The 56,552-nt window shown below is 69.9% G+C and carries 54 protein-coding genes, 5 tRNA genes and 1 pseudogene (2 of these 60 running past the window's edge); 27 read left to right on the top strand and 33 right to left on the bottom strand.

Annotated features, from left to right (window positions below; genetic code table 11):
- Both ACGF2Y_RS00800 and ACGF2Y_RS00795 read left to right on the top strand, forming a co-directional pair.
- Positions 1-1,393, top strand: partial view of a hypothetical protein gene (locus ACGF2Y_RS00800; protein WP_392941826.1) — the 3' portion only. 782 nt of this gene lie to the left of the window's left edge; only the last 1,393 of its 2,175 coding nucleotides appear in the window; the start codon falls outside the window, past its left edge; the stop codon is at positions 1,391-1,393.
- 41 nt (positions 1,394-1,434) lie between these two features.
- Positions 1,435-4,806 carry a hypothetical protein gene (locus ACGF2Y_RS00795; protein WP_392941823.1) on the top strand — a complete coding sequence of 1,124 codons (3,372 nt, stop codon included), beginning with the start codon at positions 1,435-1,437 and terminating at the stop codon, positions 4,804-4,806.
- 132 nt (positions 4,807-4,938) lie between these two features.
- Here ACGF2Y_RS00795 and ACGF2Y_RS00790 read toward each other — a convergent pair whose 3' ends face one another.
- Positions 4,939-5,352 carry a hypothetical protein gene (locus ACGF2Y_RS00790; protein ID WP_392941820.1) on the bottom strand — a complete coding sequence of 138 codons (414 nt, stop codon included), beginning with the start codon at positions 5,350-5,352 and terminating at the stop codon, positions 4,939-4,941.
- Between the two features lie 391 nt (positions 5,353-5,743).
- On the opposite strand from ACGF2Y_RS00790, the gene ACGF2Y_RS00785 reads away from it, so the two are divergent.
- From ACGF2Y_RS00785 to ACGF2Y_RS00770, 4 genes and pseudogenes are all read left to right on the top strand, one after another.
- Positions 5,744-7,066: an IS110 family transposase gene (locus ACGF2Y_RS00785; protein WP_392941817.1), complete on the top strand. Its 1,323-nt coding sequence runs from the start codon at positions 5,744-5,746 to the stop codon at positions 7,064-7,066.
- Positions 7,067-7,223: 157 nt separating this feature from the next.
- Positions 7,224-7,640, top strand: a pseudogene (locus ACGF2Y_RS00780) (transposase); the annotation flags it as partial.
- Positions 7,641-7,932: 292 nt separating this feature from the next.
- Positions 7,933-8,436: a transposase gene (locus ACGF2Y_RS00775; protein WP_392941814.1), complete on the top strand. Its 504-nt coding sequence runs from the start codon at positions 7,933-7,935 to the stop codon at positions 8,434-8,436.
- Positions 8,437-8,493: 57 nt separating this feature from the next.
- Entirely contained in the window at positions 8,494-8,889 is a 396-nt protein-coding gene (locus tag ACGF2Y_RS00770; protein WP_392941811.1) for a hypothetical protein, read from the top strand.
- Between the two features lie 202 nt (positions 8,890-9,091).
- On the opposite strand, the gene ACGF2Y_RS00765 is transcribed toward ACGF2Y_RS00770, so the two are convergent.
- Together ACGF2Y_RS00765 and ACGF2Y_RS00760 are read right to left on the bottom strand one after the other, a co-directional pair.
- Positions 9,092-9,322, bottom strand: a complete 231-nt coding sequence (locus ACGF2Y_RS00765) for a DUF397 domain-containing protein (protein WP_392941809.1) — start codon at positions 9,320-9,322, stop codon at positions 9,092-9,094.
- Positions 9,319-10,182: a helix-turn-helix domain-containing protein gene (locus tag ACGF2Y_RS00760; RefSeq protein ID WP_392941807.1), complete on the bottom strand. Its 864-nt coding sequence runs from the start codon at positions 10,180-10,182 to the stop codon at positions 9,319-9,321. Before ACGF2Y_RS00760 ends, ACGF2Y_RS00765 begins: the two co-directional genes overlap by 4 nt.
- A gap of 261 nt (positions 10,183-10,443) precedes the next feature.
- On the opposite strand from ACGF2Y_RS00760, the gene ACGF2Y_RS00755 reads away from it, so the two are divergent.
- The 9 genes from ACGF2Y_RS00755 (at position 10,444) to ACGF2Y_RS00715 (ending at position 19,754) form a co-directional block, all read left to right on the top strand.
- The gene (locus ACGF2Y_RS00755; protein WP_392941805.1) at positions 10,444-10,998 is read left to right on the top strand and encodes an ATP-binding protein; all 555 of its coding nucleotides are present in this window, start codon (positions 10,444-10,446) and stop codon (positions 10,996-10,998) included.
- 146 nt (positions 10,999-11,144) lie between these two features.
- Entirely contained in the window at positions 11,145-11,489 is a 345-nt protein-coding gene (locus tag ACGF2Y_RS00750) for a hypothetical protein (RefSeq protein ID WP_392941802.1), read from the top strand.
- Positions 11,490-11,593: 104 nt separating this feature from the next.
- On the top strand, positions 11,594-12,832 hold the full coding sequence (fxlM, locus tag ACGF2Y_RS00745) for a methyltransferase, FxLD system (RefSeq protein ID WP_392941800.1): 1,239 nt from the start codon (positions 11,594-11,596) through the stop codon (positions 12,830-12,832).
- Positions 12,833-12,887: 55 nt separating this feature from the next.
- Positions 12,888-13,043, top strand: a complete 156-nt coding sequence (locus ACGF2Y_RS00740) for an FxLD family lanthipeptide (protein ID WP_329142566.1) — start codon at positions 12,888-12,890, stop codon at positions 13,041-13,043.
- Positions 13,044-13,134: 91 nt separating this feature from the next.
- Entirely contained in the window at positions 13,135-16,212 is a 3,078-nt protein-coding gene (locus tag ACGF2Y_RS00735; protein WP_392941796.1) for a lantibiotic dehydratase, read from the top strand.
- Positions 16,209-17,402, top strand: a complete 1,194-nt coding sequence (locus tag ACGF2Y_RS00730; protein ID WP_392941794.1) for a lanthionine synthetase C family protein — start codon at positions 16,209-16,211, stop codon at positions 17,400-17,402. The genes ACGF2Y_RS00735 and ACGF2Y_RS00730 overlap by 4 nt, the downstream gene beginning before the upstream one ends.
- 58 nt (positions 17,403-17,460) lie before the next feature.
- Complete coding sequence (locus tag ACGF2Y_RS00725; RefSeq protein WP_392941791.1) at positions 17,461-18,468, top strand: thiopeptide-type bacteriocin biosynthesis protein; 1,008 nt, start codon at positions 17,461-17,463, stop codon at positions 18,466-18,468.
- Positions 18,468-19,331 carry a hypothetical protein gene (locus tag ACGF2Y_RS00720; RefSeq protein ID WP_392941788.1) on the top strand — a complete coding sequence of 288 codons (864 nt, stop codon included), beginning with the start codon at positions 18,468-18,470 and terminating at the stop codon, positions 19,329-19,331. The genes ACGF2Y_RS00725 and ACGF2Y_RS00720 overlap by 1 nt, the downstream gene beginning before the upstream one ends.
- A gap of 51 nt (positions 19,332-19,382) precedes the next feature.
- A complete protein-coding gene (locus ACGF2Y_RS00715; RefSeq protein ID WP_392941786.1) occupies positions 19,383-19,754 on the top strand; it encodes a hypothetical protein in 372 nt (123 codons plus the stop codon).
- Between the two features lie 95 nt (positions 19,755-19,849).
- Here the strand turns inward: ACGF2Y_RS00715 and ACGF2Y_RS00710 are convergent, their stop codons facing one another.
- The 11 genes from ACGF2Y_RS00710 to ACGF2Y_RS00660 all read right to left on the bottom strand — a co-directional run bounded on the left by ACGF2Y_RS00710 (position 19,850) and on the right by ACGF2Y_RS00660 (position 30,391).
- The gene (locus ACGF2Y_RS00710; RefSeq protein ID WP_392941783.1) at positions 19,850-20,299 is read right to left on the bottom strand and encodes a hypothetical protein; all 450 of its coding nucleotides are present in this window, start codon (positions 20,297-20,299) and stop codon (positions 19,850-19,852) included.
- Positions 20,300-20,398: 99 nt separating this feature from the next.
- On the bottom strand, positions 20,399-20,992 hold the full coding sequence (locus ACGF2Y_RS00705) for a DNA-binding protein (RefSeq protein ID WP_392941780.1): 594 nt from the start codon (positions 20,990-20,992) through the stop codon (positions 20,399-20,401).
- A gap of 165 nt (positions 20,993-21,157) precedes the next feature.
- Complete coding sequence (mutM, locus tag ACGF2Y_RS00700) at positions 21,158-22,015, bottom strand: bifunctional DNA-formamidopyrimidine glycosylase/DNA-(apurinic or apyrimidinic site) lyase (RefSeq protein WP_392941778.1); 858 nt, start codon at positions 22,013-22,015, stop codon at positions 21,158-21,160.
- 147 nt (positions 22,016-22,162) lie between these two features.
- On the bottom strand, positions 22,163-22,987 hold the full coding sequence (rnc, locus tag ACGF2Y_RS00695; RefSeq protein WP_003965979.1) for a ribonuclease III: 825 nt from the start codon (positions 22,985-22,987) through the stop codon (positions 22,163-22,165).
- Positions 22,988-23,006: 19 nt separating this feature from the next.
- Positions 23,007-23,180: a 50S ribosomal protein L32 gene (gene rpmF / locus ACGF2Y_RS00690; protein WP_003965982.1), complete on the bottom strand. Its 174-nt coding sequence runs from the start codon at positions 23,178-23,180 to the stop codon at positions 23,007-23,009.
- Between the two features lie 2 nt (positions 23,181-23,182).
- Positions 23,183-23,797, bottom strand: a complete 615-nt coding sequence (locus tag ACGF2Y_RS00685; RefSeq protein WP_392942558.1) for a YceD family protein — start codon at positions 23,795-23,797, stop codon at positions 23,183-23,185.
- Between the two features lie 216 nt (positions 23,798-24,013).
- A complete protein-coding gene (locus ACGF2Y_RS00680; protein ID WP_392941775.1) occupies positions 24,014-25,102 on the bottom strand; it encodes an ATP synthase F0 subunit B in 1,089 nt (362 codons plus the stop codon).
- 99 nt (positions 25,103-25,201) lie between these two features.
- On the bottom strand, positions 25,202-25,681 hold the full coding sequence (gene coaD, locus ACGF2Y_RS00675) for a pantetheine-phosphate adenylyltransferase (protein WP_392942556.1): 480 nt from the start codon (positions 25,679-25,681) through the stop codon (positions 25,202-25,204).
- Between the two features lie 26 nt (positions 25,682-25,707).
- A complete protein-coding gene (gene rsmD / locus ACGF2Y_RS00670; RefSeq protein ID WP_392942554.1) occupies positions 25,708-26,292 on the bottom strand; it encodes a 16S rRNA (guanine(966)-N(2))-methyltransferase RsmD in 585 nt (194 codons plus the stop codon).
- Positions 26,293-26,433: 141 nt separating this feature from the next.
- A complete protein-coding gene (gene recG, locus ACGF2Y_RS00665; protein ID WP_392941773.1) occupies positions 26,434-28,656 on the bottom strand; it encodes an ATP-dependent DNA helicase RecG in 2,223 nt (740 codons plus the stop codon).
- A 52-nt stretch (positions 28,657-28,708) separates the two neighbouring features.
- Positions 28,709-30,391 (bottom strand): DAK2 domain-containing protein, encoded by a 1,683-nt coding sequence (locus tag ACGF2Y_RS00660; RefSeq protein ID WP_392941770.1) that lies wholly within the window; start codon positions 30,389-30,391, stop codon positions 28,709-28,711.
- Positions 30,392-30,812: 421 nt separating this feature from the next.
- On the opposite strand from ACGF2Y_RS00660, the gene rpmB reads away from it, so the two are divergent.
- Positions 30,813-30,998, top strand: a complete 186-nt coding sequence (rpmB, locus tag ACGF2Y_RS00655) for a 50S ribosomal protein L28 (protein WP_003965989.1) — start codon at positions 30,813-30,815, stop codon at positions 30,996-30,998.
- 116 nt (positions 30,999-31,114) lie between these two features.
- Here the strand turns inward: rpmB and thiD are convergent, their stop codons facing one another.
- Together thiD and ACGF2Y_RS00645 are read right to left on the bottom strand one after the other, a co-directional pair.
- On the bottom strand, positions 31,115-31,924 hold the full coding sequence (gene thiD, locus ACGF2Y_RS00650) for a bifunctional hydroxymethylpyrimidine kinase/phosphomethylpyrimidine kinase (protein WP_392941767.1): 810 nt from the start codon (positions 31,922-31,924) through the stop codon (positions 31,115-31,117).
- 17 nt (positions 31,925-31,941) lie between these two features.
- A complete protein-coding gene (locus tag ACGF2Y_RS00645; RefSeq protein ID WP_392941765.1) occupies positions 31,942-32,922 on the bottom strand; it encodes a thiamine-phosphate kinase in 981 nt (326 codons plus the stop codon).
- 219 nt (positions 32,923-33,141) lie between these two features.
- Here ACGF2Y_RS00645 and ACGF2Y_RS00640 point away from each other — a divergent pair, with 219 nt between their 5' ends.
- A complete protein-coding gene (locus ACGF2Y_RS00640) occupies positions 33,142-33,375 on the top strand; it encodes an Lrp/AsnC family transcriptional regulator (RefSeq protein WP_392941763.1) in 234 nt (77 codons plus the stop codon).
- Between the two features lie 20 nt (positions 33,376-33,395).
- On the top strand, positions 33,396-33,884 hold the full coding sequence (locus tag ACGF2Y_RS00635; RefSeq protein ID WP_392941760.1) for a DUF3515 domain-containing protein: 489 nt from the start codon (positions 33,396-33,398) through the stop codon (positions 33,882-33,884).
- A 32-nt stretch (positions 33,885-33,916) separates the two neighbouring features.
- Here the strand turns inward: ACGF2Y_RS00635 and ACGF2Y_RS00630 are convergent, their stop codons facing one another.
- The 3 genes from ACGF2Y_RS00630 to ACGF2Y_RS00620 are packed head-to-tail and all read right to left on the bottom strand — an operon-like array spanning position 33,917 to position 36,886.
- The gene (locus ACGF2Y_RS00630) at positions 33,917-35,092 is read right to left on the bottom strand and encodes a D-alanine--D-alanine ligase family protein (protein ID WP_392941758.1); all 1,176 of its coding nucleotides are present in this window, start codon (positions 35,090-35,092) and stop codon (positions 33,917-33,919) included.
- Between the two features lie 34 nt (positions 35,093-35,126).
- Entirely contained in the window at positions 35,127-36,137 is a 1,011-nt protein-coding gene (locus ACGF2Y_RS00625) for an NAD(P)H-dependent glycerol-3-phosphate dehydrogenase (protein ID WP_392941756.1), read from the bottom strand.
- A complete protein-coding gene (locus ACGF2Y_RS00620; RefSeq protein WP_392941753.1) occupies positions 36,134-36,886 on the bottom strand; it encodes a lysophospholipid acyltransferase family protein in 753 nt (250 codons plus the stop codon). Before ACGF2Y_RS00620 ends, ACGF2Y_RS00625 begins: the two co-directional genes overlap by 4 nt.
- 150 nt (positions 36,887-37,036) lie before the next feature.
- On the opposite strand from ACGF2Y_RS00620, the gene cofC reads away from it, so the two are divergent.
- Both cofC and ACGF2Y_RS00610 read left to right on the top strand, forming a co-directional pair.
- Complete coding sequence (gene cofC / locus ACGF2Y_RS00615) at positions 37,037-37,720, top strand: 2-phospho-L-lactate guanylyltransferase (RefSeq protein ID WP_392941751.1); 684 nt, start codon at positions 37,037-37,039, stop codon at positions 37,718-37,720.
- Between the two features lie 10 nt (positions 37,721-37,730).
- Positions 37,731-37,934, top strand: a complete 204-nt coding sequence (locus ACGF2Y_RS00610; RefSeq protein WP_392941748.1) for a hypothetical protein — start codon at positions 37,731-37,733, stop codon at positions 37,932-37,934.
- A 135-nt stretch (positions 37,935-38,069) separates the two neighbouring features.
- Here the strand turns inward: ACGF2Y_RS00610 and ACGF2Y_RS00605 are convergent, their stop codons facing one another.
- The 4 genes from ACGF2Y_RS00605 to leuC all read right to left on the bottom strand — a co-directional run bounded on the left by ACGF2Y_RS00605 (position 38,070) and on the right by leuC (position 41,245).
- The gene (locus ACGF2Y_RS00605; RefSeq protein ID WP_392941746.1) at positions 38,070-38,747 is read right to left on the bottom strand and encodes an HU family DNA-binding protein; all 678 of its coding nucleotides are present in this window, start codon (positions 38,745-38,747) and stop codon (positions 38,070-38,072) included.
- A 142-nt stretch (positions 38,748-38,889) separates the two neighbouring features.
- Positions 38,890-39,117: a hypothetical protein gene (locus tag ACGF2Y_RS00600; protein ID WP_392941743.1), complete on the bottom strand. Its 228-nt coding sequence runs from the start codon at positions 39,115-39,117 to the stop codon at positions 38,890-38,892.
- 104 nt (positions 39,118-39,221) lie between these two features.
- Positions 39,222-39,815 (bottom strand): 3-isopropylmalate dehydratase small subunit, encoded by a 594-nt coding sequence (leuD, locus tag ACGF2Y_RS00595; RefSeq protein WP_392941741.1) that lies wholly within the window; start codon positions 39,813-39,815, stop codon positions 39,222-39,224.
- A gap of 2 nt (positions 39,816-39,817) precedes the next feature.
- Entirely contained in the window at positions 39,818-41,245 is a 1,428-nt protein-coding gene (gene leuC, locus ACGF2Y_RS00590) for a 3-isopropylmalate dehydratase large subunit (protein WP_392941738.1), read from the bottom strand.
- Between the two features lie 174 nt (positions 41,246-41,419).
- On the opposite strand from leuC, the gene ndgR reads away from it, so the two are divergent.
- Positions 41,420-42,136: an IclR family transcriptional regulator NdgR gene (gene ndgR / locus ACGF2Y_RS00585; protein WP_003966003.1), complete on the top strand. Its 717-nt coding sequence runs from the start codon at positions 41,420-41,422 to the stop codon at positions 42,134-42,136.
- Between the two features lie 97 nt (positions 42,137-42,233).
- On the opposite strand, the gene ACGF2Y_RS00580 is transcribed toward ndgR, so the two are convergent.
- A complete protein-coding gene (locus ACGF2Y_RS00580) occupies positions 42,234-42,731 on the bottom strand; it encodes a DUF4188 domain-containing protein (protein WP_392941735.1) in 498 nt (165 codons plus the stop codon).
- Positions 42,732-42,820: 89 nt separating this feature from the next.
- On the opposite strand from ACGF2Y_RS00580, the gene ACGF2Y_RS00575 reads away from it, so the two are divergent.
- On the top strand, positions 42,821-43,462 hold the full coding sequence (locus ACGF2Y_RS00575) for a MerR family transcriptional regulator (protein ID WP_392941732.1): 642 nt from the start codon (positions 42,821-42,823) through the stop codon (positions 43,460-43,462).
- A 62-nt stretch (positions 43,463-43,524) separates the two neighbouring features.
- Here ACGF2Y_RS00575 and ACGF2Y_RS00570 read toward each other — a convergent pair.
- The 9 genes from ACGF2Y_RS00570 to ACGF2Y_RS00530 all read right to left on the bottom strand — a co-directional run bounded on the left by ACGF2Y_RS00570 (position 43,525) and on the right by ACGF2Y_RS00530 (position 47,539).
- Positions 43,525-43,597 (bottom strand) — tRNA-Glu (locus ACGF2Y_RS00570).
- A 20-nt stretch (positions 43,598-43,617) separates the two neighbouring features.
- Positions 43,618-43,689 (bottom strand) — tRNA-Gln (locus ACGF2Y_RS00565).
- Positions 43,690-43,701: 12 nt separating this feature from the next.
- A tRNA-Glu gene (locus tag ACGF2Y_RS00560) sits at positions 43,702-43,774 on the bottom strand.
- Positions 43,775-43,860: 86 nt separating this feature from the next.
- Positions 43,861-43,933, bottom strand: a tRNA-Glu gene (locus ACGF2Y_RS00555).
- Positions 43,934-43,961: 28 nt separating this feature from the next.
- A tRNA-Gln gene (locus ACGF2Y_RS00550) sits at positions 43,962-44,033 on the bottom strand.
- 88 nt (positions 44,034-44,121) lie between these two features.
- Positions 44,122-44,841, bottom strand: a complete 720-nt coding sequence (locus tag ACGF2Y_RS00545) for an HAD family hydrolase (RefSeq protein WP_392941730.1) — start codon at positions 44,839-44,841, stop codon at positions 44,122-44,124.
- Positions 44,842-44,954: 113 nt separating this feature from the next.
- Positions 44,955-46,475: a glutamate--tRNA ligase gene (gene gltX, locus ACGF2Y_RS00540; protein WP_392941728.1), complete on the bottom strand. Its 1,521-nt coding sequence runs from the start codon at positions 46,473-46,475 to the stop codon at positions 44,955-44,957.
- Complete coding sequence (locus tag ACGF2Y_RS00535) at positions 46,468-47,253, bottom strand: fumarylacetoacetate hydrolase family protein (protein WP_030589458.1); 786 nt, start codon at positions 47,251-47,253, stop codon at positions 46,468-46,470. Before ACGF2Y_RS00535 ends, gltX begins: the two co-directional genes overlap by 8 nt.
- A gap of 103 nt (positions 47,254-47,356) precedes the next feature.
- Positions 47,357-47,539: a hypothetical protein gene (locus ACGF2Y_RS00530; protein WP_392941725.1), complete on the bottom strand. Its 183-nt coding sequence runs from the start codon at positions 47,537-47,539 to the stop codon at positions 47,357-47,359.
- A 583-nt stretch (positions 47,540-48,122) separates the two neighbouring features.
- Here ACGF2Y_RS00530 and ACGF2Y_RS00525 point away from each other — a divergent pair.
- The 5 genes from ACGF2Y_RS00525 to ACGF2Y_RS00505 form a co-directional block, all read left to right on the top strand.
- Positions 48,123-51,905 (top strand): nitrate- and nitrite sensing domain-containing protein, encoded by a 3,783-nt coding sequence (locus ACGF2Y_RS00525; RefSeq protein WP_392941723.1) that lies wholly within the window; start codon positions 48,123-48,125, stop codon positions 51,903-51,905.
- A 9-nt stretch (positions 51,906-51,914) separates the two neighbouring features.
- The gene (locus ACGF2Y_RS00520) at positions 51,915-52,328 is read left to right on the top strand and encodes a roadblock/LC7 domain-containing protein (protein WP_006127850.1); all 414 of its coding nucleotides are present in this window, start codon (positions 51,915-51,917) and stop codon (positions 52,326-52,328) included.
- Between the two features lie 135 nt (positions 52,329-52,463).
- On the top strand, positions 52,464-52,871 hold the full coding sequence (locus ACGF2Y_RS00515) for a DUF742 domain-containing protein (protein WP_003966010.1): 408 nt from the start codon (positions 52,464-52,466) through the stop codon (positions 52,869-52,871).
- Positions 52,852-53,433 carry an ATP/GTP-binding protein gene (locus tag ACGF2Y_RS00510; RefSeq protein WP_392941721.1) on the top strand — a complete coding sequence of 194 codons (582 nt, stop codon included), beginning with the start codon at positions 52,852-52,854 and terminating at the stop codon, positions 53,431-53,433. Before ACGF2Y_RS00515 ends, ACGF2Y_RS00510 begins: the two co-directional genes overlap by 20 nt.
- Before the next feature lie 420 nt (positions 53,434-53,853).
- Positions 53,854-56,552 carry the 5' portion of a nitrate- and nitrite sensing domain-containing protein gene (locus tag ACGF2Y_RS00505; RefSeq protein ID WP_392941718.1) on the top strand. The gene runs 550 nt beyond the window's last position, so only the first 2,699 of its 3,249 coding nucleotides appear in the window; its start codon is at positions 53,854-53,856; its stop codon lies off the right edge, out of view.

The following is a 56,552-nucleotide window of genomic DNA, read 5'->3' as shown; positions in this document are numbered from 1 at the left end:
CGCCGTGCTCATGGACGTCAACGCCTACGACCACCACGTGATCGTCGCCGACGCCACCCTCAGCGAGTACCTCGACCGCCAGCGGGTGGCCAACATGTGGTGTTCGAAGATCTCGCAAGCGACGCTGCTGAACAACGGCCAGGTCGTCCACCTCGTCCTTGACGGAGCGAACCTCGACAAGCTCGGCCCGAAGTTCGAACGGCTCACCTCGCGCGTGGACCTGAACCAGGGCGACGTGAATATGTTCGAGATGTTCGGCGAGGAGGAGGACGAACTGACGGTCTTCTCCGCCCAGATGGAGAAGCTCAAGCTGATGTTCGAGCAGCTCTACGAGACCACCGACGGTGCCGTCGGCTCGATCATCCGCAGTGCCCTCGAAGACACCGCTACGGACTTCTACATCGAGCAGGGTATGTGGCGGCACAACGCCAAGGAGCAGCGGCACCGCCTGCGTGTGGTGAACATCCCGCACGCCCAGGTGCCGCGTCTTCAGATGTTCGTTTCTTACCTGGCGACCGCGCACAAGGCGCTGCTGAACTCCAGCAAGACCGACGCGGACCAGCTGCGGGCGTACAACGTGCTCAAGGGCATCGCCAACGCGATGCTGAGCACGAACGGCGACCTCTTCAACAACCACACGGCCTCGGCTGTGGACGGGGTCCGGGACTCCCGGCGTGTGGTCTACGACTTCTCACGACTCATGCGCCGTGGCAAGGGCGTGGCGATGGCGCAGCTGGTGAACATCGTCGGCTTCGCCGTCGGCAAGCTGGGGCTCGGCGACACGGTGATCATCCACGGCACCGAGCACATCGACGACCGGGTGAAGAAGTACGTCCAGGACCAGTTCGACCACATGCATGAGCGTGGCGGCCGAGTGGTCTACAGCTACAACGACGTCGACAAGATGCTGGCCGACAGCGACTTCAACAAGTTCGACGCTGCGGACTACACGCTCTTCGGCCCGATGCGCGACGGAACGGTGGCGGCGTACCAGAAGCAGCTGCACCAGCGGATTCCACCGGATCTCGCCCAGCTCATCACGACCAAGGGCGAGAACCTCACGTATCTGCGCCGGGGCGTCTCCAACGTGGTCTTCCACCTGGACCTGGCACTGGGGATCAACCCCTACCGCGAGGCCCAGCGCAGGCAGGTCCGCCTGGAGGCGGCCAGGGCCGAAGAGGCGGCGCGGATGGACGCGATCATGCACGACAAGCCGGCACCGGGCGCGAACCTCACCAGCGTCCGGAAGCACAGCGAGGGCGGCGACGGTGAGGCTGACGCGGGCCAGGGTGACGCGAGCAAACGCAACGACGGCAAGAGCCTGCCGCAGCTCGAGAACGGCGCAAGGCGACCAGCAGCGAGGCCCAGGCCGAAGAAGCTGGTCAAGTCATGAGCGGGGTCAGCACTGATTCGAGGGCGAGGAGCAGAGGAGAGATGATGAACGGGACGATCACGGCGGTGGCGAGGCTGCGCGCCTGGGCCGGCCACAGCGGTGGTGTAGCCCGTCCGGGCAGGCTCGCGCGCGGGCTCGGCCTCGTGCTCCTGGCGGCGTTGCTCGTGCCGGCCTTCTTGATGGCGACCTCTTCGCCGGCGTCCGCGGACGACAAGAAGGAGCGCGACAACTACAGCCTCTACCAGCTGGCCTCGAACGCGAGCTCGTACTTCAGCGAGAAGAACTCGCCGCAGAACGACAAGGGCATGCACGAGAACTGGAAGCCGGTCACGTCCAGCCCGGCCGCGGGCGGTTCCATGCTCGGCTACGCCGACCCGGAGTTCAGCCTGGGCAACATCGTGGGCTGGTTCTTCGCCGAGGTGTCGGGGTCCTCGCAGACCGTCACTTACCAGACCCTGGCCGCGAAGGATGACAAGGGCAACGCGAAGTACTCGGGCATGCTCGACTACGCGCACTTCGGGGCGGCCAACAACGACCTTGGCCTGGACACGATGTCCTCGGGCATCGGCGGCCAGATCGTGAGCGTGATCGGAGGGTCGATCATCTGGGTCCTCTACGCCCTGGCGCTGGCGGTCGGCACTCTGTTCTACGTCATCATCCAGTTCCTGAAGCTCATCAACCCCTTCACGTGGTTCTACAGCGCGGTCGCGGCGGTCAATCCGACTCTTGCCGAGGGTATGACCGGAGGCGATACCGGAGGCGGCGCGCTCTCGGGTCTGCAGCACTGGATCAGCAGCTGGTACGGCCTGCTCGTCGATATCTCGTGGCAGGCGCTCGTGCCGATCTTCATCGGCGTCCTGCTCATCGGCCTGGTCATGTTCAAGAAGATGGACCGAGGCTCGGCGATCAAGAAGCTCATCGTGCGCGTCGTCTTCATCGGCGTCGGCCTGCCGCTCGTCGGGTCGATGTACTCCAGCGTGCTCGGAAAGTTCGACGACTCCGTTCTTGGTCAACACGCCGGCCCGACGCGCGTCGTGCTGAGCACCTACGTCGACTTCGAGGCGTGGATGATGAACGACCGTCTGGGGATCCCGGACCAGGCCACTGTTTCCTGGAACGGCGACCAGGCGAGCCCGGACGCGATGATGTCCGTGCGCACGAGTGCGCTGGCGATCAACAAGCAGTCCCACGGGACGACGTTCAACGGCATCAATATCGGAACGAAGGCCAACGACGCCGAGTCGGCCTGGAAGGACGGCACAGTCTCCGTCACCGGCGGCAGCGCCTCGGACGACTTCAAGGCGGTGTTTTCGACCTTCGGGATCATCGGCAAGTACATCGCCAGCAGCGAGGTAGCGGCCTCCGACTTCGAGTCGGGGATCAAGAGCTCGATCACGCAGCTGGACGAGAGCTCGGGTGTCAAGAAGAGCTGGTTTGTCGACAAGAGCAGCTACGGCGACGTGGAGGAGTTCGGTGAGGAGAAGGGGCCGAAGCCGGTCGATCACCCGGTGATTTCGACCGACGGCACGGGCCTGACCTCCTCTGGTCCTGGCAAGGACTCGACGGTCTTTACGACGACGGGGACGAAGGCCGGCTGTGGTTTTACGGTGGGTAAGGCGCCCTCCTCGTGCAACCTGTCCCCGCTGACGGCATACAACTACCTCAACACCGGATTCAGCCCCAGTTCGCTGACCATGTACTCGTCGAACAACGCCACCAGCGGGTTCACCCGCGAGAACCACATGGCCGTCAGCCAGGTGGGTACGGGGCCGGCGAAGTTCATGTACTGGAGCAACGCGGCCACGGTCCTGGGCTCTATCGTCCTGCTCGGCTTCTGGTACGCCATCGGCATGCTGGCGGGCTCGGTCAAGCGGATCTTCGGCTTGGTGGCCGCCGTGCCGTTCGCGACGCTGGGCGCGATGCAGGCGATCTCCAAAGTGATCGTCTACTCCATGGCGCTGATCCTCGAGGTCCTCCTCACGCTGTTCATCTACCAGTTCGTCTCTGAGTTCCTGATCTCGGTCCCGGACATCATGGCTGGGCCCGTGTCGAGCTTCATGAGCCCGGGTGGCTTGTGGGGCAGCGCTGCGCTCGGCGGGATCATCGTGGTGATCCTGACCCTGATCTCCTCGCTGGTGATCATGGGCATCACCTTCGCCCTGCTACGGGTGCGCAAGACTGTGCTGCAGGCGATGGACGAGGTGGTCACCAAGCTCGTGGACAAGTTCCTCGAGACGAACACCACGCCGAAGCCGGACAAGGGTGGGCTGATGCCTGCTCTGGCCGCGGGTGCAGGGGCTGGGGCGGGTATGGCCATGGGCAACAAGCTCGCCAACGGGTTCAACAGCAAGACCAACGGTCCGGTGTCCCCGAGCACGGGCAAGCCCGCGGGCAAGACGGCGTCGACGAACGCCGGCGGCACGAACGGTGACGCCATGGCGCTGACCTCTGGTCAGCAGCAGCTGGCCCTCGGGGGTGGCGGTCAGGATGGACCGGATGGCCCGGACAGCCCGGCGCTGGATGGTGGGCCTGGTGGTGGCTCCGGCGGCGGAAGTGACGAAGTCAAGGCTCTGTCGGGCGGCAGTGGTCCCGCCGGTGTGCAGGGCGCGTCCGGTCGCGACGGACTCGACGACAAGGGTGGTCCGCTGCAGCTGACCAGCGGTGGAGCGGGCAGCTCACGCTCGGACAAGCAGACGGCGCTGGGCCTGAGCAACCAGGGCGGCTTGTCGATCCTCGGGTACACCTCGGACGGCAACAAGGTCATACCCGGTGAGGTTCTGGCCTCGTCCACGGATCGGTCGAGCTCTCACAGTGGCGCTCAGGGCCAGAGCCGTGCGGGTAGCACCGACTCTGTTCCGACCAGCGGAGACCGTAAGGCTGTCGCCGGTCAGACGGGCCCGACGCAGTTCGGCACGGGTTCCCAGGGTGCGCAGCGCCAGCAGGGCAGCAACCAGCAGGCTGCACCGCAGCGCTTCAGCGGCGACGCTGTGCCCGCCCCGGCTCCTGCTTCCGGGCAGCCAGCCGCGCCGAGCACGCGTCCGACGCGCTCCGCTCAGGGCACCCCTGCCCCGAGGCAGCTGGGAGCTGGCACGTCGGATCCTCGTCCCGTGGCCGCTTCGGCTTCGGCTTCGGCTTCGGGTCGGACTCCGGCTGCGCCTGGTGCGCGGACTCCGGCTCGGACGCAGGCAGCGCGTCAGCCGGGTTCGATCCAGGCGTCGACGTCGACGCCGCGCCAGACGCCTGCCCCGCGGGCTCAGGCTCCGCGGCCGCCGGCTCCTGCACCGGCTCCGGTTCCGCGTCCTCGTCCTCGTCCGCGCCGGGTTGCCGATCCGGCCCCTCAGAGCGTGGAGACCCCGGAGCCGCAGCAGCGGCCGGCCGGTGGCCTCCGCCGAGGCCGGCGCGAGGAGGACTGATCGTCCGGTCGAGGGTGAGCGTGGAGGGCTGACGCACCCGGTGAGAATCATCGTTCTCACCGGGTGCGTCAGCCTTTGAGCAGTCGCGCTGACCGTTCGGGACACGCGGCCCAGGTGACCGGGTTCGCTTGGTCAGTGCGGGGCGGGATGGTTGTGCAGAGCGGTGTACGGGAAGACCCCGAGGCTGCGGCAGTCCTCGCACAGGGGCTGCATCCTCATCCCGGCGCCGTCGCCGCGGAAGCGGATGCGGCCGGTGGCTCCGCAGGCTTCACAGGTGTGCTCGGAGGCGGTCTCGGCGGCATCGGTGAGGGCTGTGGTCCGGTCGGCGAACTCGCCGTCGAACTCGCCGGCCTCGAAGCGGTCGGCGACGGTGATCCGCAGGCCGCCGAGCTGGGTGCCGAACTCCTCGATCCGGTAGGCGGGGTCGAGTGCGGAGAGGTCGCGGTGGAGCTGGTCGAGAAGGGCTGTCCAACCGGGTCCGACGGTGGGGGCCCAGGTGGGGATCTGCCGGTCTGGGGCTTCGGTGAACCGGGCGTCGTCCGTCATGAGGTCCATCATTGCGCCCGGGTCTGACATTGATACTCGTAGCGGGTTCCGGTGGTCGTGGCTCAGGGTCTGACTGACGCCCTGCTGGGCTGTCCTGCAGTTGTTCTGTCCGGCCGCCGGGACCCGTTCTCCATGGCTCCGGCCAGGTGGAGCATGACCTGATAGGAGTCAGCCGTTCACCTGCGGATGACGCCTCGCGGGCGTGAAAATCGGTACGGGGGCTGTCCGCCGACGCCGATCGATGTTTGGGCTGTGAGCCCGCATAGGAGTCTGGTGAGGGAGTCGTCCGAGGGGCCGCACACTGTCGCCTTGAGCACGCCGATCAGCTTCTCCGTTCCCCTCAGGCTCTCCGGGCAGCCCCCGCCCGCGCGAGTACGACAGGGAGTGTGTGATGGAGGAGTTGAGAGAGGATCACGACGACGGAACGGTGGGCAGGGTCGCGGCGATCGACATCGCCAAAGCATCGGGGATGGTCTGCCTGCGCGTCCCGCACGACACCATCGAGGGCCGGCGCGTCCAGCAGGTCTGGAACGTCGCCTCGACCACCAATGCGATCCTGGAACTCGGAGACCGGCTCGTCTGCCAGGGCGTCGAGCGCGTGGTGATGGAGGCGACAGGCAACTACTGGCGCTCCTTCTTCTACCTGCTGGAAGCCCGCGGCCTTCAGTGCTGGCTGGTCAACGCCCGTGACGTGAAGAACGTCCCCGGCCGGCCCAAGACCGACAGGCTGGACGCGGTCTGGCTGGCGAAGCTCGCTGAACGCGGCATGGTCCGGGCCTCGTTCGTCCCGCCCAAACCCGTCCGGCAGCTGCGGGACTTCACCCGCACCGTGTTCGTCCAGGAACGCACCCGGCACAAGCACCGAGTGGACAAGGCCCTGCAGGACGCGCAGATCAAGCTGTCCGGGGCCGTCTCGGATCTGTTCGGCCTGTCGGGGCGGGCCATGATGGACGCCATGGTCGCCGGTGAACGCAACCCGCGTGCCCTCGCCGAGCTTGCCCAGGGCAGCCTGGTCAAGAAGAAGGCGCTGCTGGTGGAAGCCCTGACCGGCCAGTTCGAGGACCACCACGCTCGGCTGCTCGGGGTGCTGCTGGCCACGGTCGATCATCTGACCACACAGGTCCACGAACTCGACCGGCTCATAGCCCGGACGCTGGCGGAGATCACCACACCGCACGACGGCACGGGCGCCGATGACGAGCCTGCCGCCCCGGTGAGTGCGCGAGTCCTGGTCGAACGTCTCGATGCCGTTCCCGGTATCGGGCCGACCACCGCGCAGACCATTGTCGCCGAGATCGGCGCGGACATGAGCCGCTTCCCCACCCCCGAGCACCTGGCCTCATGGGCGAAGCTGTGCCCCAGAACCATCCAATCCGGCGCGAAACACACCACAGGCCCGGCCGGACAGGGTAATCCCTGGCTCAAGGGCGCGCTCGGCGAGGCCGCCAACGCCGCCGCCCGCACCGACACCTTCCTCGGCGCCCGCTACCGCAGGATCGTCAAACGCCGCGGACACGCCAAAGCCCTCGTCGCCGTCGCCCGCTCGATACTCATCATCGCCTGGCACCTGATCAACGACCCGGACGCCTCCTATCAGGAGCTTGGTGCCGACTGGCACCGGCGTCATCTCGACTCCGCCCGCAAGACCCGCGACCTCGTCCGCCAGCTCCAAGCCCTCGGCCACCAAGTCGCCCTCACTCCGACAGCAGCCTGACCGTCCGGTCACCGTCATCCGGTCCGCAGGCGGCCCGGATGCTGCCGCCTGCCCTCCCGAAGGTCGATTTTCCGTTCAGCTTGGCCAGAGGCCCCCTCAATGTCCTGTCTGACCCACCCGGCCGGTGCCACCACCGCCCAGGAAGGCAGCACACAGGATGACAGCGACGATCACGCCCGCCACCGAGCTGGATGCGGTGTTCGGCGGAGTGGACTCCCACGCGGACACGATCCACGTCGCTGTCATCACCGACCGGGGCGGCCACATCGCGGACACCGAGTTCCCCACCACGGCAGCCGGATACACCGCGGCGATCGCGTTCCTGAACGCCCACGGCACCGTGACCGCCGTCGGCGTCGAGGGCACCTCCTCCTACGGCCTCGGATTCACCCGCGCTGCCCGCCACGCGGACCTCACCGTGATCGAGGTCAACCGGCCCGACAAGGCCGAACGGCGCCGGATCGGCAAGTCGGATCCCATCGACGCCTATGCGGCCGCCCGCGCCGCTCTGTCCGGCCGCGCATCGGTGATCCCCAAGGACGACACCGTCAGCGGCATACGCGCCCTCCACAACGCCGCCCGGTCCGCCGTCAAGGCCCGCACCGCCACCCTGAACCAGATCACGCACATCCTCATCACCGCCCCGGACGACATCCGCGTCAAGTACACCGCCCTGCACGGCAAGACACAGGTCGACGCCCTCTCCCGACTTCGTCCCACCGGCGACGGACCACGCGTCGCCCTCCTGACCGCGCTGAAGACCCTCGCCCGCCGGGTCCAGGCCCTCACCAAGGAACACGACACCCTCACCGCCGCCCTGGACACCGCCGCCACCGAGCACAACCCCGGCCTGCGCGCCGCGTTCGGTGCGGCCCGACACCGCGGCCCAGCTCCTGGTCACCGCCGGCGGCCACCCCGACCGACTGCACACCGAGGCATCCTTCGCAGCGCTCTGCGGCGTCGCACCCGTCCCCGCCTCCAGCGGCAGGACCAACCGCCACCGCCTCTCCCGAGGCGGCGACCGCGGAGCCAACGCCGCCCTCTACCGCATCGCCCTCGTCCGCATGTCCAGCGACGCCCGCACCCGCGAATACGTCGCCCGGCAGACCGCCGCCGGACGCACGAAGAAGGAGATCATCCGCCTCCTCAAAAGGGCGATCGCCCGGGAGATCTTCCGCTGCCTCACCACACCGGTCACCGTCCCGGACGTCTCCAACCTCCGGCCCGCACGCCAGGCCAAGAACATCACCCTGACCACCGTCGCCGAGCACTTCGGCGTCTGGCCGGCCGTGATCTCCTGCATCGAACGCGGCACACGCCGCGACGACGACCTCGCAGGCGCCTACCGGGACTGGCTCACCGCCGCTTGACCTCGGCAGCCCGACAACGCCACGGTCCCGGGACGTGACCTCATGGATGATGGGGCGATGTTCGTCCGCACAGAGAGCCTGCCGCAGGCCCCGCAGCAGCACATGGCAGTTCGGGTTCACACCCCCATCGGCTCCGCCGTGGTGCTCTGGCACGGTGAGTTGCAAGAGGCCGACGGCCGACACCTCATCGAATGGACCGTCGACGCGGACATCCACTGGGGCCAGAACACCCGGCCAGCCGCTGCCACCGAGCCGGAACTCCGGCAGGAAGGCGACCGGGTGATCATGCGCGGTCTCCTTCACCTGACCGACGACGAAGCCGCCTACCTCCAGATGGGCCACTGGTCGGTGCTGTTCGACCTGGCATCCCCCATCCTCACCAACATGGACGAGACCTGGGTGGAGATCAACGTCGGAACGGCGAGCGTCGCTCTTCACCCCTACCGAACCTGACCACCATCAGGTTCTCGGCTCCCTTGACTACCAATAGGAGCATCAACGGGCCGGGGATGTTGGCGGCACCTCGCGGTTCCGGGCCGCACGCCTGCCGTCGGGATTGTGCGGCCCGGTACCGGGGCATAGGTGGGATCTGATGGCTGGTCCAGGCGTCTAAGGCTCGCTCGGACCAGCCAGATCCCGGTAGTTGGTGACCGAATCAGGGCTGGCGGAACTCGCCATCGGCGGCTCCGCCCAGGAAGGCGTCCCACTCGTCCGCGTAGAACAGAAGTGCGGGCCTGCTGGTGTCCTTCGAATCGCGCATGGCGACGATCCCTTCGACGAAGGCGACCTCGACGCATGCGCCGTTGCCGGAAGAGCGGCTGCTCTTCCGCCAGACGGCGGCGCTCAAGTCGACCTCGGGAACGGGTCGCTTGTCGTTCGTGCTCATGTCTTGTGCATCTCCCTTGCGAGTTTTTCCAGAATGGCGGGGGTCTCTTGTGGGTCAGGAGCCGCGGCCCGCACCAGATCGAAGGTCTGGATGAACTTGCGGACGTCGCGCTCCTTCTCCAAGTACACGTTGCCTGCGATGGAGTCGACGTACACGACGGTGGGTGTCTGCGGCTCGAACTCCAGCAGCGAGAACGTCCCGGCCATCGCGATGTGGGCGCCCTTGGCTGTGGGCATGATCTGCATCGTCACGTTCGGCATGGCCACGGCTTCGATGAGGTGCTCGATCTGGGCCGCCATGGCCTCCTTCCCGCCGACCGGGCGGCGGAGCGCGGCCTCTTCTACGACTACCCACAGTTCCAGAGGCTCGGGTTTGCTCGTCAGCCGCGCCTGGCGTTCCTTACGGAACCTCACCAGCCGGTCGATCTCATCGAGCTCGCCCTGCCGTGCGGCTCCGATGACGACTTCCGCATAGTCCTGGGTCTGCAGCAGGCCGTGCACGAAGATCGGTTCGTAGGAGCGCAGGACCCGGGCGTCGGACTCCAACCCGGCGTAGGTGGCCATGCCGGAGGGCAGCACCTCTTCGTAGTGGGCCCACCAGCCCTGCTGCTGCGCGTCCTTGTGGATCTGCATCACGGTCTCCACCTGGGCGGCGTCCACGACTCCGTACCACTGCAGCAGGTCGCGCACGTCTCTGGCCTTGATGGGAGCCTGACCGGTCTCCACGCGGCTGATCTTGGACTGTGAGCACTCCAGGTGCTCGGCGACTTCCTCGATCTTCTTGCCCGCGTGCTCACGCAGGCGCCTGAGCTCGGACCCGAGCTGTCGGCGCCTCACTGTCGGTCCGCTGGCCGCAGCCATCACCCCTCCTCGCCTTCACCGCGTCGTCGGCGTGTTGCTGTACGCAAGTGTGCCGCACCAGCACCCAGTTGCGCCTTCGCGCCCGTGTTCGGACTTCGAAAAGTGGCAGCCGGAAATGAATATGCCACTTCTCTGACGCACTTGCGCGAGAGAACTTCGCTCCGCCATTCTGAGGGCGGTTCACGATCCGTAGCGCTTCCATCGCTGATCGTTTATGGCGGGGTGTGCACGGATGCCGTCCGACCGGGAGGAGCGCTGGCGATGCGAGCGGTGCCACACCAGGTGCGCGAGCGCTGGACGGACGGAATCCAGGCCCTTCCGATAGCGGCTCCGGTAACCGGCCGGCGGCTTTCCTTCACGGTCGAGGCCATCGAGGCATCCGTGCCCGCCGCCCGGCACGAGGTCGCCGCCCAGCTGACCATGTGGGGACTGCCGCGCGGCTCGGATCTGGTCGACACCGCCCTGCTCGCGGTCAGTGAGCTGGTCACCAATTCCGTTCAGCACGCGGCCGATACCTCGCCCACGGCGGATGTAGCGGTGGGTATGGACGGCGAGCACTTGATGGTCGCCGTCCACGACCGCCATCCGCGACTCCCGCAACCGGTCGATGTCCCGCATCTGGACGGCAGTGGCGGCTGGGGCCTGCGGTTGGTCGAGGCAATGACCGCGCAGGCGGGCGGGAAGACCAGCGCGCCACCGGACGCGGACGGACTGGGCAAGACCGTCACAGTCCACCTTCCGCTCCCTGTTCTTCGGCCGACGGCGGCATGTTCCCCCGTGGCGCCGCCGTCGGCCGAGTCGCCCCCGTGGCCCTGACACGGGATGTGCGGCAGGCGCCGTCCCCTCCATGCGGCGCCGTCGGTGGCCCCGCCCAGCCGCACGATGCCGCGGCGGGGCCGCCCCCAGGACAACGTCCCCACGCTCCCGACAGACCCACTGCCCGAGCTACCCCAGGAGGAGAAGTGCCTGAACCAGCCGCCGGGCAACTGCCGTTCCGGGTCGAGTTCGATGCCGCCGCGCGCGAAGTCGTGGTGTGGAAGACCTTCGGCGTCCCGCCCCGTCAGACCATGCGGCGCAAGGCCATCGCGTCGCTGGAGGCCCTGGCCGCCGAGGTCGCCATCCACCGGCACGAAGCCTTCCTCCAGCACAACCTCGCCCAGACGCTCGCGTCGGCCGCCGTCCAGCACCTGGGCGCCGACCCGCAGAGCCTGGAGGCCGCCATCAAGGCCCTGTCCGACCCGACCAGCACTGCCCCCGTCAGCCAGATCTTGCGTCGCGGCACCGTGCCGCCGCAGCAGACCGGCTGATCCCAAAGCCACCTGTCCGGACCGGGTGCTCCCCCGCGGTCGGCCCGGACAGGTCCCCCCAAGACGCACCACCAAGGAGTAACGGTGTGACTACACTCCGGCCGATGACTACTCAGACCCCCGACCCCGCCCGCATCGATGCCCTGCGCGAGGAGATGATCACCGAGCTGCGCAAGCTGGGCGCGATCCGTACCGAAGCCGTAGAGAAGGCGGTCCGTACCGTCGGCCGGCACCTGTTCATGCCCGAGGAGACACCGGAGAAGGCGTACGCCGCCGAGCACGCACTGATCACCAAGAGGGATGAGAACGGGACCTCCCTCAGCTCCGTCAGCGCCGCCCGCATCCAGGCATTCATGCTGGAACAGGCCGACATCCGCCCCGGCATGCGGGTGCTGGAGATCGGCAGCGGCGGCTACAACGCCGCCCTGATCGCCGAGCTGGTCGGCGAGAGCGGCGAGGTCACCACGATCGACATCGACGCCGACGTCATCGACCGCGCACAGAAGCTGCTGCCCGCCGCCGGATACGGCCGCGTGCACGCCCTGGTCGTCGACGGCGCCGACGGAGAGCCCACCCATGCCCCGTACGACCGGATCGTGGTCACCGTCGAAGCCGCCGACCTCGCCCCGGCCTGGGTGGACCAGCTCGCCGAGAACGGGCGGATCGTGGTCCCGCTGCGACTGCGGGGCCTGACCTGGTCGGTCGCCTTCCAGCGTGAGGACACCGAGCTGGCGGCAAGGGACTTCGAGGTCTGCGGGTTCGTCCCCATGCGCGGAGCCGGAGCCCGCGACGAGCACCTGGTCGTGCTGCACGACGCCGCGGACGAAGAGGTCGGCCTGCGACTGGACGAGGGCCAGGTCGACGCCGACCAGATGCGCAAGGCCCTGGCCAGCCCGCGCACCGAGGCGTGGTCCGGAGTGACGCTCGGGCTGGGGCTCCCGTACGACGACCTGGAGCTGTGGCTGGTCTCCGCACTGCCCGAGTTCGCGCTGCTGGCCGCCACCCGCGAGGCCCGCGACCGTGGCGTGGTCGCCTCCTGGTCCCGCCGCGGGGTGGCCACGCTCCTCGACCGCGCCTCCAGCTCCTTCGCCTATCTGACGATGCGTCCGACTACACCCGAGCGACAGGTCTTCGAGTTCGGCGCCGTCGGCCACGGGCCCGAGGCCGCCAAGACCGCCGAGGCGCTGATCGATCAGATCCGTACGTGGGACCGCGACCACCGCGGCCACAAGCCCGAGCTGAGGGCCTTGCCCACCGGCACCGGTGACCAGCAGCTGCCCGCCGGGGCGGTGCTGGACAGGTCCGCCTTCCGCTTCACGATCTCCTGGCCCGCCGGACACTGACGTCCGAGCAGGCCAGGCGCACGTGCACATCCATCACCAACCCCTGGAGGAATCAGTGGACACCGTTGGAATGAGCACCACCGGCAGCGACTTCGACCTGGACGTGACCTTCGCCGAGAAGGGCACGGTCATCGCGGAGCTGATGAACAAGACCAGCGACAACTGCGGCAGCACCAGCGAGAGCGCCTGCGCCGGCTGCATCACCGACTGATCAGCGTGACACCCGGCCCGGTGCCGCGGCCCTGCTCCACGGGGTCCGGCACCGGGCCGATCACGTCACACAAGGGGAGGGAAAGCTGCGGATGTACCGGTACGTGGACGCGGCCCTGCTACGGGCCGCCGCCTATCCGAGCGGGCTGACCACCCCGCCCCGGCCGGAGCCGACCGGCGACGCGGCGGTGGGCACCGGGCGGTGGCAGGCGTGGATCACGCAGGTGTGGGCCATCGGCTCGGTCGCCGAAGCGGTCGAGCTGGCCAGCCCCGCTCTCGCCCGCCGCATCGAGGAGATCCGGGCCGGGCAAGTACGGCAACCCAAGCAGGTCCGGCGGGCAGCAGGCGCGCTCGCCCGCTACGTCCTGCGGTTCCAGCACCGCTCCACCCCCTTCGGCCTGTTCGCCGGCGTCGCCCCCGCCCGCATCGCAGACACGCTCACCCTCGACTGGACGGACGTGCACCGGCCCACCGCACGCGTGGACTCCGTATGGCTCGCGGACGTCATCGATCGCCTGGAGTCGATACCCGAACTGCTGCGGCGCCTTCCGGTCGTGGCGGACTCCACCTGCTTCGTGCGCGACGGACGCCTGGTCGTGCCCTGCCAGCGGCCCGGCCGTGACAGTGACCGCGGACCCGGCGAGATGAGCGTGCGGCACACCCGCGCCGTGCAGATGGTCATGGACGCCGCCACCGCGCCCGTCAGGGTCGGCGACCTGGCCGCCAAGCTCGCCGCCGAATACCCCGGCACCCCCACCCGAGCCGTCGACACCCTGCTGGCCGAACTGGTGGCCCGCCGCGTCCTGCTCACCGCCATACGCCCGCCGATGACCGTCACCGACCCCCTGGGCCACGTCATCACCGCGCTGGAGACGGCAGACGCCGTGCACGTCGACACCGTGCGGCCCCTCCTGAACGCGCTGAAGGACATCCGGGCGACGCTGACCCGGCACGATGCGGCTCCCGCATCCCAGCAGAGAAATCTGCGGAGCTCGGCCACCGAGGCGATGACCGTCCTCGCCCCGGCCGCGCAGGCGCCCCTGTCCGTGGACCTGCGGCTGGGTGCCGCACTGGCCCTGCCCCAGCTGGTGGCCCGCGAGGCGGAGAAGGCCGCGAGTGTGCTGGCCCGCCTGACACCGTTCCCGTCCGGCTCGGCGGCCTGGCAGGACTACCACGCTCGGTTCCTGGAAACCTACGGGCCCGGCGCGCTGGTCCCTGTCCGCCATCTCACCGACCCTGACACGGGCCTCGACTTTCCCGCAGGATTCCGGGGCTCCCGCCTTGCCCGGCCCGCCCCGGCCCTGACCGCCCGCGACGAACAACTCCTCGCGCTCGCCCAGCACGCCGCCTTCGACGGTGTCCGCGAAGTCCAGCTCACCGACGCGATGCTGACCGGCCTGGAGCACGCGCAAGGCGGCGTCCCGCTGCCGCACATCGACCTGCGCTTCCACCTCCAGGCCCCCACCCGCCGGGCCGTCGAGAACGGCGACTTCACGCTCCACATCAACGGCATCGCGCCGGCAGCCGGGGTCACCGCAGGCCGCTTCCTCGATCTCCTCGACGCCGCCGACCGCGACCGCATGACCGCCGCGTACACCAGCCTGCCGACCCTGACCAGCGGCGCCAGCCGGGTCCAGGTCTCCAGCCCCGCCCTGCACATCCGCACGGACAACGTCAGCCGAGCCCCCGCCACGGAACCCCACGTCATATCCATCGCCGAACACCACCCAGGCACCCCCCCGGAGCTGGACGACCTGGCGGTCACCGCGGACGCGACCGGCTTCCGCCTGGTCCAGCTCTCGACCGGCCGGACCATCGAGCCGCTCGCGCTCAACGCGGTGGACCTGGGCACCTTCACCCACCCGCTGGCCCGACTGCTGGTCGAACTGCCCCGAGCCCGCGCCGCCGCCTTCGGCCCGTTCGCCTGGGGCGCCGCCGCCCGTCTGCCGTTCCTGCCCCGCATCCGCTACGGCCGCACCGTTCTTTCCCCCGCCACCTGGCGCCTCACCGCCGCCGATCTCCCCGCCAGGGGCGCCGGGTTCACCCCGTGGGCCGAGGGCCTGAACGCCTGGCGGCATCGCCTCTGTGTCCCCGCCACCGTGCACCTCGGGGACGACGATCAGTGCCTTCGTCTGGACCTGGAACAGCTGGCCGACACGATGCTGTTGCGCGCCGAGCTCGACCGCGCCGGACACGCCGTCCTGCGCGAAGCAGGCGACGAGGCGGCCTGGGGGTGGATCGACGGGCGGCCCCACGAGATCACCCTGGCCCTCGCCTCCACCGCCCCGCCCGCCACGCACCGGGACGCGGCGGAAGGCAGGGCGGCCGTCGGCCGGGACCACGGGCACCTGCCCGGTACCTCAAGGTGGGCCTATCTCAAGCTCTACGGACACCCCGACCGCGTCCCCGACCTCCTCACCCGCCACCTGCCCCGCCTCCTCGACGGCTTCGACGAGGCGCCCCAGTGGTGGTACGTGCGCTACCGCGATCCGCACGACCACCTGCGGCTGCGCTTCCACCTTCCGCATCCGGAGGCGTTCGGCGAGATAGCCGCCCAGGCGGGTGCCTGGGCGGCCGACCTTCGCCGTCGCGGACTGCTCGGCCGTATGCAGTGGGACACCTACTACCCCGAGACCGGCCGCTACGGCACCGGGACGGCGATGGCCGCGGCCGAGACGGTGTTCGCCGCTGACTCCAGCGCCGCCCTCGCCCATCTGACCTGCGTCGCCGAGAGCGGGGCCGACCCCCACGCGCTGACCACCGCCGGCCTCGTCAACCTCGCCGTCTCGTTCACCGGCGACGCTCCGCGCGCGATGCGCTGGCTGATCGACCACATCGACCCCAGCGCCGCCTCGCACCCGGCCCGCCCTGTCCACCAAGACGCGATGCGCCTGTCCAACCCGGCCGACGACTTCGCCTCCGTACGCGCTCTGCCCGGCGGCCAAGCGCTCACCGCCGCCTGGGCGATCCGCCGCCAGGCCCTTGTGCACTACCGCTCCGTCCTCGCGGCCACCAACACGAAGGCACCGGAGATGGTGCTGCCGTCCCTGATGCACCTGCACTACCTGCGTACGGCCGGGATCGACCAGGCAGGCGAGGACATCTGCTCACGGCTGGCCCGCTCCGCCGCGCTGGCCCAGACCGCTCGTCGCCAAGGAGCCCTCGCGTGAACCCATCGACGACCACCGACCCGGAACTCTCCACCCCCGGCCACGACCCCGCTGCTCGCGCTCTGCGCGCTCAGTCGCTCGCTCACGGCGCCGTCGGCACCGCGCTGCCGCACATCGAGCGCGCCCACCGCGGACTCACCTCCTGGGACGACGCACACGCCCTCCTCGCGTCATGCGCCAAAGACCTCCTCGTCGGCGAGGACGCCTCGCTGTACGTCGGGGCCCCGGCCGTCGCCTTCGCCCTGCACTCCGCGGCCCGGGGAACCGGCCGCTACAGCGGCGCCCTGCATGCCCTCGACTCCCAGATCACCCAGCTCACCCGACAGCGCATCCACGCGGCTCACGCGCGCATCGACCACGGAGACCGTCCCCGAGTCGCCGAGTTCGACCTCTTCTACGGGCTCACCGGCCTGGGCTCCTACCTGTACAGCCGCGACCCGGCCGCCCCGGTCCTGCGCGAAGTACTCACCTACCTGGTGCGACTGACACTTCCCCTCGACGGCGACCCGGACCAGCTCCCGGGATGGTGGACGGAACTCGATCCCTCCGGCAGGCGCCCAGCGGAGTTTCCCGGCGGGCACGGAAACCTGGGAATGGCCCACGGCGTCGGCGGAATTCTGTCCCTGCTGGCCATCGGCGCACGGGCGGGAGTGATCGTGGACGACCAGATCACGGCGATGAAACGGATCTGCGACTGGCTGGACCACTGGCGCCAGGGCAGCGAGACCAACCCGTGGTGGCCACAGTGGATCACCCTGGCCGAGCACCGCACCGGCACCGTGACACAGCCCGGCCCGCTGCGGCCGAGCTGGTGCTACGGCACCCCCGGCCTCGCCCGCGCCCAGCAACTCGCCGCCCTAGCCCTCGGCGACACCGACCGACAGCACCTCGCCGAACACGCCCTGCTCGCCTGCCTGTCCGACCCCGACCAGCTCGGCCGCATCCGCGACGCCGGGATCTGCCACGGCGCCGCCGGCCTGCTCCACACCACCCACCGCGTCGCCCGCGACGCCATCGTGACCGGCTTCGACGCCCACCTGTCCAGCCTGCGCACCCTGCTCCTGAAGCAGCCCCCAACCGACGATGACGGATTCCTCGACGGTGAAGCCGGACGCGCGCTCGCTCTGCAGACCGCCCAGACCCCGGGCACCACGGTCTCCGGCTGGGACGCCTGCCTGCTGTCCGGCTGAGCACCCCCCGCCACCGCCGCAGATCCCGTCCGGCTTGTCGTCGAGAAGAGGCCACCCCATGCCCCCGAACCCCCGCACCACAGAGGTCCTCGTCCTGGCCGTCCTCGCGGGAACGCCACTGGACCAGGCCGCCGCCCAGACCCCGATGGAACCCGCCCACCTCGCCGAGGCCGTCGAGGCGTACAAGGCCGCCGGACGCGCCGCCCTCGAAACACAAGCCGGCCTCCGCGACTGGTACCAGGTCCGCATCCAGTTCACCGACTGGGACAGCGCCGAACGGACCGCCGCCGCCCACCTGGGCCCCCAGCTGCAGCAAGCCCAGGAAGCCGGGACGATCGCCGAGTGGTGGTTCCTGCGCAAGCGCCCCTGCTGGAGGCTGCGGTGCCGCCCCGGCCCGAAGGCCACCAGAACCGAAATGACGGCCGCCGTCGGCACCGTGCTCGACACCATGGCCGCCGACGGCACCGTCGAACGCTGGTGGGAATCCCTCTACGAACCCGAAGAGCTCACCTTCGGCGGACCGGCGGGCATAGACATCGCCCACGCCCTCTTCCACGCCGACAGCCGCGGCACCCTTGAATACCTGCGGCACACGCCCGGACTGCCGAACCAACTCGCCGTCGGCAGACGAGAGTTGTCAGTCCTGATGTGCAGCACCCTGCTCCGCGGCGCCCGCCAGGACACAGGCGAGCAGGCCGACATCTGGCACCGCGTCGTACACGAACGCCCCCTGGCCGCCGAACCTTCGCCGGACAAACTCAACGACATGACCTCCGGCCTGCGAAGACTCATCAGCCTGGACACCTCGCCCACCGGCACCCTCTTCGCGCCCCACGGCCCCCTCGCCTTCGCAGCTGAGTGGTCCGATGCCTTCGCCACCACCGGCAGGCGCCTGGCCGACGCCGCCCGCGACGGCACCCTCGAACGCGGCCTGCGCGACACTCTCGCCAGCCACGTGATCTTCCACTGGAACCGCCTCGGCCTGCCCGCCGCCACCCAGGCCGTACTCGCACGGGCCGCCCGCACCGCCATCCGCACCACTCCCGACGATCGCCTGGCGCCGTAATGCATCCCGAACCCGACGACCCCCAGGTCTCCGTCCGGATGCGGACCGCCCACCACCGAGCCCGCACCGCCCTGGACGCACGGCCCCACCCGGGCGGGCACGAAGCATGGGGCTGGCACGGCCGAACTCTCGGCCGCCCCGTCACTGCACACGACGGCCCCGCCTGGCTCCGCCTCGCCGCCGCACCCCTCGACCAGGCCGACTCCACCTTCTGGAACGGCTCCCGCGACGCCAAGGACACCATCCCGAACAGGGTGCCCCGCCCCTGCCTGCGCACGATCCACGACTGGAACGAACCGCCATGGCGCTACCGCGCCGAGCTGTACGACCATGTCGACGAACACCCTGTCACGGCCTCTCCGATCCTGACGACGGACCCCAACCCGCCCACATCGTGGTGGACATCCCTGCGTTCCGCCCTCGGCACCGTCGCCACGACCCCTACCGCCCGTCACACCACCGACCAGCAATACCTCGACTGGGCCATGCCGAAATTCCTCAGTCCCGCCGTCGACACCCGAGCCCCGTCCTGGAACACCGCCCACGGCGACATGCACTGGGCGAATCTCTGCGCGCCCCAACTCACGATGTTCGATTGGGAAGGGTGGGGGCTCGCACCCACCGGCTACGACGCCGCCACCCTCCACAGCTACAGCCTCCTCGTACCCGACGCCGCTTCCCGCATCCGCCGCGAGTTCGCGGACGTGCTAAACACCCCAGCCGGCCGCTTCGCCGAACTCGCCGTCATCACCGAACTCCTCGAGAGCACCACCCACGGCGACAACCTCCCGCTCGCCGAACCGCTCCGACAACGGGCAGCCCACTTGCTGAGGGACGACGCCGCCGGAGAGATTGCCCCTTAACGCAAAGAATCCGGAGCTCTCTTGCGACTCCGGAGCAACCCCAACCCGGCTGTGAGCACCGTGGTGTTCGTCGGCGAGATGGTGCGCGCCGTGCGGCATCGTGACGAGCCGCGGACTCAGGTGCGTCTGGCCAGCTCGTTCGAGGGGTACGTGTCGAGCCTTCTGGTCAACGGCGCAGGCTTGGGCGTTTTGGGCATCATGGAGATCGAGGATGATCTACCTGTGGTGCTGATGGTGCTGCTGACTGGGTGGTGTCTGTCCAACCTCGGCGTCAGCGCCGTGGTGTTCGTCGTGGTGGCCCAGTCGAGGATTCGGAGGCCGACAGCGTGGGCCGAGCTCGATCTCGTCGGGCAGCATGCCCCGAAGTACGGCCGGCCGCCGGAGACGATCGAGGAGTACCGGGCGCAGCAGCTTCAGGAGTAGGCGTCAGACTTGACCAGCCGAGGAAGGACAGAACCCCGTGGACGCGATACCCACGGGGTTCTGTGCTGCTTGGCCGGCCGAGCGGGACGTCGACGTTACTTCCCGCACTTGGCCTTGAAGCCGTCCAGCAGAGCCTTGCCAGCATCGGAGTTGTCACGCACGTACGCGCTACCGCTGATGCTGATCGAGGTGTCGCTGGTTGAGATGGACTCACTGCCGGTCCGCTTGTTGCGGCTGTCCTCTCCGGCGACCGTCCAGATGATCTGGGACTGATCCTTGTTGAACTCGCCGGTGCTGGTCACGCCCGGCTTCTCGTAGACACCATCGCAGGTGTACTCATGATGCGAGACACTGTTGCCTTTGACGACCAGCTGGCCGAGTTCGGACGTGCCGTTGACGTCCTTGACGTAGTAGGTACCGTCGAACTTGCTGCCGCTGTCGCCGCTTCCGCTGCAGGCGGTGAGTATGAGTGAGCCCGCGGCCAGAGCCGCGATGGACACGGCGATCTTGGCCCGCGTCCTACGTGCGGTCCTGGTGATGCTCATGGTGTTCCCCCCTTCGTTCGTTCTGGATAGTCGGTTTAGGACAGAAGGCCAGTCAAAATAACCTATGGATAGGCGACTTTGACTGACCCGCACCGCCTGTCAGGCTCCTTCTCGGAGGTTGTCGAGCCGATGCTCAGTCAGCGCCAGCGCGACCTCGGACTGATTGAGCGCGTGTTCGCCGTCCTGGATGCGCCACTGCAGACGCTGCACGGGCGGGGCGTCTGCTTCTTGGACTGCCAAGTCACCGAGTTCACGCAGCTCTGCGTACGCTCCCTGCAGCTGTTCCTCGTGGTGTGCTGACCGGACCCTGAGGCGGCCGACCCGCTCTTCCCACCAGCGCACCCGCGACTCTCGGTCGAGCGTAGTCTTCCCCTCGATCCAGGCACGGAGCTCGGTTGGGTCGACGTCACTCGGGAGCCCGGTGGCGAAAGGCCCCTCGGGGTCCGGCATGTCGATAGGGATGTGCGACAGCAGCACCGCGGGGGTTGTGTCGAGCACATAGGCGATCGCGACAAGATCGTCGACGGTCACGGGGCGAGCACATCGCTCCATCTCAGCGAGGGCGTCGGCCGAGATCGGGTGATCAAGCATCAGGAGCACATAGGCCAGCTCGTCGATGGTCAGTTCGCGCAGCTGGCGGTAGTGGGTGATGGCGTCGGACACAGCAAGGGACGTGGGAAGGGGCGACGGCATGCATCGATCATAAGCGTGCTCGGCGCGGCCCCCGGGTGAATCGTCACATTGCTCCCGGGCGTCGCCACATAGACGTTCGATGGGCCTCAGGAGCGACATCCTTCGCGCCTTTGCATGACTCGTGACCCGCGAGGCCGCACTCAGAGCGGTACGCCTGAGGGGTGCTCATCGGCGGCGAGGCACCGGCTGGCACTTTGGGCAGAAGTATGAGGAGCGGTTCATCCATGCCCGGCGGCGGATCGCCGTACCACAGCGCACGCAGGGCTCGCCCTCGCGACCGTATGAATGTAGTTCTCTGTCGAAGTACCCGGACTCGCCGTTCACGTTGACGTACAGGCTGTCGAAGCTGGTGCCGCCCTGCGCGAGCGCCGCGTTCATGACGTCGCGGGCGTGGCCGAGCAGCTCGGCGGACCTGGGGCGGGTCAGGGTCGCAGTGGGCCGGTCGTAGTGCAGCTTGGCGCGCCAGAGCGCCTCGTCCGCGTAGATGTTGCCGACGCCGCTGATCAGCGACTGGTCGAGCAGGGCGCGCTTGACCGTCGTACGGCGCAGGCGCAGCGCGGTGTGGAACGCGGCGTCGTCGAAGAGCGGGTCGAGGGGGTCCCGGGCGATGTGCGCGATGGTGTCCGGCAGGCCGTCGGGGGTGTTGTCGTGCAGCGAGAGCCCGCCGAAGGTCCGCTGGTCGACGAAGCGCAGCTCGGTGCCGAGCGCGTCGTCGAACCGCATCCGGATCCGCAGGTGCTTCTCGTCGGGGGCGTCCGCCGGCTGCACCAGCAGCTGTCCGCTCATGCCGAGGTGGCCCAGCAGCGAGGAGGCCGCCCCGTCAATCGGCACCCAGAGGTACTTGCCGCGGCGCATCGCCGCCCCGAAGCGGGCTCCGCGCAGCCGGGCGGCGAAGTCGACGCCGCCCGCGAGATGCCGGCGGACCGAACGCGGGTGCAGGACCTCGACCTCGGTGACGGTGCGGCCGCTGACCCAGCGCTCAAGGCCCCGGCGTACGACTTCGACCTCGGGCAGCTCAGGCACGATGCACTACTCCAGACACGACGACGGTAGTACGGGAGCGGATCTTCCGGCGAACCGCTCCCCCGGACGTACGGGAAAGCCGCGCAGGCTCCCCGGGACAGGGAAAACCCCCCGGTGCGCATGGCACCGAGGGGTTCCCGTTTCGCTTCAGGCCGGAGCGGCGTCCGTGTTCGGCGACGGATCGGCAGGGGTGTCGGCGGCCCCTCCGTCGGCCGCGGACTTCTCCGCGGCCTGCCGTGCCTCTGCGGCGGCGCTGATCTCACGCCAGGCGGACTCGGCCGCCTGCTGCTCCGCTTCCTTCTTGCTACGGCCGGTGCCGGTGCCGTACGAGACACCACCGACGCGAGCGGCAGCAGTGAAGGTCTTCTCGTGATCCGGGCCGGTCTCCGTGACGAGGTACTCGGGTACTCCGAGGCTCTCGCTCGCGGTGAGCTCCTGGAGACTGGTCTTCCAGTCCAGGCCGGCGCCGAGGTTCGAGGACCTGTCGATCAGCGGGTCGAAGAGCCGGTGGACCAGCTCCGAGGCCGCGCTGAGGCCCTGGTCGAGATAGACCGCGCCGATCACTGCTTCCAGTGTGTCGGCGAGGATGGAAGCCTTGTCCCGGCCCCCCGTGCCCTCTTCACCGCGGCCGAGCCGGATGAAGGAGCCGAGTTCGAGGCCGCGGCCCACTTCCGCAAGTGCACGCGAGTTGACCACCGCGGCCCGCAACTTGGCCAGCTGGCCTTCGGGCAGGTCGGGGTGGGTGCGGTACAGCGTGTCCGTGACCACCAGGCCGAGCACCGAATCCCCGAGGAATTCGAGCCGCTCGTTGGTGGGCAGACCGCCGTTCTCGTATGCGTACGAACGGTGGGTCAGCGCACGCACCAGAAGGGCGGACTCGAGGTGATACCCGAGCCGCCCTTCCAGAAGCGTGTGGGACGAGGCTGTGTTGACGTTGTCTGCCTGCTTCTTGGCGCTGGACAACTCAGACATCGGGCCTCTCACCAGCCGCTCAGACCTCGAGGACCTGGCGCTTGTTGTAGGTGCCGCAGCTCGGGCACGCAATGTGCTGGAGCTTGGGCTCCTGGCAACGCTCGCACGAAACCAGGGTGGGGACCGCAGCCTTCCACTGCGACCGGCGGTGGCGCGTGTTGCTGCGCGACATCTTCCGCTTCGGAACAGCCACGGCTACTTCTCCTGCTTCTCGTCGACGCCCGGTTCGGCGCCGCCCATGTTGTCCTTCTCGCCGTCCTGAACGGTCTCGGCGAGTCCTTGCAGTGCCGCCCAACGAATGTCGAGGGCATCGTGGTGATGGTCCGGATTCTCGTCCAGCCTGATTCCGCACTCGGAACACAGACCGGCGCAGGTCTCCTTGCACACCGGCTGCATGGGCAGTGCGAGCACTACCGCGTCACGCAGCATTGACTCGAGGTCGAACAAGCCGTCCTCGAGGAAGAACCTGTCCTCGTCGTCCTCGGCGTCGTCGGCCGGTTCCGCCGCACTGCTGCGGCCCCGGTCGTCGGCGTCAGGGTACGAGAACATTTCCTGGAAGTCCGCGTCGACCTCTACGGTCAGCGGCTCCAGACACCTTACGCACTCCCCCTCGGCGGTCGCACGGGCGGTGCCTGTGACAAGCACCCCTTCCATGACCGATTCGAGGCGGAGGTCCAGCTGCACGGGCGCGCCTTCCGGCACGCCGATGACGCCGTCGATGCCCAGGACCGGTGAACCGGGTGCGTCCACCGAGCGGGTCAGCCGCTTCAGGGCACCGGGACGCCGGCCCAGCTCGCGCGTATCGAACACGAGAGGGTTGCGGTGGTCGAGGTGGCCGTTCAGGGCTTTTCCTGCTTTCGAATCATGGGTGTCGTGCTGCGAAGGAAGGGCCGTCTGCGGTCCGGAATCACACCGTCCCGATCCGTGGATGAAACGGGCAGCCGAGATCACGGACCTATGCGCGACCGAGGATTCAGGATACTGGACGGACCGCTCAGCACCCAATCGGGGCGGCCCGCCCCGGGGTCAGCGGCCCTGTTCGTACCGGCGCAGCTGTTCCAGGTCGATCATGCCGGTGTCGAAGAGGCTGGTCTCGTCCAGCGCGCCCCCGCCCTGCTGGTCGGGCGCCCGGCCCTGCGACTGCTGCTGCCAGTCGTAGTCCGGCTGGGTCCCCGGCCGGGGCGGGTACCCGTTCGGGTCGTAGCTCTCCTGCTGCTGGTACGCCGCGTACGGGTCGGGCTGCTGCTGGTAGCCGTACGCGTCCTGGACGCCCTGCTGGAGCTGCTGCTCCTGGTAGCCGTACGCCGCCTGCGCGTAGTGCGGCTCGGCCTGCGGCTGCGCCGGGTACTGGGGCTGCTGGGGCGCCTGCCGCGGTTCCGGGGCGTGCTCGGCGAGGCCGGCGAGATAGTCGGCGTCGCTGGTGTGCCCCTGGCCGCCCGCGGCGTCCTGGGCGGCGATGTGCGCGCCGAGGTCGTCGCCGGCGACCCGGCCGTGCAGCTTCTGCCGACCCCGGCCGACCGCCTCCAGAGTCCCCGCGAGAACGGCCTCGAAGGCGCCGAACTTGGCGTCGACATAGGCGTCGGCCCGCTGCCGCAGGGTCTCCGGGTCGGCACTGCGCTCGGGGGCCTCGGCGAAGTCGGGGTCCTGATAGCCCTGCTCGTCCGGACCATGGCCACGGCCGAGGAGCTTCTCGCGGCCCCGGTCCACGGATCCGATGGTCTTGGAGAGGACGACCTCGAAGTTCGCGAGCTTGCTGTCGACGTAGTCGTCGGCCTCGGCCCGGATCTCCTCGGCCTCGCGGCGGGCCTCGGACAGGATCCGGTCGGCCTCGCTCTGCGACTGGCGGGCGATCTCGGTCTCGGAGATCAGCGAGCCGCGCTGGTGGTGGGCGGACTCGATGATCCGCTCGGCCTCCTGCCGGGCCTGCTCGGCGAGCTGCTCATGGCCGCCGATCAGCTCCTGGGCGTGGGCGAGGGAGCCGGGCAGGGCCTGGCGCACCTCTTCGAGCATGGCGAGCAGCTCGGCGCGGTTGACCACGCACGAGGCCGACATGGGCATGGATCGGGCGCTCCCGACCGCTTCGACGATCTCGTCGAGCTTCTTCTGCACGTCCACCGTGTGCTCGCCACTCTCTGCTGCTCTGTTGGAGACGGACGGGACGACTGTAAGGCCAGTCGGCCGCCGCCCGACACCTGGTGACGGCCCGTCAGCACCTCAGCGTTGGCCGAGGCGCCCCACGAGTGCCTCGTGGACGGTCGGCGGCAGCAGGTGGGAGACGTCGCCGCCCCAGGTCGCCACCTCCTTGACCAGCGAGGACGACAGGAAGCTGTACGTCGGGTTGGTCGGCACGAAGAGCGTCTCGACGCCGGAGAGGCCGTTGTTCATCTGGGCCATCTGCAGTTCGTAGTCGAAGTCGCTGACGGCCCGCAGGCCCTTCACGATCGCCGGGATCTCCCGCTGCTTGCAGAAGTCGACCAGCAGGCCGTGGAAGGACTCCACCTCGACGTTGCCGAGGTCGGCGGTGACCTCGCGGATCAGCTCGATCCGCTCGTCCACGGTGAACAGTCCCTTCTTGGACTGGTTGATCATCACCGCCACGTGCACCACGTCGTACAGCTTCGAGGCTCGGCCAATGATGTCGAGATGTCCGTTGGTGATGGGGTCGAACGACCCCGGACAGACGGCGCGGCGCACTGTGATTCCCTCGCTCTCCGGTCCGGTCATCGTGCGTCTTCGCACGTAGCGGCGGCGCGACCGTACCAAAGCGTTCCCTCGCCGTAGCGACGGGCCCGCAGTGGCTCGAATCCGGCGGGCCAGCCGAATTCTCCGCCCCGGGTGCTGCGTTCCACCGTGACGAGCACATCGGCTGTGAGCCACCCCTGAGCACGGAGTGTGAGCAGGATCTCGCGAAGATCGTCGTCGGTGACGGCGTAGGGCGGGTCCAGGAAGACGATGTCGTACGGGTCCGAGGGCGCCGGTCCTGTCACGATCTGCTCGGCTTTCCCGGTGCGGACTTCGGCGCCGGGAAGACCGAGCGTCCGGACGTTGTCCCGGACGGTACGGAGCGCCTTGGGGTCGGCCTCGACGAGCAGGGCGTGGACCGCCCCCCGGGAGAGCGCTTCGAGGCCGACTGCGCCGGATCCGGCGTACAGATCGGCGACCCTGGTCCCCGCCAGGGTGCCGAGCAGCGCTTCCCAGGTGGAGAAGAGGCCCTCGCGCGCACGGTCGGAGGTGGGGCGGGTGCCGGTGCCGGGCGGGACGGCCAGGCGGCGTCCGCCGGCCGAGCCGGCGATCACGCGGGTCATGGGTGTGAGGTCCTCGGGGTCGTGGTCGTACGGCGCACGGGGCCGTCGGCGGTCGGCGCGCGCGCTGTGCGCGTGCCGTGCGTCCACGATATGGCGTGCGGCTTCCACCGGCCCGTCCGCCTCTCCCCCGCTCCCCGGCCATCACCCCTTGTCGAGATACTCCTCACGGTCCTTGTCCAGGAGAGCGGCCAGCACCGTGCGCAGCTCCGGCAGGTGCTCCAGCTCCGGGTCGGCGGCGACGACCGCGACGGCCTCCTCACGGGCGGCGGCGATCACCTCCTCGTCGTCGATGACCGTGAGCATCCGCAGCGAGGAGCGCACTCCGGACTGGGCCTGGCCGAGCACATCGCCCTCGCGGCGCTGTTCGAGGTCGACACGGGAGAGCTCGAAGCCGTCCAGGGTGGCGGCGACGGCGGAGAGCCGGGCGCGGGCCGGGCTCGCCTCGTGGGCCTCGCTGACCAGCAGGCAGAGTCCCGGGGCGGAGCCACGGCCGACGCGACCGCGCAGCTGGTGGAGCTGGGAGACGCCGAAGCGGTCGGCGTCCATGATCACCATGGCGGTGGCGTTGGGGACGTTGACCCCGACCTCGATGACAGTGGTGGCGACCAGGACGTCCACGTCCCCGGCGGCGAACCGGCGCATGACGTCATCCTTCTCGTCGGGGTGCATCCTGCCGTGCAGCACCTCGACGCCCAGTCCGGCCAGCGCGCCCTTGCGCAGTTCGTCGGCGATCTCCAGCACGGCGAGCGGCGGCCGCTTCTCGGGGTCCTCGTCGGGGGCCGCCTTCTTGGCCTTCGTCTTCTTCCCGCCCTTCCCCTCCGTCTCTTCCGCGTCGTCGCCGATGCGGGGGCAGACCACGTACGCCTGGTGGCCGTTCTCCACCTCCTCGCGGACGCGTTCCCAGGCGCGGCTGAGGAAGTGGGGCTTGTCCTTGGCGGGGACGACATGGCTGGCGATCGGGGAGCGGCCGGCCGGGAGCTGGTCCAGGACGGAGGTCTCCAGGTCGCCGAAGACGGTCATCGCGACCGTACGGGGGATGGGGGTGGCGGTCATGACGAGGAGGTGGGGCGGCTGCTTGCCCTTCGAGCGCAGGGCGTCGCGCTGTTCCACGCCGAAGCGGTGCTGTTCGTCGACGACGACCAGGCCCAGGTCGTGGAACCGCACCTTGTCCTCGATCAGCGCGTGGGTGCCGATGACGATCCCCGCCTCGCCGGTGACCAGGTCGAGCAGGGCCTGGCGGCGGGCGGCCATGCCCATGGAGCCGGTGAGCAGCACGACCTTGGTCCCGCGGTCCGCGCCGCCCAGCATGCCCCCTTCGGCGAGCTCGCCCATCATCTCGGTGATCGACCTGTGGTGCTGCTGGGCGAGGACTTCGGTGGGCGCGAGCATCGCGGCCTGTCCCCCGGCGTCGACGACGGTGAGCATGGCGCGCAGGGCAACCATCGTCTTCCCGCTGCCCACCTCTCCCTGGAGAAGACGGTGCATCGGGTGCTCGGTGGCCAGGTCGTCGAAAATCTCCTTGCTGACCTTCTCCTGGCCCTCGGTGAGGGTGAAGGGCAGCTTGGCGTCGAAGGCGTCCAGCAGTCCGTCCGCGACGGGGCGGCGGGCGAAGGCCGGGAGCTGGGTGTCGGCGTACCTGCGGCGGGCCAGGGCGACCTGGAGCACGAACGCCTCGTCCCACTTGAGCCGGGCCCTGGCGTCCTCCACGTCCGCCTTCGTCTGCGGGCGGTGCACCTTCAGCAGGGCCTCGGGCAGCGGGGTGAAGCCCCGGCCCTCGCGCAGGGAGGCGGGCAGCGGGTCCACCGCGTCCCGCGCGCTGGGCAGAACGGCGTCCACGGCCTTGGCGATCCGCCAGGAGTCGAGCTGCTTGCAGGCGGGGTAGATCGGCAGCAGCCGTCCGGCGAAGGCGTCCACGGCCTCGCTCGCCTCGTCGGCGCCGGAGGCGTCGAGCAGCTGGTACGTGGGGTGGGCCAGCTGCATCTTGCGGTTGAAGACGGAGACCTTGCCCGCGAACATCGCCTGGCGGCCCGGGAGCAGCTCCTTGTGCGGCTTGTGGACGCCGTGGCCGAAGAACACCAGCTGGAGGCGGCCGCTGCCGTCGGTCAGGGTGACCTCCAGGCGTTTGCCCCGGCCGTTGTTGAACATCAGGACGCGGGCGTCGGCGACCTGGGCGACGACCGTGACGTGCTCGTCCAGCGGGAGGTCGGCCAGCGCGGTCAACTTGCCGCGCTCCTCGTACCGCCGCGGGTAGTGGTGCAGCAGATCACCGACCGTGTGCAGGCCGAGGTGTTCGGCCATCACCTTCGCGGTGGCTCCGCCGAGCAGCTTCAGAAGAGGTTCATCGAACGAGGACACGCGATCCATTGCACACCACGGCACTGACAACCGTCCGCCGGGCACGCTCGCGTGGGTGCGGCTACTCGACGCCGATCAGCAGCGGCGCCCGCTGGTGGCCGCCCCGGTAGACGACCGTGTCCACGGCGAGATGGCCCTCGCGTACGTGTTCCTCCAGGGCGTCGGCGAGCGCGTCCGGGACGTCCTCGCCGAGGACGAGGGTGACCAGTTCACCGCCGGCCGCCAGCATCCGGTCGAGCACGGTGCGGGCGGTGGCCGGGACGTCGGCGCCGATCACGGCCACGTCGCCGTCGATCAGGCCGAGGATGTCCCCGGCCTGGCAGATCCCGGCCATGGTCCACGACTGGCGTTCCGCGACGGCCAGTTCGGCGTAGCGGGTGGCTCCGGCGGCGGCGGTCATGGCGACCACGTCCTCGTCGAAGCCCCGGTCGGGCTCGTGGACGGCGAGGGCGGCGATGCCCTGGACGGCGGCGCGGGTGGGGACCAGGGCGACCCGGACCCCCTCGGTCCTGGCCTGTTCGGCGGCGGCGGCCGCGGTGTGGCGCAGGGCGGCGTCGTTGGGCAGGAGCACCACCTCGCGGGCATGGGCGCGGCGGATGGCGTCGACCAGTTCGCCGCTGGCGGGCGGTTCGCCGGGGCGGGCGATCACGGTGGTGGCGCCGGCCTCGGTGCAGAGCCCGGCCAGTCCGTCGCCGGGGACCACGACGACGACGGCGCGGCGCGCGGGTTCGGCCTGGACCCGGAGGTCGTGGCCGCTCTCGGTGGCGAAGTGGGTGATCCGGATCCGGTACGGCCGGCCGGCCTCGACGCCCGCCTCCACGGCGGCTCCGGCGTCGTCGACGTGGACGTGGACGTGCCAGAGCCCGTCGCCGCCCACCATGACCAGGGAGTCGCCGAGGGCGTCGAGCCGGGTGCGCAGCCGGGCCACCTGCTCGTCTCCGGCCTCCAGGAGGTAGATCACCTCGAACGCGGGCCCGGCGCCGCCGTCCTCGGGGCATCCGGACAGGCCCTCCCCGCCGGGCACGCCGCCCGCCGGAAGCCCGACCACCGATCCGCCGTCCACGGGCGCGGCCGCCTTCCCGGACCCGGTGCGGGACCCCCGTACCGGAGCCTGCCCGGTGACCGTCTCCACCAGCGCGCCCAGAACCGTGGCCAGCCCCCGGCCCCCGGCGTCGACCACGCCCGCCCGGCCGAGGACGGCGAGCTGCTCGGGCGTCTTCGCCAGGGCCACGAGCGCCCCCTCGTACGCGGCGTTCACGACGGCCCGCAGATCGGGGTCCTCCCCCCGGGCCGCCTCGGCGGCCGCGGTGGCGACGGTGAGAACCGTGCCCTCGACGGGGTGGGCGACGGCCTGCCGGGCGGCGTCGGCGGCGCGCGTGAGGGCGAGGCGCAGGTGGGCCGCGTCGCCGCCGTCGGCCAGTACCCCGGCCATACCGCGCAGCAGCTGGGCCAGGATCGTGCCGGAGTTCCCGCGCGCGCCGATCAGGGCGCCGTGCGCCATGGCGCGTACGGCGTCGGCGGTGGCGGGCGCGGTGGTGCCCGTCTCGTGCGCGGCGAACACCGCCTCGACGGCCGCGGCGGCGGACTCGACGGTCAGATAGAGGTTGGTGCCGGTGTCCCCGTCGGCGATGGGGTAGACGTTGATCGCGTCGATCTCCGCGCGCTCCCGGCCCAGGGCCTCCAGGGCCAGTGAGCACCACGTGCGCACCGCGACGGCGTCCAGATCGTCGGGGAGCTGCGGCACCGATGGTCCTCCTCGATCGGCCGTGGCAACGGGCTGCACCGCAGGGTACGGCCTCCCCCACGATAGGGAGTGGATCAGCGGGCGGCGTCATGGGGCTTCGATGGCAAGGCGGAGGAGGGAAGCGACGCGGAGCGTCGTTGACCGACGACCACGCCGCGAGCGGAGTCCCAGGGCGTCGGGAGGCCCGCTCCCTGTCGCAGGGGAGGCCGTCAGCCCGGTTGCCGGGGGTCCCGGCCCGGACAGGGGGCGGGAGGGCGGGCGGCCAACCCGTGGTAGTTTCGTATCTCCGGAGCAGGCGTTGTATGCTGCTCCGGTTGCCCGATGAGAGTCGGGCCCATTCCTCCGGTACCGCCACTTCAGTCAAATGAATCCGGCGCGCCGGAATTCACTGTAAGTGCATCTGAAGTCTTTGGAGTGACCCGTGGCTGCCAACTGCGACGTTTGCGGCAAGGGGCCGAGCTTCGGCAACAGCATTTCGCACTCGCACCGCCGTACGTCCCGTCGCTGGAATCCCAACATCCAGCGCGTGCGTGCAGTGGTCGGTCGGACGCCGAAGCGGCTCAACGTCTGCACCTCGTGCATCAAGGCCGGCAAGGTCGCGCGCTGACGTCCCCGTCGTAGCGCAGCCTTCCGGTTGCCCAAAAAGCCGGTCCACCTCGGTGGACCGGCTTTTTGCCGTGCTCAGGAGGCTGCTCAAGAGGCTGGTCAGCCGGCCAAAGCAGCTCAGCCGGCCGCCCGGGTCAGCCAGCCGTGGTCGACCGGGCCGATGCCGCCGCCGAGCGGGAAGCCGGCCTCGATCGCGCCGGTGACGTACGCCTTCGCGTCCCGTACCGCCGCGGGCACGTCCCTCCCGAGCGCCAGCCCGGAGGCGATGGCGGAGGCCAGGGTGCAGCCGGTGCCGTGGGTGTGGCGGTTGTCGTGCCGGGGGGCGCGCAGCCAGTGTTCCGCGCTCCCGTCCGTGAGCAGGTCCACCGGCTCGCCGGGGAGGTGGCCGCCCTTGATCACGACCCAGCGCGGCCCGAAGGCGAGGATCCCCTCGGCGGCCCGGCGCATTCCGCTCTCGTCGGTGACCCGGACGCCGGTGAGCTGGGCCACTTCGTCGAGGTTGGGGGTGGCGACGGTGGCGACGGGCAGCAGCTTCGTCCGTACGGAATCGAGGGCCTCGGCGGCGAGCAGTGCGTCGCCGTGCTTGGAGACGCCCACCGGGTCGACGACGACGGGGGCGTCGGTGCTGGCGAGGAGTTCGGCGACGGTCTCCACGAGGGCCGCGGAGGCGAGCATTCCGGTCTTCACGGCCTGGACGCCGATGTCGTCGACGACGCTGCGGTACTGGGCGCGTACGGCGTCCACCGGCAGCTCCCACGCACCCTGGACGCCGAGGGAGTTCTGCGCGGTGACGGCGGTGAGCACGCTCATGCCGTGCACGCCGAGTGCGAGCATCGTCTTCAGATCGGCCTGGATCCCCGCACCGCCGCCGGAGTCGGATCCGGCGACGGTGAGCACGCGGGGCGGTACAGCGGTACGTATGGGCATACGCAGCAATCTAACGCTCACCCGCGCGGCTGGGTGTCCTCGATGGAGCCGAAGTGGTCCCAGCCGCCCTTGCTGGTCCAGGGTGCGCCGTCGACGGTGACCTGGGGCAGGGCGGAGGGGTTGAGGACCTCGCCGATCACCTTCCAGCGGGCGGGCAGCTTCACGTCCGGCGGGAAGGTCGCCACGATCGCGTGGTCCTCTCCCCCGGTCAGCACCCACTGGAGCGGGTCGACGCCGACGGCCTGGCCGATGTCGGACATCTGCGAGGGGATGTCGATGAGGCCGGAGCGCAGGTCGATGCGGACCTTGCTGGACTCCGCGATGTGCCCGAGGTCCGCGACGAGGCCGTCGCTGACGTCGGTCATCGCGGTGGCGCCGAGTCCGGCGGCCGCGGGGCCCGCGTGGTACGGCGGTTCGGGGCGGCGGTGGGCCTCGACGAAGGCGCGGGGCGAGCGGAAGCCGCGGGAGAGCACGGCGTACCCGGCGGCGGACCAGCCGAGCCAGCCGGTGACCGCGACGACGTCGCCGGGGCGTGCGCCGCCCCGGGTGACCGGTTCGTGGTTGCGCAGATCGCCGAGCGCGGTGATCGCGACGGTGATCGTGTCGCCGCCGACCACATCGCCGCCGACCACGGCCGCGCCCGCCACCTGGCACTCGTCGCGCAGCCCGTCCATCAGCTCGGCGGCCCAGGTGACGGGGAGGTCGGCGGGGACGACGAGGCCGAGGAGCAGCGCGGTGGGCACGGCGCCCATCGCCGCGATGTCGGCGAGGTTCTGGGCGGCTGCCTTGCGGCCGACGTCGTACGCCGTCGACCAGTCGCGGCGGAAATGCCGCCCTTCCAGCAGGATGTCCGTACTGGCCACGACCCTGCGGTCGGGGGCGGCCACGACCGCGGCGTCGTCGCCGGGTCCCAGCCGTACCGCCGGAGTGGTGGTGAGCCGGGACGTGAGCTCTCTGATGAGCCCGAACTCCCCCAACTCGCCCACGGTTCCCTTCACCGAGTCTCACCTCTCCTTTATCGCCCCGGTCACCCGTCCGGGCCCCCGGTCGCGAGCCGTCTGTGCTGTCGGTACCGTCAAGAGATACGTCAACTTCTGCGCTCTGTACGCCACGCTGTGGACGTCATCCGGCCCACAGGTCTCCCCGTGGCCCGCGGCAACGCGATAACGTGGCGTCCCTTTCCCCCACATGATCCTCGTGGCCGCCCTGGAGGTTCCGTGGTACAGGCGTACATCCTCATCCAGACCGAGGTGGGCAAGGCGTCGATCGTCGCCGAGACCATTTCCAAGATTCCGGGAGTCATCCAGGCAGAGGACGTCACCGGTCCGTACGACGTGATCGTGCGGGCCCAGGCAGAAACGGTCGATGAACTCGGCCGCATGGTGGTCGCCAGAGTGCAGCAGGTGGACGGCATCACACGAACCCTGACCTGCCCGGTCGTCCACCTCTGACCCCCGTCTAGGCTGGGCCGGTGACGTCATCCGCCCGCCGTTCCCCCCGCTCGATATTCCTCGGTCCGTCCGCTGCCGTGCTCGTGCTGGCCGCGGCGGGCTGTTCCCTCAGCGACGCGCGGCCCTCGGTCACGGTTCCCACACCGTCCTCGGAGGCCGCCGCGTACTGCGCGGCCCTGCACGAGGAACTGCCGAAGACCGTCCTCGAACTGGAACGCAGCGACCCCTCCCCGGATTCGGAGCTGACCGCCGGCTGGGGGGACGGGGCGATCGTACTGCGCTGCGGGGTCCCCCGGCCCGCGAAGATGGACGACCCCCAGTCACCGGGCGTCGAGGCGGACGGGGTGGGGTGGATGCTGGAGGAGCCCGAGGGCTCCGGTCCGCGGTTCACCACCACGTACCGCGAGGCGTACGTCGAGGTCACGCTCTCCTCGGCGTACGCCCACGACATCACGCCGCTGGCCTCGTTCGCCGGTCCGGTCTCGAAGACGGTCCCGAGCCGGTTCTGACGCGGTCGCGGGGCCTGCCGGCGCTTTTTCTGTCAGCGCAGTCCGGTGGAGCGGTTCAACGCGGCCTGGATCAGCCGGTCGATCAGCTCCGGGTAGTCGACGCCGCTCTCCTGCCACATGCGCGGGTACATGGAGATCGGGGTGAAGCCCGGCAGGGTGTTGATCTCGTTGATGACGAAGTCGCCGTCCTCGGTGAGGAAGAAGTCGGCGCGCACCAGGCCCTCGCAGGAGACGGCGTCGAAGGCGGCGACGGCGAGCCGCCGCACCTCGGCGGTCTGCTCGGCGGTGAGCGGTGCGGGCACGAGCCCCGCGGCCGAGTCGATGTACTTGGCCTCGAAGTCGTAGAAGTCGTGCGCGGTGACCGGCGGGATCTCGGCGGGCACGCTGGCGCGCGGGCCGTCCTCGAACTCCAGCACGCCGCACTCGATCTCACGGCCGCGCAGCAGCGACTCGACGAGGAACTTGGGGTCGTGGCGACGGGCCTCCTCGATCGCCGCGTCGAGGCCTTCGATGCCGTCGACCTTGGTGATGCCCATCGAGGAACCGCCGCGCGCGGGCTTGATGAACAGCGGCCAGCCGTGCTCACCGGCGAAGTCCACGATCCGCTTGCGGGCGGCGGCGGGGTCGTTGTCCCACTCGCGGGGGCGGACGACCTCGTACGGTCCGACCGGCAGCCCGAAGGAGAGGAAGACCCGCTTCATGTACTCCTTGTCCTGGCCGATGGCGGAGGCGAGAACACCCGCGCCGACGTAGGGCACACCGGAGAGTTCGAGGAGTCCCTGGAGGGTGCCGTCCTCCCCGTACGGGCCGTGCAGCACGGGGAAGACGACGTCGACCTCGCCCAGCGCCTTGGGCACCGAGCCGGGTTCGCTGTAGAGGACCTCGCGGCTGCCGGGGTCCACGGAGAGCACGACGCTGCCCTCGGCGGACTCGGCGAGCCGGTCCACGTCGGGGACGCGGCGGTCGGTGATGGCCATGCGTTCGGGCTCGTCGGCGGTGAGCGCCCAGCGGCCGTCCGCCGTGATGCCGATCGGCAGGATGTCGTACTTCGTCCGGTCGACGGCCTTCATGACGGCGCCGGCCGTGACGACCGAGATGCCGTGTTCGGAGCTGCGGCCGCCGAACACGACAGCCACGCGGGGCTTGCGACGCTGCTGCTCAGGGCTCTCGCGGCGCTCAGGGCTCTGGGGGAGGTTCTCGCTGCTCATATCGCGATGAGCGTACCTGCTGGTAGGGGCGACGTCAGCGTCGCTCGGCCTTGGCGCTCCGCGACATCAGCTCCTTGACCGCGACGACCGGGGACTTGCCCTCGTGGACGATGGAGACGACGGTTTCGGTGATGGGCATGTCGACCCCGTGCCTGCGGGCCAGGTCGAGGACCGATTCGCAGGACTTGACGCCCTCGGCGGTCTGCTTGGTGACGGCGATGGTCTCCTGGAGCGTCATGCCGCGGCCGAGGTTGGTGCCGAAGGTGTGGTTGCGCGAGAGCGGCGAGGAGCAGGTGGCCACCAGGTCGCCCAGGCCCGCGAGTCCGGAGAACGTCAGCGGGTCCGCGCCCATGGCCAGACCCAGCCGGGTGGTCTCGGCGAGGCCCCGGGTGATGAGGGAGCCCTTGGTGTTGTCGCCGAGGCCCATGCCGTCCGCGATGCCGACGGCGAGGCCGATGACGTTCTTCACGGCGCCGCCGAGCTCGCAGCCGATCACGTCGGTGTTGGTGTACGGCCGGAAGTACGAGGTGTGGCAGGCGGCCTGGAGGCGCTGGGCGACGGACTCGTCGGCGCAGGCGACGACGGCCGCGGCGGGGCGGCGCTCGGCGATCTCCTTGGCCAGGTTGGGTCCGGAGACGACGGCGATGCGGTCGGCGGAGACCTTGGTGACGTCCGCGATCACCTCGCTCATCAGCTCGGCGGTGCCCAGCTCGACGCCCTTCATCAGGGAGACCAGGACGGTGTCCGGCTCCAGGTGCGGGGCCCAGTCGGCGAGATTGGCGCGCAGCGTCTGGGAGGGCACGACGAGGAAGGCGAACTCCGCGCCGCGCAGGGCCTCGGCGGCGTCGGTGGTGGCGCGGACGGAGTCGGGGAGCGCGATGCCCGGGAGGTAGTCCGGGTTGGTGCGGGTGGTGTTGATGGTCTCGGCGACCTCGGCGCGGCGGCCCCAGAGGGTGACCTCGCAGCCCGCGTCGGCGAGGATCACGGCGAAGGCCGTACCCCATGAGCCGGTTCCGAAGACGGCTGCTTTTACGGGGTGCGTCACGTGGGTCCCTTTCCCTGGGCCCTGCGCCGTTGTTCAGCACGGGCTTTGCGGTGATCGTAGAGCTCGGCGGGCGCCTTCTCGCCGCGCAGGTCCTCCAGCTGGCGGGTGACCGCTGCCATGATGACCTCGGTCGCCTCGCGCAGCACCTCGGGGGTCGGCTCCAGACCGTGGAACCGGCTGAGGTCGACGGGCGGTCCGGCCTGCACCTGAAGCGTCTTGCGCGGGAACAGCCGGAACTTGCGCTCCTTGGCGTAGGGCGGCATCGCGAGGTTGGCGCCCCACTGGGCGACGGGGATGACAGGCGCCTTGGTCATCAGGGCGACCCGGGCGGCACCGGTCTTGCCGACCATCGGCCACATGTCGGGGTCCCGGGTGAGGGTGCCCTCGGGGTAGAAGGCGACACACTCGCCGCGATCGATGGCGTCGACGGCGGCCCGGAAGGCGTCCAGGGCGTTGGTGGTCTCGCGGTAGACGGGGATCTGGCCGGTGCCGCGCAGCATCATCCCGACGAACGGGGCACGGAAGAGGCCGGCCTTCGCCAGGAGCCGCGGCACCCGCCCGGTGTTGTACTGGAAGTGGCCGTAGGAGAGCGGGTCCAGATAGGAGTTGTGATTGACGGCGGTGATGAATCCGCCGTCGGCCGGAATGTGTTCCATCCCCCGCCAGTCACGCTTGAACAGAACCACCAATGGCGGCTTGGCGATGACCGCTGCCAGGCGGTACCAAAAGCCGATTCTGCGGCGGGACACTCGGACACCTTCCTTAAGGACTTCAACCTGCTGCCTGGCTACTGACGGTCAAGTCTCGCCCCAGGCCCCTGCTCTGTCGAGAACACCGTACGCCTCACGTTGCGTAGCGGTCCTCCGGGTTGTCGTACCGGCAGGCGAGAATAAGTGCTGATGCGTACGGAGGGGGAGATCGCCACGAACACCGATCCGGCCGGGCCCTGGTCCCTGGTCGTTCCGCTGAAGCCGCTCGCACGGGCCAAGAGCCGCCTGGGGCGGGCGGCGGGCGAGGCCGCGCGGCCGCGGCTTGCCCTGGCGTTCGCCCAGGACACGGTGGCCGCGGCGCTGGCCTGCGCCCGGGTGCGGGATGTGGTGGTCGTCACGGACGACACCGTGGCCGGGGCGGCCCTTTCCGCCCTCGGGGCGCGGATCGTGCGGGATGCTCCGGGGGCCGGGCTCAACGCGGCGCTCGCGCACGGCGCCCGCTCCGTGCGGGCCGTGCGGCCCGCCGCCGCGGTGGCCGCGCTCAACGCGGATCTGCCCGCGCTGCGCACCGGCGAATTGACGCGGGTGCTCGATTTTGCTTCCGCTTTTCCCAGCGCATTTCTCCGGGACGCGGCGGGAATCGGGACGACATTTCTGGCCGCCGTGGGCGGTGTGGAATTCCGTCCGGCTTTCGGTGGCCCGTCCGGGTCACGGCACCTGGCATCGGGGGCGGTGGAAATAGCGCTGTCCGGTGTCGACTCGGTGCGCCGGGACGTGGATACGGGCGAGGACCTGCGGGTCGCTCTGGCCCTGGGGGTGGGGCCGCACACGGCGCGGATCGCGGCCGTGCCCGCCCCGGTGTCCGACCGATAGGCTGCCGCCCATGCAGGCGACCTCGTACACGTACGACCCCGAGTCCCGGTGCGGCAGCGTGCTGCTGGACGACGGCACCCCGGTGGAGTTCGACGCCCCGGCCTTCGACGCGGGCGGCTTGCTGCTGCTGCGTCCGGGGCAGCGGGTGCGGATCGAGGGTGAGGGCGAGGGGGCGGCCCTGCGGATCACGCTGGTGACACTGCAGACGTTCTGAGGGCTGTCCCGCCCGGCCGGGAGTCGGGAGGCAGTCCCTGGCCGGGCCGGACGGGGCCCGGACAGCCCGCGGGCCGGGCTCCCCCGGAGGGGAGCCCGGCCCGGCGCGTTGTGAGGAGCGAGCGGGTGCCCGGTCTCACTTCTTGCGTGCGGTGGCCTTCTTGGCCGTGGTCTTGCGCGCCGTGGTCTTCTTCGCGGGCGCCTTCTTCGCCGTGGTCTTCTTGGCGGGCGCGGTCTTGCTGGGCGAGGCCTTCTTGGCGGTCGTCGTCGCGGCCTTCTTCGCCGGAGTCGCCTTCTTCGCGGCCGCGGAGGCCTTCTTGGCCGTCGCGGTGGTCTTCTTCGCGGTGACCTTCTTGGCTGCGGCGGTGGTCTTCTTCGCCGGAGCCGCCTTCTTGGCGGTGGTCTTCTTCGCGGTGGCCTTCTTGGCGGCCGACTTCTTGGCGGCGGCGGCCTTCACCGTCGTACGGGCGGCGGAAGATCCGCCCGAGAGGCTGCCCTTGGGGGCCTTCTTGACGGCCACGTCGTTCTTGGGGAGCTTCTTCGAGCCGCTCACCAGGTCCTTGAAGCCCTGCCCCGCGCGGAAGCGGGGCACCGAGGTCTTCTTGACCCGGACGCGCTCACCCGTCTGCGGGTTGCGGGCGTACCGGGCGGGGCGGTCGACCTTCTCGAACGAGCCGAAGCCGGTGACCGAAACACGGTCCCCTGCGACAACGGCACGGACGATCGCGTCGAGTACCGCGTCGACAGCGTCTGCGGCCTGCTGACGGCCGCCGACCTTGTCGGCAATCGCTTCTACGAGCTGCGCCTTGTTCACGTCTTCCCCTTCGGAGACATTGCCAGAACGAAAGTGTTCAAGCTTTTTCGCACGTTAGGCAGATATATACCGCAAATCAAACACGAAACGGGCTAATCACCCTAGTGCCGCAACGAAGTCGACCGATGCGCAGTTCCACGTGTCAGTCACCTTCGGGGAATCGGCCCTCATCGAGGTCCTTCATCATCCGGTCCAGACGCCTTGCCGCGTCCGGGAGATCGTGCTTCGCCGCGGCCGTGACGACCAGCAGCTTCCGGGTCAGCGCCATCCGTACGCCCTCCGGGACTTGCAGTGCACGCACCCTCGCGTGCGCTTCCTTCAATCGGTCGGCGACTTGGCCATAGAGCTTGAGTTGGCTGTCGCGTTCCATGCACCGATTGTGCCATCTGGGGCGAGTTGTCGCCCGACGGGGTCTCAACAAGCGACTGCGCCCCCTGCCGGGAGGCAGGGGGCGCAGTCCGGGAAAAGCGCTGCTCAGGCGGCAATAGTACGCGGCTTGAAGGCCGGCCGAGCCCCTTCGTACGCCGCGATGTCCGCTTCGTTCTGAAGGGTGAGGCTGATGTCGTCGAGGCCGTTCAGCAGGCGCCAGCGGGCGTTCTCGTCGAGTTCGAAGCCTGCGGTGATGCCCCCGGCGCGGACCTGCCGCGCCTCCAGGTCGACGGTGACCTCGGCGGTCGGGTCGGCCTCCGTCAGCTCCCAGAGGGCGTCGACGACCTGCTGCTCCAGGACCACCGTGAGCAGCCCGTTCTTCAGCGAGTTGCCGCGGAAGATGTCGGCGAAGCGGGAGGAGACGACGGCCTTGAAACCGAAGTTCTGCAGGGCCCAGACCGCGTGTTCGCGGGAGGAGCCCGTACCGAAGTCGGGACCGGCGACCAGGACCGAGGCGCCCTGGCGCTCGGGGCGGTTGAGGACGAAGTTCTCGTCCTTGCGCCAGGCTTCGAAGAGCCCGTCCTCGAACCCGTCGCGGGTGACCTTCTTCAGCCAGTGGGCGGGGATGATCTGGTCGGTGTCGACGTTGCTGCGGCGCAGCGGAACGGCCCGGCCGGTGTGGGTGGTGAATGCTTCCATGGCTATCGGACTCCGGCGGGGGTACGGGCGTCGGACAGATCGGCGGGCGAGGCCAGATGGCCCAGCACCGCGGTGGCGGCGGCGACCTGGGGCGAGACCAGGTGGGTGCGGCCGCCCTTGCCCTGCCGGCCCTCGAAGTTTCGGTTCGAGGTGGAGGCGGAGCGCTCGCCGGGGGCCAGCTGGTCGGGGTTCATGCCGAGACACATCGAGCAACCCGCGTGCCGCCATTCGGCGCCGGCCTCGGTGAAGACCTTGTCCAGGCCCTCGGAGACGGCCTGGAGCGCGACCCGGACGGAGCCGGGGACGACCAGCATCCGTACGCCGCTCGCGACTTTGCGGCCGTCCAGGATCGAGGCCGCGTTGCGCAGGTCCTCGATGCGGCCGTTGGTGCACGAACCTACGAAGACGGTGTCGACGTTGATCTCGCGCAGCGGCTGCCCGGCGGTCAACCCCATGTATTCCAGGGCCTTTTCGGCGGCGAAGCGCTCCGAGGCGTCCTCGTACGAAGCCGGGTCGGGGACGTTGGCCGACAGGGGCGCGCCCTGGCCGGGGTTGGTGCCCCAGGTGACGAACGGGGCGAGTTCGGTGGCGTCGATGACGACCTCGGCGTCGAACACCGCGTCGTCGTCGGAGCGCAGCGTCTTCCAGTACGCGACGGCGGCGTCCCAGTCCTCACCCTCGGGGGCGTGGTCGCGGCCCTTGAGGTAGTCGAAGGTGGTGGCGTCCGGAGCGATCATGCCCGCGCGGGCGCCGGCCTCGATCGACATGTTGCAGACGGTCATCCGGGCCTCCATCGAGAGCTTCTCGATGGCGGAGCCGCGGTATTCGAGGATGTAGCCCTGGCCGCCGCCGGTGCCGATCCGGGCGATGATCGCCAGGATCAGGTCCTTCGCGGTGACCTCGTCGGGCAGTTCGCCCTCGACCGTGATGGCCATGGTCCTCGGGCGGGCCAGCGGCAGGGTCTGGGTGGCCAGGACGTGCTCCACCTGGCTGGTGCCGATGCCGAACGCCAGCGCGCCGAACGCGCCGTGCGTGGAGGTGTGGGAGTCGCCGCAGACCACGGTGGTGCCCGGCTGGGTCAGCCCCAGCTGCGGGCCCACCACGTGGACGACGCCCTGCTCGACGTCGCCCAGCGGGTGCAGCCGTACGCCGAAGTCCGCGCAGTTCTTGCGCAGGGTCTCCAGCTGGGCGCGCGAGACGGGGTCGGCGATCGGCTTGTCGATGTCGAGGGTCGGGGTGTTGTGGTCCTCGGTGGCGATGGTGAGGTCGAGGCGCCGCACCGGACGTCCGGCCTGGCGCAGACCGTCGAAGGCCTGCGGGCTGGTCACCTCGTGCAGCAGGTGCAGATCGATGAAGAGAAGGTCCGGCTCGCCCTCCGCGCGCCGGACAACATGGTCGTCCCAGACCTTCTCCGCGAGTGTCCTACCCATCGCTTTCCCTCCGGCCGGCGTCTTCGCCGGCCCAACTAGAGATTCGGTGCGCCTCCGTCCGGACCCCCGTGCGGGGCGGTGGCTACGAGCCGTCGTGCGGCCGCCCCCAAAGGTTCGCAACTTCCGTGGAAAATTGAACTTGCGTTTCACAGAGTGAGACGGGAGTATCGTCGTATGGACAACTCTAGCGGCGTCGGCGTTCTCGACAAGGCAGCTCTGGTATTGAGCGCCCTGGAGTCCGGTCCGGCCACCCTCGCCGGGCTGGTCGCGGCGACCGGGCTCGCACGGCCCACGGCCCATCGACTGGCCGTGGCACTGGAACACCACCGGATGGTGGCGAGGGATATGCAGGGCCGGTTCATTCTCGGCCCCCGGCTGTCGGAACTGGCAGCCGCGGCGGGCGAGGACCGCCTGCTGGCCACGGCCGGACCGGTGCTCACCCACCTGCGCGACATCACCGGCGAGAGCGCGCAGCTCTACCGCCGGCAGGGCGACATGCGCATCTGCGTGGCAGCGGCGGAACGGCTGTCCGGACTCCGGGACACGGTGCCGGTCGGCTCCACGCTCACCATGAAGGCGGGCTCCTCCGCCCAGATCCTGATGGCCTGGGAGGAGCCGGAGCGCCTGCACCGGGGTCTCCAGGGCGCCAGGTTCACCGCGACGGCGCTCTCCGGCGTACGGCGGCGGGGCTGGGCCCAGTCGATCGGCGAGCGGGAACCGGGCGTCGCCTCGGTCTCCGCCCCGGTGCGCGGCCCCTCGAACCGGGTGGTCGCCGCCGTCTCGGTCTCCGGACCGATCGAGCGGCTGACCCGCCACCCGGGCCGGATGCACGCCCAGGCCGTCATCGACTCGGCAGCGCGGCTGAGCGAGGCCCTGCGCCGCACGGGCTGACGTCTCGCCCGCACGAACGTCTCTCCCCTTCCGGAAGGCCGCCCCAGCGCCGTGGCGGCCCTTTTTCCTTCCGGGGCCCTTCCGCCCGCCCTCCTGTTCACCCCTCGGACGACCGGTGGGCGAGGCGGTCCGCCGCCCTGCGGCCCCGCGCCCGGACCGGCAGCACCTCGGTCGCCGCGGCCAGCCCGTACGCCGGCATGTCGGCGTAGAGCGACTCGTAGCCGCCCTCGGGCACGATGTAACTCTCGTGCCAGAGCCCCACGTGCTGCCGGGACTTCTTCTCCTTGCGGTTGAGGATCGCCCAGGCCTTGCGGTGGAACATGTCGGGAGCGGCGGCGTACGCGTACAGTTTCTCCTTCGACTCCCAGTACTGGACGACGTAGTAGGTCCGCGGCGAGCCGGTGAGCAGCGTGTAGCCGAGCAGCCCCCGGCTCTTGTCCTTGGTCAACTCGCGCAGCATGCGCGGCATCGCGGCAAGGACCGGCAGCCAGTGGTGGATGCCCCGGAAGTGGTTGATGCGCATCCCGATCAGCAGGACGACGACCTCGCCCTCGGCTCCCGCCGTCGTCCGGCCCGGGTTCGGTTTCGCGAACATGCTGTGCCCCCGATTCACTGGAGAGTGCCGCTATCCAATGATTGGATAGTGGCACCACCCAAGACGGGGCGCAAGGGAAGGCGCGGAGATTGCGACTGGCGGAACTGAGCGAGCAGAGCGGCGTCCCGACGGCGACGGTCAAGTACTACCTGCGCGAGGGGCTGCTGCCGCAGGGCCGGCGGATCAGCGCGACCCGGGCGGAGTACGACGAGAGCCATCTGCGGCGGCTGCGGCTGGTGCGCGCCCTGATCCAGGTCGGACGGCTGCCGGTGGCGACGGCCCGAGAGGTGCTGGCGCATGTGGACGACGAGTCGCTCGGCCGCACGATCCGTCTGGGAGCGGCGCTGTGGGCGCTGCCGCAGGGACCCGCCCCGGACGAGGACGCCCCGGAGACGGCGACGGCACGGGCCCAGGTGGCCGCGCTGCTCACGGAGTTGGAGTGGTCGACCACGCTGGAGCTCGGCGAGCTCTCCCCCGTCTACCGGACGCTGGTCGCTTCGGTGGCCACGCTGACCCGGCTCGGATATCCGTGTGACATCGACTACTTGGCCCGGCAGGCCCGGATCATGGAGCAGGCGGCGCTGCACGATCTGGACGAGATGGAGACGTACGCCTCCGAGGCCGAGCAGGTCGAGAAGGCCGTGGCGTCGGCGGTGCTGTACGAACCGCTGCTGATGTCCCTGCGGCGGCTCGCGCAGAGCGAGGAGTCGGCCCGGCGGTACGGCCTGTGAGGGGGGGCGGCAGCGGAAAGGCCCTCCACCGAGGTGAAGGGCCTTTCCGTAGTGCTCTGTTGTACCCCCGACCGGATTCGAACCGGCGCTACTGCCGTGAGAGGGCAGCGTGCTAGGCCGCTACACAACGGGGGCGCGTTTACTGCTGACTTGCGCTGGGCTACCAGGACTCGAACCTAGAATGACGGTACCAGAAACCGTAGTGTTGCCAATTACACCATAGCCCATAGTGTGACAAGTACCCCCGACCGGATTCGAACCGGCGCTACTGCCGTGAGAGGGCAGCGTGCTAGGCCGCTACACAACGGGGGCCCTAGCGATCCTCCACCCGGCGCTAGCCGGGTATTCTCACCGTGAGAACATGGGTGCGACCCAGGTGCTCTCGCGGGAAGGATCTGTACCCCCGACCGGATTCGAACCGGCGCTACTGCCGTGAGAGGGCAGCGTGCTAGGCCGCTACACAACGGGGGCTTGTCCTGCTGATCTTACGTGTACTGCGCTGGGCTACCAGGACTCGAACCTAGAATGACGGTACCAGAAACCGTAGTGTTGCCAATTACACCATAGCCCACTGAAATGCAACCCCTGGCAGGAGCTTCACTTCTGTCTGCGCTTCCCGGCCGGATTTTTCGGCCCGCTCGGGCGGCGCAGAAAGAACATTACCCGAAGGTGTCCGACGCTCCAAAACGGGTAATGCCCGCCAGCAGGCCGGGCAGCTGGTCGAGGCCGGTGATCGTCACCAGATCCGGCCTTCCGCCGCTCCCCCGCCGGTCGAGCCAGATCCCCGTCAGCCCGGCGGCCACGGCTCCGCTCGCGTCGATGTCCGGCTCGTTGCCCACGTACGCCACCTCCTGCGGCTCCAGCGCGAGCGCCTCGCAGGCCGCGTGGAAGGCGCCGGCCTCCGGCTTGGAGATCCCGAGCTCCACAGCGCAGACCATCGCCTCGAACCGGTCCCGGACACCGAGCGCGGTCAGCTTGTGGTGCTGGTGGTGGGTGTTGGCATTGGACAGGATCCCGTGCCGGTAGTCGGGGGCCAGCAGGTCGAGCACGGGCAGCACGTCCGGGAAGAGCGCCCAGGCGGCCTCGTAGTGAGCGGCGTGGCGCCCGAACCACGCCTCGGCCTCGGCGTCCTCCAGCTCCTGCGAGAGGAACTCCCGTACCCGGTCCCGACGCTGCCCGGGGAAGTCCGTCTCTCCAGCGGTCATGCGCGCCCAGTGCCGGATGCTCAGCGCCCGCCAGGCGTCGAGGGCCGCGTCCACCGAGGCGTACGCCTCGGGAAGGCCCTCGCGCTCCAGGTGCCGGCGCATACCGGTGCGGTCGGCGCCCGAGTAGTCGAAGATCGTGTCGTCGATGTCCCAGAGCACTGCGCGGATCGGCATGGATCTCACGGTAGCCGCCCGGCGGCGCCCGCGGAGGGGAATCCGGGCGGAGCGCGAAACCCGAGGAGGGCCGCGGCCGGTCGGCCGCGGCCCTCCTCGGGGGTGTCCGGTCCTTACGCGGTCAGCTTCGCCAGAGCCGCGTCCACGCGGGCCAGGCTCTTGTCGCGGCCCAGGATCTCCAGGGACTCGAAGAGCGGCAGACCGATGGTGCGGCCGGTGACGGCGACGCGGACCGGGGCCTGGGCCTTGCCGAGCTTGAGACCGTGGGCCTCGCCGGCGGTGAGGACGGCGTTCTTCAGGGCCTCGGCGTTCCAGTCGGCGGCGGCGAGGTTGGCGCGGGCGGTGGCCAGGAGCGCGTCCGAGCCCGCCTTCATCGCCTTGTTCCAGGACGTCTCGTCGTACACCGGCTCGTCGAGGAAGAGGAAGTCGACGTTGTCGGTGATGTCGGAGAGCACCGTGACCCGGGTCTGGGCGTGCGGGGCGATCTCCGCCCACTTCTCCGCGTCGAAGGCCTCCGGGGCCCAGGGCGCGAAGGGGGCCCGGAGCCAGGGGCCGCAGGCCTCGGTGAAGGCCTTCACCTCCAGCATGCGGATGTGCTCGGCGTTGATGTGCTCGCACTTCTTGAGGTCGAAGCGGGCCGGGTTGGCGTTGACGTCCTCGATGTCGAACGCGGCGATCAGCTCGTCCATCGAGAAGATGTCGCGGTCCTCGGCGATCGACCAGCCGAGCAGCGAGAGGTAGTTCAGCAGGCCCTCGGGGAGGAACCCGCGCTCGCGGTAGAGGTTGAGGGAGGCCTGCGGGTCGCGCTTGGAGAGCTTCTTGTTGCCCTCGCCCATGACGTACGGCAGGTGGCCGAAGGCGGGGGTGTCCTTGGCGATGCCCAGCTCGATGAGCGCCCGGTACAGGGCGATCTGGCGCGGGGTGGAGGAGAGCAGGTCCTCGCCGCGCAGGACGTGGGTGATCTCCATCAGGGCGTCGTCGACCGGGTTGACCAGCGTGTAGAGCGGGGCCCCGTTGGCGCGGACGATGCCGTAGTCCGGAACGTTCTCCGGCTGGACGGTGATGTCGCCGCGGACCAGGTCATGGAAGGTGATGGCCTCGTCGGGCATCCGGAAGCGGACGATCGAGCTGCGGCCCTCGGCCTCGTACGCGGTCTTCTGCCCGTCGGTGAGGTCGCGGCAGTGGCCGTCGTAGCCGGACGGCTTCCCGGCGGCGCGGGCGGCGTCGCGGCGGGTGTCCAGCTCCTCGGTGGTGCAGTAGCAGGGGTAGGCGTACCCGGCGGCGAGCAGCTTCTCGGCGACGTCCTGGTACAGGTCCATCCGCTGCGACTGACGGTACGGCGCGTGCGGGCCGCCGATCTCGGGGCCCTCGTCCCAGTCCAGGCCCAGCCAGCGCATCGAGTCGAGCAGCTGCTGGTAGGACTCCTCCGAGTCGCGCGCCGCGTCGGTGTCCTCGATCCGGAAGACCAGGGTGCCCCCGTGGTGCCGGGCGAAGGCCCAGTTGAAGAGCGCCGTGCGGACCAGGCCCACGTGGGGGTTGCCGGTCGGGGAGGGACAGAAACGGACACGAGGGGGTACCCGCTGGCCGAGCGGAGCCGAGAGCTCGGGGGAGGGTGCCGTTGGTGCGTTAGCCACGCTTGATCACCTTGTTGGTGAGAGTGCCGATGCCTTCGATGGTGACGGCGACCTCGTCGCCGACGTGCAGGGGTCCGACCCCTGCGGGGGTGCCGGTGAGGATCACGTCGCCCGGGAGCAGCGTCATGGCCTCCGTGATGTGGACGATCAGGTCCTCGATGGAGCGGACCATGTCGCTCGTGCGGCCCAGCTGTCGCTGCTCGCCGTTGACCGTCGCCTGGATGGTGAGGTCGTGGGGGTCCACGTCCGTCTCCACCCAGGGGCCCAGCGGGCAGGAGGTGTCGAAGCCCTTGGCGCGGGCCCACTGCTTCTCGCGCTGCTGTACGTCGCGGGCGGTGACGTCGTTGGCGCAGGTGTAGCCGAGGATGACGTCCTTGACGCGCTCGCGGGGGACCTCACGGCACATGCGGCCGATGACCACGGCCAGCTCGGCCTCGTGGTGCAGCTCGCTGGAGAAGGAGGGGTACTCGATCGCGTCGCCGGAGCCGATCACCGAAGTGGTGGGCTTGAAGAAGGTGATCGGCGCGTCGGGGACCTCGTGGCCGAGTTCGGCGGCGTGCTCCGCGTAGTTGCGGCCGATGGCCACGACCTTGTTGGGGAGCACGGGGGGCAGCAGCCGGACCTTGTTCAGCGGGACCTTGGTGCCCGAGAGCTCGAAGTCGGCGTACGGAATGCCCTTGATGATGTCGAGGACGAGGTCACCGGATTCCACGGTGCCCTGTCCCTCGACGGCGCCGAAGGCGACATTGCCGTCGATGGAGAACCTGGCGATGCGCACGGGATGCTGTCGCCCCTCACTTGCTGGCTGACTGAAGACTGACGCTCCAGGCTAGCGCCTGGCCCGGCGCGGGAGGGGCACAGCTCGCGTATGCAGGTGGTGGTTACCGGGCGGCCGTGACCGGGGCTTCCATCAGGATGGTGCGGCGCGGGTTGGCCGTCACGGTCGGCAGGTCGGCGGCGTGCTCCGGCTGGAGGGGCGTCCGCAGCGCTTCGGCGTCCTTGAGGTGCGCCAGCGTGGTGCGCCGGGGGTTGGCAATGTTGCGGAACATCGTCGTCGTCTTCATCTGCCGTCAGGACCCTGTCGGTGAGGGCGTCGCTCGTCGCGGCGCCGGCTTGTCGGATTCGCCATCGCTGTAAAGCGTCAGGCTAAACATCCGATTCCCCGCCGGAGCCGGGATGAGGCGGCGATCATCATGTGAGTTTGCTCACGAACTAATCGACAATTAGCCCATTACGGACAGTCGACCCTGGTCAACAAACTGGGACATTGCATCACTGAATCCACCATTCCGCTCCTGATCATCGCGACTGGGACACCCCCGACCCCCTGGTGACTCCTCCTCAATAGTCCGCTTTACCCACGATCGCTCTCCACCGCTTGTTACCCGCTCGTCACAACGTGTCACCCAGGTCACAGCCCGGTACATGGGCCTTGTTGGAGATCCTGCACTGTGCTGGAATTCCACGCACCGCCGCGGGTTTCAGGCCGGCGCGCAGGGGCGCAACGCAGCGCCGAGTGGCGGCGGGAGGGGGAAGTTCGCCGGTCACTCATACGACCACCATGGGGCGCGTCCAGTGCCCCACGACGCCGACACCGTCTTGTCCGCACACGCGGGCGGGACGCCTGGTCCAGAGGTTGCGACGCTAGTGCAGGGACGTTTCAAGAGGGATGGCAGCGCTCCGGCGGAACAGGAGCCGCGCGGCGGGACCGACCGCGGTTCCTCGCCCCAGCACGCCCAGAACCCCGGGCCGGCCGACGCCGGCGACAACAGCGACCGTGCTCAGCGCCCGGGGTCCGCGACGAGCGGCGGCGCGGAGCCGAACCCGCCCGCACAGCCTCGCGGCCCGGTCGACACGGGTTCGCGAATAGCGCTCCGTAACTGGCGCATCAGCACGCGACTGGTCTCGCTCCTCGCCCTCCCCGTGGTCGCCGCGACCAGCCTGGGCGGTCTGAGGATCAACGAGTCCATGACCGACATGCAGCAGCTGGAGCACATGCAGCTGCTGACCAAGATGACCAAGCAGGCGACCTCGCTCGCCCAGGCGCTCCAGGTGGAGCGCGACCAGTCGGCCGGTCCGCTGTCGAACAAGTCCAAGCCCACCGACTACAAGGTCACCGGGCCCCGGGACAAGACCGACCGGGCCAAGGACGCCTTCCTCGACGAGACCGACTCGATCGGCGACTCCGAGGGTGACGAGGCGCTCGACAGTATCCACGCGAGCATCTCGCAGATCGCCTCCCAGCTCGGCACCATCCGCACGATCCGCAAGACGGCGTACAAAGCGGACGCACCGAGTCTCAACACGATCGACCAGTACAACCAGCTGATCACCTCACTGCTGAGCCTCTCGCAGGACATGGCGCAGGCGACCAGCAACCCGGAAATGATCAAGCGGACCCGGGCCCTGGCGGCGTTCTCCTCCGCCAAGGAGTACGCCTCGGTCCAGCGGGCGATCATCGCCGCGGCGCTGCCCGGCGGTCCGGTCGAGAAGCCGCACCTCAACCCGAACGACCGGCAGTTCGGCTCCAACGCGCTCGCCAAGGAGTCCCGGGCCCTCACCTCGTTCAAGACGATCTACGGGACCACCGGGGAGAGCGCCGAGGAGCTCCTGTCCTCCCTGGACAACGGCAACCCGGAGATCAACGCCGGGAACATGTACGCCAAGCGGGTCCTGGACACCACGAACCCGATCGAGGGCAAGCAGATCCGGTCGTACCTGGACTGGTACGACCAGAGCACCATCAAGATCAAGGCCATGGAGACCATCGAGGCCACCCTCCTCAGCGACATGGAGGCCAAGGCCCGCGAGCTGCGTCAGGCCTCCCAGCGCGACGCGATCATCAACGGTGCGGTCATCTTCATCGTGCTCGGCGTCTCCCTCGTCGGCGCCTTCGTGGTGGCCCGCTCCATGATCCGTTCGCTGCGGCGCCTCCAGGACACCGCCACCCGGGTCGCCCAGGACCGGCTGCCCGAGCTCGTCAAGCAGCTCTCCGAGACCGACCCGCAGGACGTCGACACCTCCGTCGAGTCCGTCGGCGTGCACTCCCGGGACGAGATCGGCCAGGTGGCCGCAGCCTTCGACGACGTGCACCGCGAGGCCGTCCGCCTCGCCGCCGAGCAGGCCCTCCTCCGGGGCAACGTCAACGCGATGTTCACCAACCTCTCGCGCCGCTCCCAGGGCCTCATCCAGCGCCAGCTCTCGCTCATCTCCGAACTGGAGTCCCGCGAGGCCGACCCGGACCAGCTGTCCTCGCTCTTCAGGCTCGACCACCTCGCGACCCGTATGCGCCGTAACGGCGAGAACCTCCTCGTCCTCGCGGGCGAGGAGCCGGGACGCCGGTGGACCCGCCCCGTCCCGCTGGTCGACGTGCTCCGTGCCGCCGCCTCCGAGGTGGAGCAGTACGAGCGCATCGAGCTGTCCGCGGTGCCCGCCACCGAGGTCGCCGGCCGCGTCGTCAACGACCTCGTGCACCTGCTCGCCGAGCTGCTGGAGAACGCCACGTCGTTCTCCTCGCCGCAGACGAAGGTCCGGGTCACCGGTCACGCGCTGCCCGACGGGCGGGTGCTCGTCGAGATCCACGACACCGGCATCGGCCTCTCCCCCGAGGACCTCGCCGCGATCAACGAGCGGCTCGCGCAGCCGCCGACGGTGGACGTCTCCGTCTCCCGCCGCATGGGTCTGTTCGTGGTCGGCCGGCTGTCGCTGCGTCACGGCATCCGGATCCAGCTGCGCCCCTCCGACTCCGGCGGTACGACCGCGCTGGTCATGCTGCCCGTCGACGTCGCGCACGGCGGCAAGCAGCCGCCGTCCAAGCAGGGCCCCGGTCAGCCGTCCGGCGCCCCGGGCGGTCTGCTCACGGGCAACGGGAACGGCGCGGGCAACGGCCAGCGCGCCGGTCTCGGCAGCGGTCCGGGCGGTCCGGGCGGTCCGGGCGGTCCGGGCGCCAAGAGCCTCGGCGGTGGCCCCGGCGCACAGCGCGGCCAGGTCGGTTCCGGCGCGGGTCCCCGGGCGGCACTGCCGGCCCGGGACAGCGCACCGGGCCGTCCGCAGGGCCCGGAGACCGGCGGCCGGCCGAACACCGGCGGACCGGGCCAGGACTTCCCGGCTCAGGGCCAGGGACAGGGCCAGGCCCCCCAGCGCCAGGGCAGCAGCGGTCTCTCCGGCGCCTTCGGCAACAGTGCCCGGGTCGGCGCCCGCGGCCCCCAGGGCGATGCGCCCGGCCGCGGCGACGGGGGGCAGCCCAACCTGTTCGGGCACGGCGCTCCGCCCTCCCCCGGGCAGAACGGCCGTCCGGGCCAGTTCGCACCGCCCAGCCAGCAGGGCCCGTCCGGCTGGCAGAACCAGTCGAACCAGCAGGGTCCCGGGGCTCAGCAGCCCCAGGGTCGCCAGGAGCAGAGCGGCTCCGCCCAGGACGGCTTCCAGCAGCCCGGCGGCCCCGGCCGTCAGCTGCCGCCGCCCGGTGGACCGCGTGCCGAGCTGCCCGGCGGCAACCCGCAGCCGCAGCGGCCGGCCGCCACCAGCTGGGGCGCCGACACGCCGCGCGGTCACGAGGAGCACGAGGCCACCGGGCAGTTCGCCCGTCCGGCGGCCCCCGGCCAGGACCCGTCGTTCGACGCCCCGCTGAACCAGCGGCCGGCGGAGGACCACCAGGGACCCGGCGCGACCTCCGAGTTCGCCCGGCCCGACTTCTCGGCGCCGGGGGCTTCCCAGGACGGTTCGTACCCGCAGCAGGCTCCGCAGGGCCAGGACCCGGCGAGCACCGCGCAGTTCGCCCGGCCCGACTTCGGTGTCCCGCAGCAGCCGAACCAGAACCAGCAGGGCCAGGGCCAGTACGACCAGGGTCAGCAGCCGCCCGCGCCGCGTCAGCACGGCCTGGACGGCAACGACTTCGGTGCACCGCGTCCGGCACTGCCGCAGCAGCCCCAGCAGCCGGAGGCCCTGCCGCCGGCCGGTCCCGGGGACGGCCGTACGCCGCTGTACGACACCCTGGAGACGAACTGGTTCCACGGTCCGGGCCAGGGCGGCCAGCAGCCGCCCGCCGAACCGCAGGCGCCGGCCGCTCCCGAGGCCGCCGGTGTGCCGGTCCCGCCCATGCCTCAGCGTGGTGCGGCCGACACCTCGGTCACCAGTTCCTGGCGGGCCTCGCCCAACGACGAACTCGTACGCCAGGCCGAACGGGTCAAGAAGCCCGCGGCCGGCGGTGTCACTACTTCCGGGCTGCCTCGCCGTGTTCCCCGCGCCAATTTGGTTCCGGGCACCGCACAGCAGCAGAATCACCAGTCCGGACCTCAGGTTTCGCGCGCGCCCGATGACGTGCGCGGTCGTCTGACCAATCTCCGCCGGGGCATCCAGCAGGGTCGGCAGGCCAACAACGGCCCGCAGACCGGCAGTATCCATCTCGGCCCCACTCACCAGCAGGAGCGTTAGTTGAGCCCCATGAGTCAGGCCGCGCAGAATCTGAACTGGCTGATCACCAATTTCGTGGACAACACCCCGGGGGTGTCCCACACGGTGGTGGTCTCCGCGGATGGCCTGCTGCTGGCGATGTCCGAAGGATTCCCGCGCGACCGCGCCGACCAGCTCGCCGCTGTCGCGTCCGGTCTCACCTCGCTGACCGCGGGTGCGTCCCGGATCTTCGAGGGCGGCGCCGTCAGCCAGACGGTCGTGGAGATGGAGCGGGGATTCCTCTTCCTCATGTCCATCTCCGACGGTTCGTCGCTGGCCGTTCTGGCCCACCCGGACGCCGACATCGGTCTGGTCGGGTACGAAATGGCCCTCCTGGTCGACCGTGCGGGCACCGTCCTCACGCCCGACCTCCGCGCCGAGCTCCAAGGCAGTCTGCTCCACTAGGCGGCCACCCAGTGGATTCACGACACGATCCCCCCAGGTAATGCCCACAACCCTCACCCGTCAGGCCGCTTTAGTCCCGTCACCGGCCCCTTGCAGACGGCAAGCCGAGAACCTGCTGTCACGCCCGGAGGATTCATGACCCCGCCACCCGCCTCACCCGATCCGTACGGCGCACTGCACCACGCGTCGTACGACGGGGAAGGCGACCAGCCGCTGGTTCGTCCTTATGCCATGACCGGCGGCCGGACCCGGCCGCGCTACCAGCTCGCGATAGAGGCGCTGGTCAGCACGACGGCAGACCCGGCGCATCTGGGGACCCTGCTCCCCGAGCACCAGCGGATCTGCCACCTCTGCCGTGAGGTCAAGTCGGTGGCGGAGGTGTCGGCGCTGCTGTCGATGCCGCTCGGCGTCGCCCGGATCCTGGTGGCGGACCTGGCGGAAGCCGGCATGGTGGCCATCCACCAGCCGGGCAACGGAGAGGCCGGCGGCGCGCCGGATGTGACACTGCTCGAAAGGGTGCTCAGTGGACTTCGCAAGCTCTAGCGGCGGTACGGGCCGCTCCACCACCTCGGCGAAGATCGTGGTGGCGGGCGGCTTCGGCGTGGGCAAGACCACGTTCGTCGGGGCCGTCTCGGAGATCAACCCGCTGCGCACCGAGGCCGTCATGACGTCCGCGTCCGCGGGCATCGACGATCTGACCCACACCGGCGGCAAGACGACGACCACCGTCGCCATGGACTTCGGCCGCATCACGCTCGACCAGGACCTGATCCTGTACCTCTTCGGTACGCCCGGTCAGGACCGCTTCTGGTTCATGTGGGACGACCTGGTCCGCGGCGCCATCGGCGCCGTCGTCCTCGTCGACACCCGCCGCCTCGCCGACTGCTTCCCCGCCGTCGACTACTTCGAGAACAGCGGACTGCCCTTCGTCATCGCCCTCAACGGCTTCGACGGACACCAGCCCTACACCCCCGACGAAGTACGCGAAGCGCTCCAGATCGGGCCCGACGCACCCATCATCACGACGGACGCCCGCCACCGCGCGGACGCCAAGAGCGGCCTGATCACGCTGGTCGAGCACGCGCTGATGGCACGCCTGAAGTAGTTCTTCCACCAGGCGTGAGACCCACCGGCGATCGGGGGGTGGGTCTAAGACCCACCGGCGACTGGGGGTGGGTCTAAGTCGATACCGGCATACGGAAGTTGCCGTAGTCATGCGGGGGCGGCCTGTGTCGTTTGACACGATCCGCCCCCGCATTCATAACGTTTCGACAGAGAATTGACTCCGCACCGCCACCCGATGCATCCATTCGGTACCACTGCGCTCACATGAGCCCCGCCTTTTGACGGGGCTCGCTCTTTATGCCCGTTTTATCTGAGGTCTGGGCCACTCGGAATCAATGATTCCGAGTGTTTGGAAGGGTGCCCGTCCCCGTGCTGCAATTCGACGAACTCCCCAGTAGTACGGCCCTGAACGAATAATCCGGCACAGCGTAGGTGCCGACGCCGAGAGGTTGTTGGTCGAGTGAGGCGAAGCAACGAGGGCTCCCCGGCGCAGCCCGAGCGGGGCAACTTCACCCCGCCGTCGCGCGCTGCGGCGTCCCCTGCGGAGGTGCCCGAAGCCGAGCCCGCCGAGGGCGGCGGCTCCGGCCGGATGTCCCCCCGCAACTGGCGGGTGGCCACCCGGCTGAACGCGATCCTCCTGATCCCGGTGCTGGTCGGCCTGGTCATGGGCGGCTTCCAGGTGAAGGGCTCCATCGACACCTGGAGCGAGGCGCAGGATGCCGAGAAGACCGCGGTCGTCGTGCGCGCCGCGTCCGACTACGGACAGGCGCTCCTGAACGAGCGGGACCTCACCGCCGAGCCGCTGCTCTCGGGCGACCGTGACGCCGACGTGGTCGAGCAGACCCGGGCCACCACGGACGAGGCGGCGCAGAGGTTCGACGCCGCGGTCAAGAACATGCCGGCGAAGCCGGGCCTGGAGCGCCGGCTGAAGCTCTTCAAGGGCGAGGAGCCCAAGCTCCCCGAGCTGCGCAAGGCCGCCTACTCGCAGGCCCTGGACCCGGTGAAGACCGAAGAGGGCTACGTCCAGGTCCAGCACTCGCTGATGGAGTTCTCCAACGAGCTCGGCCTCGGCACCGGCAACATCACCAGCTACGGCCGTACCGTCTACGCGATCGAGCTGTCCAAGGCCGCGGCGTCGCTCCAGCGCTCGATCGGCATGCACCTGCTGGTGCGCCCGAGCCAGCAGCCGGGCACGTACAACGACCAGGTCAAGGCCTTCGGCTCGTACAACTACCTGGAGCAGATCGCGCTCGGCGAGTTCAACTCCGGCGGCACCCAGGCCGACGTCGACCGGCTCAAGCAGGTCATGGCAGGCAAGGCCGCCGAGGGCGCCAGGCAGCTCAAGGCCGCCAAGGAGCAGGCCGAGGCCGCGGGCAAGCCCTTCGTGGCCCCGCCGAGCATCGACGGTTCGGCCTTCGACGGCATGGCCCAGGAGATCGCCAAGGGGCAGGATCCGGAGGACCTGGCGGCCAAGGGCATCACGCCCGAGACCTGGATGGCCGCGGCGACCGCGAAGTTCGAGGGGTACGCCACCGTCGAGGACGAGCTGGTCACCAAGGCGGTGGACGAGGCCGCGAACATCTCCTCCGACGCCAAGACCGACGCCATCGTCAACGGCCTCATCGTCGTCATCGCGCTGCTGGCCGCGTTCCTCCTGGCCGGGCTCATGGCCCGCCAGATGAGCCGCTCGATGCGCCAGCTGCGTACCGCCGCCTTCTCCATCGCCGAGCAGCGGCTGCCCACCCTCGTCGACCAGCTCTCGCGCACCGACCCGGGCCGGGTCGACACCCGGGTGCAGCCGATCCCGATCACCACACGGGACGAGATCGGCGAGGTCGCCCGCGCCTTCGACCAGGTGCACCGCGAGGCCGTCCGGCTCGCCGCCGAGCAGGCCATGCTGCGGGGCAACGTCAACGCGATCTTCACGAACCTCTCGCGCCGCAACCAGTCGCTCATCGAGGGCCAGCTGACCCTCATCACCGACCTGGAGAACAACGAGGCCGACCCGGACCAGCTGGAGAGCCTCTTCAAGCTGGACCACCTGGCGACCCGTATGCGCCGCAACGGCGAGAACCTCCTCGTCCTCTCGGGCGAGGAGCCCGGCCGCCGCTGGAACCAGCCGGTGCCGCTGGTGGACGTCCTGCGGGCCGCCTCCTCCGAGGTGGAGTCCTACGAGCGCATCCAGCTGACCGGCGTGCCGGAGAGCGAGATCCACGGCCAGGCCGTCACCGACCTCGTGCACCTGCTGGCCGAGCTGCTGGAGAACGCCACCACGTTCTCCTCGCCGCAGACCAAGGTCAAGGTCACCGCGACCCGGCTGCCCGACGGCCGCGTCATGGTCGAGATCCACGACAAGGGCATCGGCCTCACCGCCGAGGACTTCGCCGACATCAACCACAAGCTGGCCAACCCGCCGACCGTGGACGCCGCGGTATCGCAGCGCATGGGCCTGTTCGTGGTCGGCCGACTGGCCGACCGGCACGGGATCCGGGTCCAGCTGCGCCCCTCGGGCGAGCAGGCCGGGACCACCTCGCTGGTCATGCTGCCGGACGCCATCACCCACGGTGGCGGTGGCGAACCGAACGGCGGCCAGGACGACTTCACCGTCTCCTCGATCATCCCCGAGCAGCAGGCCTTCGAGCCGGAGCCGCAGCAGGCCCCGATGCGCACGGCGGCCGAGCTCGGCTTCGACGACTCGCGCTACGAGGTCCCGGCGGACCCGACGCAGCTGGACCCGGTCGGCCGCTCGCTGATGCGCGAGGAGCGCAAGGCGGCCCTGGAGGCCCAGACGGGTGCGGGCGGCCCGTTCGGGGACGACTCCCCGGAGCAGCAGGGCTACGCACCGGAGCCGTACGCGGGTGCCCCGTACGGCGGGCAGCAGCAGCCGCAGGGTTACGCCGATGAGCGCTACGGCCAGGACCAGTACGGGCAGCAGCCGCAGCAGGATCCGTACCAGGGGTCGTACGAGCAGCAGCGGTACGGCACCGAGGACGGTTATCCGCAGCAGCAGGACCAGCAGCCGCAGCACGGCCGGCAGCAGGGTCAGCAGCACCCGGCGGACGGTTACACGGAATCGGCATATGCCGTTCCGGACGATCGGCAGGGTCAGCACGCCGACCCGTACGCGGCTCCGGCAGACCGTTCCCACCAGGATGACTG

The sequence above is a fragment of the Streptomyces sp. NPDC048142 genome, assembly GCF_043202835.1.
In the GTDB taxonomy this organism is placed as follows: Bacteria; Actinomycetota; Actinomycetes; order Streptomycetales; family Streptomycetaceae; genus Streptomyces.
This window is presented reverse-complemented; position numbering and strand designations above follow the sequence as displayed.

Bases quoted from the DNA above. Each gene is read 5' to 3' on its own strand.
- ACGF2Y_RS00795 (WP_392941823.1), top strand. From the start codon at position 1,435: ATGATGAACGGGACGATCACGGCGGTGGCGAGGCTGCGCGCCTGGGCC.
- ACGF2Y_RS00790 (WP_392941820.1), bottom strand. From the start codon at position 5,352: ATGACGGACGACGCCCGGTTCACCGAAGCCCCAGACCGGCAGATCCCC.
- ACGF2Y_RS00785 (WP_392941817.1), top strand. From the start codon at position 5,744: ATGGAGGAGTTGAGAGAGGATCACGACGACGGAACGGTGGGCAGGGTC.
- ACGF2Y_RS00770 (WP_392941811.1), top strand. From the start codon at position 8,494: ATGTTCGTCCGCACAGAGAGCCTGCCGCAGGCCCCGCAGCAGCACATG.
- ACGF2Y_RS00765 (WP_392941809.1), bottom strand. From the start codon at position 9,322: ATGAGCACGAACGACAAGCGACCCGTTCCCGAGGTCGACTTGAGCGCC.
- ACGF2Y_RS00760 (WP_392941807.1), bottom strand. From the start codon at position 10,182: ATGGCTGCGGCCAGCGGACCGACAGTGAGGCGCCGACAGCTCGGGTCC.
- ACGF2Y_RS00755 (WP_392941805.1), top strand. From the start codon at position 10,444: ATGCGAGCGGTGCCACACCAGGTGCGCGAGCGCTGGACGGACGGAATC.
- fxlM (WP_392941800.1), top strand. From the start codon at position 11,594: ATGACTACTCAGACCCCCGACCCCGCCCGCATCGATGCCCTGCGCGAG.
- ACGF2Y_RS00735 (WP_392941796.1), top strand. From the start codon at position 13,135: ATGTACCGGTACGTGGACGCGGCCCTGCTACGGGCCGCCGCCTATCCG.
- ACGF2Y_RS00725 (WP_392941791.1), top strand. From the start codon at position 17,461: ATGCCCCCGAACCCCCGCACCACAGAGGTCCTCGTCCTGGCCGTCCTC.
- ACGF2Y_RS00720 (WP_392941788.1), top strand. From the start codon at position 18,468: ATGCATCCCGAACCCGACGACCCCCAGGTCTCCGTCCGGATGCGGACC.
- ACGF2Y_RS00710 (WP_392941783.1), bottom strand. From the start codon at position 20,299: ATGAGCATCACCAGGACCGCACGTAGGACGCGGGCCAAGATCGCCGTG.
- ACGF2Y_RS00705 (WP_392941780.1), bottom strand. From the start codon at position 20,992: ATGCCGTCGCCCCTTCCCACGTCCCTTGCTGTGTCCGACGCCATCACC.
- rnc (WP_003965979.1), bottom strand. From the start codon at position 22,987: ATGTCTGAGTTGTCCAGCGCCAAGAAGCAGGCAGACAACGTCAACACA.
- rsmD (WP_392942554.1), bottom strand. From the start codon at position 26,292: ATGACCCGCGTGATCGCCGGCTCGGCCGGCGGACGCCGCCTGGCCGTC.
- recG (WP_392941773.1), bottom strand. From the start codon at position 28,656: ATGGATCGCGTGTCCTCGTTCGATGAACCTCTTCTGAAGCTGCTCGGC.
- thiD (WP_392941767.1), bottom strand. From the start codon at position 31,924: ATGCCCATACGTACCGCTGTACCGCCCCGCGTGCTCACCGTCGCCGGA.
- ACGF2Y_RS00630 (WP_392941758.1), bottom strand. From the start codon at position 35,092: ATGAGCAGCGAGAACCTCCCCCAGAGCCCTGAGCGCCGCGAGAGCCCT.
- cofC (WP_392941751.1), top strand. From the start codon at position 37,037: ATGCGTACGGAGGGGGAGATCGCCACGAACACCGATCCGGCCGGGCCC.
- ACGF2Y_RS00610 (WP_392941748.1), top strand. From the start codon at position 37,731: ATGCAGGCGACCTCGTACACGTACGACCCCGAGTCCCGGTGCGGCAGC.
- ACGF2Y_RS00600 (WP_392941743.1), bottom strand. From the start codon at position 39,117: ATGGAACGCGACAGCCAACTCAAGCTCTATGGCCAAGTCGCCGACCGA.
- leuD (WP_392941741.1), bottom strand. From the start codon at position 39,815: ATGGAAGCATTCACCACCCACACCGGCCGGGCCGTTCCGCTGCGCCGC.
- leuC (WP_392941738.1), bottom strand. From the start codon at position 41,245: ATGGGTAGGACACTCGCGGAGAAGGTCTGGGACGACCATGTTGTCCGG.
- ndgR (WP_003966003.1), top strand. From the start codon at position 41,420: ATGGACAACTCTAGCGGCGTCGGCGTTCTCGACAAGGCAGCTCTGGTA.
- ACGF2Y_RS00580 (WP_392941735.1), bottom strand. From the start codon at position 42,731: ATGTTCGCGAAACCGAACCCGGGCCGGACGACGGCGGGAGCCGAGGGC.
- ACGF2Y_RS00545 (WP_392941730.1), bottom strand. From the start codon at position 44,841: ATGCCGATCCGCGCAGTGCTCTGGGACATCGACGACACGATCTTCGAC.
- ACGF2Y_RS00530 (WP_392941725.1), bottom strand. From the start codon at position 47,539: ATGAAGACGACGACGATGTTCCGCAACATTGCCAACCCCCGGCGCACC.
- ACGF2Y_RS00520 (WP_006127850.1), top strand. From the start codon at position 51,915: ATGAGTCAGGCCGCGCAGAATCTGAACTGGCTGATCACCAATTTCGTG.
- ACGF2Y_RS00515 (WP_003966010.1), top strand. From the start codon at position 52,464: ATGACCCCGCCACCCGCCTCACCCGATCCGTACGGCGCACTGCACCAC.